The organism is Microbacterium trichothecenolyticum (genome assembly GCF_030818955.1).
Taxonomy (GTDB): Bacteria; Actinomycetota; Actinomycetes; order Actinomycetales; family Microbacteriaceae; genus Microbacterium; species Microbacterium trichothecenolyticum_B.
The window spans coordinates 1,482,625-1,538,005 of the sequence record NZ_JAUTBF010000001.1; the positions used below are offsets into that span (position 1 = coordinate 1,482,625).

Genomic DNA, 55,381 nt, shown 5'->3' on the forward strand with positions numbered 1-55,381 from the left:
CAGCGACAGGAACGGACCGGTTCACCGTGGTCCCGTCTCCCAACTGACCGACGGTGTTCTTGCCCCATGCGGCAATGGCTCCACTGGCACGGAGAGCGTAGGCGGAGGCGAGGTTGGCCGCCAGGGCCGCGGCATCCAGCAACGAGCCGCTCACCGTCACCGGAACAGCACTGCTGGTGGTCGTGCCATTGCCGAGCTGGCCCGACGAGTTGTTGCCCCATGCCCGCACGGAGCCGTCGCCCATGAGAGCGAGGCCGAATGACGAACCGCCCGCAATCTGCGTCACATTCGCCAGGTTCGACACCACCACGGGGACGGTCGAGACGTCACTCGTCGTGTTGCCGTTGCCCAACGCACCGCGACCGTCAGGCGCGTTCTCAGGACCCCACGCATTGCGACCGAGCGCTCGGACCGTGCGGTCGGAGAGAAGGAAGTACACCTGCTGCGAAGCGGCGGCGATCTGGGTCACGTTCGACAGGCCCGGGATGACCGCCGGTGAGGTCACGGAGTTCTGCGTCCCCCCGGTGCCGAGCTGACCGAACCAGTTGTCACCCCACGCGGCGACCGTGTTGTCGGAGAGCAAGGCATAGACCGACTCGGCACCAGCGGACAACTGCTGCACACCGGACAGGCCGGAAATCTGAATCCACGTGGTGCTCGGCGAGTAGGAGCCGTTGCCGAGTTGCCCGAACCCGTTACCGCCGATAGACCAGACGGAGCCGTCTAAGAGCAAGGCGAAGGTCGATTGATTGGATCCCTGGCCCGTCGCCGTCCCACAGGAGACGAGCTGCTTGATCGGAGACGGAAACACCGTCGTCAGCTGCCCCGCCGACGAACGGACCGCGCCCGATCCCGCACTGTCGCCACCGGCTTGGCCGCCGTCGCCCATCTCGGACCACGCGTTGTATCCCCATCCCAGGGCGTTGGCACCGAGGATGGGGAACGACTGAGCTGTCGCGACTCCACCGACGACGGCAGAGATGATGACGGTTGCACCGCCCTTGGCCCACCGGGAGCCCAGCGTGAAGGTCGTGGTGTATGTACCAGTTCCGTCGGTGACGCCGTCGGCAGCGGCGAAAGTGCCGGGAGAAGGAGCGGTGAGCGACACCGACTGACCCGACAGCGGCTGCCCCTGCGCACTCTGAGCGACGACGGTGACCGGAACGGAACCCGATGCGGGAACGGCGTTCGAGGGCGTCGCGATCGTGACGACCGGCGCGTTCGAAGCGGACGCCATGGCCGGCGACGCGGAGAGGAGCGAGACCGCCGGAATCGCCCAGGCGGCACCCACGACGACCGACCGGCGGGGAATGCCGCCTCCCGCCGTCAGACGCGAGTCAAGGCTTACGGGGGGGGGGGGGGGGGGGGGACCGAACCTCTCGACATGAGAATCTCCTCTGTATGTGCCACACCGGTCGCCTGATGCGCCGGTCGCCCGATGCGTTTGGCGCGCCCCACGGTAAGGGTCGACGCCGAGCGGATCGCGGTGAGGAGCGCGTATCCGTCGTGGGTGAAGTCGACACGATTGCCGCGCAGATCATTCCCCCCGAAGACGGCGAGACGCGGGCGCCTGCCCGCGAAACCGACCAGCACCGTGCCCAGGATTCACCCGCGTCGGTGTCTCGCTCACCCGGCCATGTGGCCGACAAGCCCACACACCACCGGCTACACCCGCGAACGAACGCGGGGGAACGCTGCGATGTCCGTCAGCCGCAGGATCCGTCGCGCCGCAGCGCGGGGTCGTTCAGAACGCCGCCGGCGATGCTGAACGCCGCGACCAGGTTCTGGCCCTGAACGGTAGCCGAGGTCAGCGTGAGCGCCGCGGGAAGTCGATCGGCGATGCACAGGCTCTGGGTGCGCAAGACCGAATCGGCCACTCCCCCGAACTGCGTGCGCAGCGTGTCGGCGTCGATGCTGTTGCCGCCCAGCTCGAACGCCGACGGCGTGAGCGTGAGGTCACCCTCTGAGGCGCCCGGCGTGACCGAGACGCCCACCGGGATGCCGACACCGAGTACCGACAGCTGATTGGTGAACGTCAGATCCGGCGCCGCCATCGTGATCGTGCCCGCCGGAAAATCGGGAATCTGGGCCAACAGCGTTCGCACCTGCTGCTCGTCGAGGCGCACCGACGCGCTGCCGCCCTGAGCCGCCTCGCCGCCGGACACGGGCACGCCCTGCATCTCGACGAGCACGTCGCCGGTGAGGGGCCCCAGCGTCACGTCGTTCGAGCTGATCGTCACGTCGTCCAGATGCCCGCCGATCACCTGCGCGAGCACGACACCGGCGACGGTCACATCGACGTTCTGGTTGTCGGGCAACCCCAGGTGCTTCACGACGAGCGAACGCACCGTGCTCGTGACGACGGAACGCGCGATGAACTCCGCTGCCACCACCGCCCCCGCCAGCAGCAGGACGAGCACGACGAGCACCGCGATCCAGCGCCCGGACCTGCGGCGCGAGGGCGCGGCATCCGTCGTCATGGGTTACATCCGCTCCGGCGCGCTGACGCCGAGCAGCGTCAGGCCGTTGCGCAGCACCTGACCCGTCGCGTCGTTCAGCCACAGGCGGGTGCGGTGCACCGACTCGACCGGTGCGTCGCCCTGCGGGATGACGCGGCAGTTGTCGTACCAGCGGTGGTACAGACCCGCCAGCTCTTCGAGGTAGCGCGCGACGCGGTGCGGCTCACGTACCTCGGCGGCGTACGCCACGATGCGCGGGTACTCCTGCAGCGCGCCGAGCAGCGCCGACTCGGTCTCGTGGTCGAGCAGCTCGGGGGCGAACTCGGAGCGGTCGACGCCCGAGTCGGCCGCGTTGCGGGCGACGTTGTGCGTGCGGGCATGGGCGTACTGCACGTAGAACACCGGGTTGTCGTTCGTGCGCTTCTGCAGCACGTCGAGGTCGATGTCGAGGTTCGAGTCGGCGGAGCTGCGCGTGAGGGCGTAGCGGGCGGCATCCACTCCGACGATCTCGACGAGGTCTTCGAGGGTCACCACGGTGCCGGCGCGCTTGGACATGCGCATCGGCTGGCCGTCGCGAACGAGGTTGACCATCTGCCCGATGAGCACCTGCAGGTTGACGTTCGGCTCGTCGCCGAAGGCGGCGCACATCGCCATGAGGCGCTGGACGTACCCGTGGTGGTCGGCGCCGAGCATGATGATGCAGCGGTTGAAGCCGCGCTCGCGCTTGTCGAGGTAGTACGCCAGATCGCCCGAGATGTAGGCGGGCTGCCCGTCGGACTTGATGATGACGCGGTCTTTGTCGTCGCCGAACTCGGTGGAGCGCAGCCAGGTGGCGCCGTCGGCCTCGAAGATGTGGCCGAGCTCGCGAAGCCGCGCGACGGCGCGCTCGACCGCACCGGAGTTGTGCAGGTCGTTCTCGTGGAAGTACACGTCGAAGTCGACGCCGAACTCGTGCAGCGACTGCTTGATCTCGTCGAACATGAAGTTCACGCCGAGCTCACGGAAGGCCTCTTGCTCGGCGTCCGCGTCGAGGGCGTCGATGTCGCCGTCGTAGGCCTCGGCCACGCGCTTGGCGATGTCGTGGATGTACGCACCGCCGTACCCGTCTTCGGGCGTCGGGTCACCCTGGTGAGCGGCGACGAGGCTGCGGGCGAACCGATCGATCTGCGCGCCGTGGTCGTTGAAGTAGTACTCGCGGGTGACCTGGGCGCCCTGCGACGACAGGATCCGCGCGAGGGCGTCACCGAGGGCGGCCCAACGGGTGCCGCCGAGGTGGATGGGGCCCGTGGGGTTGGCGCTGACGAACTCGAGGTTGATGATCTCGTCGGTACGGGAGTCGTTCGTGCCGAACGCCGCCCCCTGCTCGACGATCGTCTTCGCCAGGGCGCCGGCTGCGGCGGCATCCAGTCGGATGTTGATGAAGCCCGGGCCCGCGACCTCGACGCTCGCGATGCCATCGACGGCTTCGAGGCCCGCGGCGATCTCGGCGGCGAACTCGCGCGGGTTGGCGCCGACGACCTTCGACAGCTTCAGGGCGGCGTTGGACGCCCAGTCACCGTGGTCGCGGTTCTTCGGCCGCTCGAGTGGCAGGTCGTCGGCGGTGATACCCGCCGAGGACCCCTCTCGTCGCGCCTCGGCGAGCGGGGCGATGACGGCGAGCAGGGCAGCGGAGAGGGCAGCGGGATCCATAGCCCCTCAATCCTAGGGCGCGGCGCCTGAGAGGCCGTGTCAGGCGATCTGCACCAGAGCTTCGTGGTCGTCGGGGATATCGGCATCCCACGTCTCGTCGTCGACCACCGCGTCGACGTACATGCGCTCGAGACCGACGTAGCCGCCGTGGTAGCTGAGGAAGGCGCAGTCGGCTGCGTCGCGTCCGGTCGCGATGCGCACCAGCGAGCGGCGATCGGCGAGCCGCGTGGCGTCGACGACGTACCACGCGCCGTCGAGGTACGCCTCGGCTACCGCGTGGAAGTCCATCGGATCGAGCCCCGGAGCGTAGCAGGCGGCGTAGCGCGCGGGCATGTCCATCGCGCGCAACAGCGAGATGACGACGTGTGCGTAGTCGCGGCACACGCCCTGGCCGGTCATGAGGGTGGTCACCGCACTGTCGGTGCCGAGGCTGAGCCCGGGGGTGTAGGTGACGGTGGATGCCACGAAGTCCGATACCGCGGCGAGCAGGTCCGCCCCCGCGAGAGCGCGGAACTGACGGCGCGCCTGCGAGAACACCTCGTCGGACTGGCAGTAGCGACTCGGCCGCAGGTAGGTGATGGTCTCGAGGTCACTCGTGTGCGGGGTCTGGGACGCGCCCGGCACGACGGCGTCGTACCGCACCGCGAGGGGGCCCGGCTCGGCCGTGAGACGGTGCAGACGGCTTCCCGACTGATCGACGATCTCGGTCGGGGTGTAGTGCCGGTCGCCCTGCGAGAACGTCAGATTCTCGGTCGCCAGGGGCACGCCCTGGGCAGCGGTGATCTGGAAGATGAGGTCGACGGACGCCCCCAGATCGAGGTCGAGTTCAGCGGTCACCCGGCGCGGCACCGAGCAATCCTCGCACGCCGCAGAGGGGGTGTGGCTCGTTGCGACCGAACGGGTTCGAACGGATGCCGTCGGTCGCCCCGCAGGACCCCACCGGGCCGACTGTCCGGGACTTTCACCCCTCGCGCGAGACGGGGCGCTCAGTCGTCTTTCTTGCCGGGGTCGCCCTTGCCCCTGCCGTTGCCCTTGTCGCCCGGCTGCTGATCCGACGGCTGCTTACCGGTGCCCGGGCCGTTGTTGTCATCCGTGCCGTCGTCGGCGTTCTCATCCGGAGCGGCCGGCTGCTGCGGCACGGGGTCGGCGGACTGCACCGGTGCGCTGGTCTGCGTGGGCTCAGCGTTCTGCACGGGCTGCGGGGACGGCGTGGGAGAGGGCACCAGCGCGGTGAGATCGGCGCGCACGGTCGCGATACGGCTCAAGACGGCCTCGGCTTCGTCCGCCGGTGTCTCACCGGCGTCACGCGCCGTGACGACCTGGGCTTCGAGCCCGTCGAGGCTCGCCAGAGCCGAGGCGTAATCACCGGCCGCCGCCTGCGACGCGACGGCCTCGACCGTGGACTGCCACACGGTGGGAGACGGCGTCGCGCACGAAGCGAGCATCAGCGCTCCCGCGACGAGCAGCCCCGCCAGCGGGGCGGTACGGCGGATCACGGACCGACCTCCTTCCACAGGTCGTCGATGTGCTGGTCAAGCGGTTGAGGCAGCGACGGGAGAGCCGGCTGGGCGCTCTGATCGGCGGTGGCGACTGCTACCGACACACACCCGCCGATGAGCAGCGCGGCGACGACGGATGCCACGATCACGACCCGCCGCGACGGACGGCGCCGGCGCGGTGATGTCGGCACGTCGAGCACGCGAGTGGGACCGGTGGCGCCGGGGAGCACGGCGACTCGCGACGACGGGGACACGAGGGCGACGTCGGCGAGCGGGCGCAGCGCGACGATGAGGTCCGCGGCATCCGGACGTTCCGCCGGATCGACGGCGGTCATGCGTTCGAGGACATCGCGCCAGGGTGCAGGGATCGCGGGTGGAATCTCGGGCGCCGCGACCAGCCGTGCGGCCAGGGACTCGTGCGGAGTTCGCCCCGCGAAGGCGCGCGTACCGGTGAGGGCTTCGAGCAGAACGAGGCCGAGTGCATAGACGTCACTGGCGGGAACGGCGGGCATTCCCCGGGCCTGCTCGGGGCTGAGGTAGGCGGCCGTACCGACCACTGCCCCGGCGCGGGTGACGCGCGTCGCGCCGACCAGCGAGGCGATCCCGAAGTCGGCGAGGGTGGCCCGCGGCGACTCACCATGGTGCGCGGCGGGTCGCACGAGGATGTTGGAGGGTTTGACGTCGCGGTGGACGATGCCGCGCCCGTGAATGACCGCGAGCGCCTCGGCGATCTCACGACCCGCGCGGGCGACCTCTTCGCCCGCGAGAGGCCCTCGAGCGATCAGGTCGCTGAGGGTGGGGCCGGCGATGAGCTCCATCGACAGATATGCCGGGGCGGAAGACAGCCGGGCGTCGTAGAGCGTGACGAGGGAGGGGTGGGCGAGCGACGCCAGCAGGCGGATCTCCGATCGCACGCGCGCCGCGTCGTCGGGATCCGCGCCGTCGCCGTCGATGACCTTGAGCGCGACGGTACGACCCAGTGAGGTGTCCTCGGCTTCGTAGACGCGGGCGTAGCCTCCGCGGCCGATCACGCGGCCCAGACGGTACCGCCCGTCGAAGAGGTCGTCGACGGCGGGGTCGTATGGAACGGTGGGGGTGGGTTCGGTCATGACGGTTCCCTCGGGCCGGTGACCCCGAGAGTAATCAGACGAGGTCGTCGTTCGACGAGCGTGTCGTCGAGCGGGTGATCCGCGCGTCCCCAACCCCCTCGGTGCGGGTGACGGTATCGGTTTGGCGACGACGAGCGAGCAGCACGACGCCGATCAGGAAAACGACGACGCCCGCCCCCATCATGATGTACCCGATCAGGCTGAGGTTAACGAAGTCGTTGGGCAGGTTCACCGCGAAGGCGAGGATGGCGCCGATGACGAACAGCGCGATTCCGGCTCCGATGCTCATGGGGGGGATCCTTTCGGTCGTGCTCCCTAGCATCGCAATCGCCCTCGAATGGCTCGACGGTCTTGACATCGATCGCCATGTCGCGGCGACTCTCGTCGGTTTCACCCGCCGACCGCGACAAATCCAGCGCGCTCGTGGGGTGTGGCATCCCTTCAGACTGGTGGCGATGTCGCCCCCGGGGCGGCACGAGGAAGGCCACATGACCGCGCACGCCACCAGCGACCACCATCTCGACATCGATGCCCTCGGCGTCACGGTGCGCATCGATGTCGGTGGCCTGCCCCCCGTAGATCGTGACCTGCTCTCCGATGCCTGGTCCGGTGCGCGAACCACGGTCACCCGCACACCCGTCGCGGTGGTCGAACCGCGCTCGCATTTCTCGTTCGACCAGACCGTCGCCGACCTGACGACGCAGGTCACCCTCGTCGCGCTGGCGGCACGACGGGGTCAGCTCTGGATGGTGCACGCGGGCGCGATCGCCGACGACGAGGGCCGCGTCATCCTCTTCTCCGGTCGATCCGGAATGGGCAAGACGACCCTGATGGCGCGCCTCGCTCGTGAGTACGGTTACGTCACCGACGAGAGCGTGGGCATCCTCGCCGACGGGGAGGTGCTCCCCTACCGCAAGCCGCTGTCGGTGATCGTCGACGGCTCGTCGGCGAAACACCAGCTCTCGCCCGGCAGCCTCAGGTTGCGTGAGCTCCCCCTGGAACCCCTGCGGCTGCACGCCATCGTCGTGCTCGACCGTGACGCCGAACACGACGGGGCCCCGCGGCTGGAACCCCTCGAGATCGCGGATGCCGTGGCGGCTCTCGCGCCGCAGTGCAGTTACCTCGCCGAACTCGAGGCCCCGTTGCAGGCGTTGATCGGCCACGTCGAGGGAGCCGGCGGCGCCCTGCGACTGCGCTACCGAGAGGCCGACGCGATCCCGCCACTCGTGTGGGAGCTCTTCGCCGCCGACCGTCTCGTCCTCCCCCACGCGCGCGCCGTCGCCGAGTCCGCACTGCACGACGACGATTACGAGATCGGGTCCGCAACGACCTACCGGCGCACGCCGACGTTGGATGCCGTCACCATCGACGGCGCACGGCTGGCACTGCTGCGCCGGGACGACGACGATCGCACGACGGTCCACCTCATCGACGGCATCGGGCCCACGCTGTGGCGCGCCGCCAACAACACCACGTTGGACGCTCTCATCGACGCCGCCGTGCGCGTGCACGGTGCACCGGGCGACGCCGGTCCGCGGGAGGCCGTTCTCGAGGCGCTGCACTCACTCATCTCGGCGGGCCTGATCAGCGAGGGAAGTGCCGCGTCGTCGATGCTCTGACGGGTGTCCTCCGCCGCGCTCCGGCACGGGCGCTTTCGAATAACGGCGCATCATCCGTCGTGAAACCAGCAGTGCACTCTTCGTCACCCGCCGGGTTATCGACGCATGTCAACACCCGCGCCCGATGGACCGATGCGGTGTGACATGGATGCCATGAGCAGACACGACGTGACCACCCGATCGAACCGCGGCCAGTGGGAGAACTCCGTGGCGGGCCGCCCCGACCTGTCGGCCAGCTACTCCAGCCGGGAAGAGGCCATCGACCAGGGCCGCGCGACCGCCGACGAGCTCGGTTCGCGGCACATCGTCGAGGTCGCCGAAACGACCGGGGCCGTCACCGACGATTCCTGACGTCGGCTCCGACGAGCGAAGGCCGCGATCTGCGATCGCGGCCTTCTGATCTGTGCCCCCGACAGGAATCGAACCTGCGACCTTTGGTACCGGAAACCAACGCTCTATCCCCTGAGCTACGGAGGCGGACGGCTCCAAGGCTATCACCGCGGTGCTGCCCCTTCCGACGCCGCGGGAGCAGTGCCGGACAGTGGCACCGACCCCGCGGCATCCGGATCACTCGTCGCCGATGACGCCGATCCCCGTCGCCTGGTGGTCGGCGTTCGGGTCGTCTTTCTTCGGTGCCTTCGCGCCCTCGTCGGGGTCGGTCTCTTGGCTGGGCTTGACCGTGGGGTCGTCGCCGAGGTCGTCGGCATCGTCGCCCGGGGCGTGGTTCTGCGGGTCGCTCATGTGATTCCCTTCGTCGCGTACCCGCCCAGCTTCGCAAGAGGGTCGTCGCGGACCCCATGGCTTGACCGCAGCGGCGGGCGACCCTAGCGTGCGAACAACGCTCGCACTCGCCGCCCGAGAGATTGCGTCAGAGCAACCGTTCGTCCGTTGACGTCGACCGCGACGAGGGTTCCCCCGAGTGCTCCCCCGCGAGTCGGCGCGGCATCACCTCGCACGTACGCCTCCGCGATGTCGACGTATACGGCCAGCAACCGGGCGCTCTCGTCTTTCGATGAGGTGGCGTCGACGAGCTGCGTGCGGTGCCCGGTGTCGACCTCGACCGAGAACCAGCGTGATCCGGGCGTCGACACGACGGCCCACCGCTCACCTCGGGCGAAGCGCGCGCGAGCCGCGCCGTCGCGCAGCTCGGTCGTCACCTCGAGATCGGCCTGGGCGATCGCGAGCACCTCGAGCATCGCCAGCGCCTCCGCCGCGGTGACGTAGTCCGCGCGATCGGCGCTCAGACCGCCCCATTCGAATCTGCGCTCGCCCATCACGCACGCGCCAGCAGATCTCGTAGCCAGGCTTCGCCCACGACAGGGATCCCGTACTCCCGCGCCTTACGCGCCTTGCCCGAGAGCGAGTCCGGATCGGCCGCGACGAGCACGGCGACACGCTTGGTGACAGCCGCCTTGGGCACGTATCCCGCGATCCGCAGGTCTGCCTCCCAGTCGGACCTGACGCGGGTCATCTCACCGGTGAGCACGATCTCGTCTCCCGGCGCGAGGACGAACTCGTTCAGCACGACGTTCGCCGGAGAGGTGAGCTTCGTCGGAGGAGCGGAGAGCAGGTCGATGACCAGGCCGTCGTCGATGCTCAGAAGAGCGGCGACGAGGTCGATGTCGGCGCGCTCCTCGTCGCTGATGATCCCATCGGCCCACGCGACGTGGACGAGCGCGGTGAAATAGTCGCGGTGCAGCCGCATCGCCGTCTCACGGCCGATACCGGAGCGGTCTGCGAAGGCGACGAGCTCGTCTTTCTCGTGCTCGGAGAGATAACGGTCGAGCAGGCAGCGCTCGACGAGCGAGAGGTACTCGGCCTGCTCCTCGGTGTCGGACACGTCGGGGATGCGCACCACGATCCGGTCGAGGAAAGTAAGGGATGCCGGTGGAACCGCGTCGCGCGCGAGCCACTGCGCTCGCTCACCGGGGTACGGCTCCCAGAGCGGAGCGGAATCCAGCATCTGCCGCCAGCGATCGGACGTCCCACTGGCGATGAAAGCCTCGAGCAGGCGCGCCGTGGCGAGCGCGTCGGCGGACGCCCGATGCGCCCCGACGAGGGGAATTCCGAACGCATCGCAGCAATCCGCGAGAGCCAGGCCCCCGCCGAGGTGGGTGCGTGCCAGCCGCATCGTGCACGCCGTCACGAAGTCGTCGGGACGCCAGTAGTCGACCCGATCCAGCTCCGCGTTCAGGAAGCGCATGTCGAAGGTCGCGTTGTGCGCGACGATCACCCGACCGGAGAGCAGGTCGATGAGCTGCCCGGCGACCTGCTCGAAGATCGGAGCGGCGATGATCTCGCGCGCGGACACTCCGTGGATACCTTGCGCACCCAGGTCGCGACGCGGGTTGATGAGCGTCTCCCACTGCCCCGTGACGGTGCCGTCGGGATCGGAGTGCACCACCGCGACCTCGATCGCCCGGTGGTGGCGTCCGGGGAACAGACCCGTCGTCTCGAAGTCGATCGTCGCAAAGCCGCCGTTGACACCGCTCGTCATGAGCAGAGCGTAACCCCGGCGGTGAGCTCTGGCATCCGGGAACGAACCGGCATGCGCACGGGGTGACCTCTACGATGAGCGCATGCTGACTTCGAGCCCGAACTCCATCACCGAGCAGACCTCGCTGTTCGCGCTCAGCGCGACCAACTCGCTCCTCGCCCTCGCCGTGTACGTGCTCATGGTCGTCGCCCTGTGGCGCGTTTTCACGAAAGCCGGCTACGCCGGGTGGCTGGCCATCATCCCCATCGTGAACGTCGTCTACCTCACGAAGATCGGCGGGTTCTCCGGCTGGTTCGCGCTGCTGTACCTCGTGCCGATCGTCGGATTCGTGTTCTTCGTAATCGTGTCGATCCGCGTCGGTCGCGCCTTCGGACACGGCTGGTTCTTCTCGATCGTGCTGCTGGTGCTGCTGTACATCATCGGATACCTCATCCTCGGGTTCGGCACAGACAAGTACCGGCCCGAACGCCTGCGCTGACGCGGTCGGCGCGGGCCGTCACGCCGGCCGGAGGCGGTCGTCGGGATGCAGGCTGCGCAGACGCACCGTGCCATCGACGATCGCCCGCAGCGCACGAGGGCTGAGTTCGAGCTCAGCAGAGACCCGCTCGAGTCCGGCACCCGACGACACCGCGCTGCGCAGGGCGTCTTCGGCATCGCGGGCGGCGGCGTCGATATCGACCGCGGTGCTCGCGAGGAACGCGGCGAGCCGAGCCTGCGCGGCCCGGATGCACGCGCGCTGGCGCTCGGGCGCAGCAGAGGCGCTCATGCGGCATTCACCGCACCCTCACGCCCGTTCGGACGCAGACGTGCACCGAGTCGGGCCGCGCCCGCGAGCGTCAGTCCCGGCACGTAGCACCGCAGCAAGGCCAGAGCGACGGCCGGCAGCTGAACCGCGTCGGGGTACAGCATCCACATCGGTGCGAACTCCGGCTGGAACTTCTTCTTGAACATCGACAGCGACCGGAACCCGTACGCGGGTTCGAGCAGGGCACTGAGCTGCTCGAGCAGACGGTCGACCGCGGGCAGGTCCGCCGCCTCCGCCTCGCGATGGGATGCCAGAGGCGAACCCGACAGGCTGAGCACCGTGCACCCGTCGGCCCGCGCCTGCGCGATCACCGCGCCGATGACGAACTCCATGACGCCGTTCATCGCGTCATCGCGCCGCCGCATGACATCCAGGGCATAGCCGGCGACTCCGGCCCGCCCGTGGATCGGCAGCCAGCTCGTCACCGCGACGATGCGCCCGTCGGCGTCACGGGCGAGCATGAGGCGCACGGCCGGGTCGACGGTCTCGTCGAGGCCGCCGAGGGTGAAACCCATCTCGGGAATGGTCTTGTCGGCCACCCAGGCCTCGGAGATCTCTCGCAGCTGCGCCCGGTCGAGGAACGGCAGATCCGCCCACCGGGTCCACTGCACCGTGACGCCCTCGCGCGCGGCGCGGTTGGTCGCGGTGCGTACGTCCTGCCGCTTCTTACCCGTGGGCTCCCACGTGCGCGGGTCGAGCAGGGCTTCGTCGGCGACGCGCGTCCGCTGCCACCCGAGGTCGACCATCGACTCGAGCGCCGCGTCGTCGACGCTGTAGAACACCGGGATCCACCCGTTCTCTCCGCAGAAGTCGACGAAAGCGCGCCCGATGTCGCCTCGCGCACGGTCGGCCCCGAAGGCACCGCCCAGGGTCACCGCGACTCTGCCGTGCACCCGATACGCGATGGCTGCGTCGGCGTCCGGCGCGAACCAGTACGAGTTGCCCGCCCACGTGGTCATGAACGCGAGAGAACCTCCACCTCCGCGTTCGAGCATCGCCCGCGCCCGTGCCCGGTCCCCGGTGACCCGCGCATCGGGTACGCGCAGCATCAACCGCACCGCGGCGACGAGGCAGGTCATCCAGAACAGCGCCGAGGGGAGATACCACAGCGCCTGCGCCGCCGGGGTGAGCGGAACGTACTGCACCGATTCGACGGGCAGCAACGACGGCGGCAACAACCGCAGCGGCAGCGTCGCGACCAGACGGCCCGCGTCGGGACGGGGGCCGAACTGGTCGGCGAGCGCCAACGTGCCGGCCAGCGCCACCGCGAGCGTTCCCGCCGCCCCGATGGCGACCGTCACCACGAAGGCCGTACGCGCTCCCCTCGCGGACGGCACCTGTGCGGCACGACGGAAGACGAACAGGGTCACGGCGACGGCCAGAGGAACCAGCGCGCTCACGCACAGACCCACGATCGTCTGCCAGATCGATGCCGCATCCGCTGCGCGCAGAACGGCCAGTTCGGCGAGCGTCGAGGGTTCGGTGACGACGAAGACGTACGTCATCCCCGCGAACACGAGCAGGTTGACCGCAATGGCCAGGCCGAGGGCGCCGCGACGACCGCGAACGATGCCCCACGATGCCACGAGCAGGACCATCAACGGCAGCACCGCGATCCACCCCGCGTGCGCCTGCAGTTCGCTGTACTGCTGCGCGGGCGGGCAGGGGGCGAGGGAGGAGGACACGACACAGACCACGCCGTCGGCAAGGGTGAGCGGGTCGTACGACAGCCAACCGTAGATCGACAGCAATCCGGCACCGCTCCCCCACACGGTGGCGACGACGGGTCCGATCGCCGTGACCGCGGTCAGGGCCGCGAGCAGCACGCGCGTCTCGTGGTGCGAGCTGCGCTGCACGCGAAGCGCCGCTCGGCGCCCGCCCGAGATCATCCCCGCCGCCAGACCCACGGGAAGCGCAACGAGCGCGTACAGATCGCTCGCCGATGCGGAGTAGAGGAACAGCGTCAGCGCGACGAAGAAGCTGACCAGCCGAACGCGTCGACGCCAAAGCGCTCCCGTGAAACAACTCGCCGCCATCGCGACGGCAACGACTCCCGCGATCGGCGGTGCGCCGGCCATCGGGGGCGAATTCAACGGGACGGCGGGCAGGAAAGCGGTTTCGACCGCGCCGACGAACAGGCCCAGCACCGAGGTCACCAAGCCGCCCCCGACGAAGGCGAGCACCACGCGACGGGCGCCCATGACGTGCTCGGCGCCGGCGCCCACGGTCACCAGGGCAGCCACGACGATCGGGAGCATGCCCGGGTCGTCGACACAGAGCAGCGTGACGAACAGTCCGCGCAGATCGAAGGGACTGTCGGTGAAGGGCGCATCGTTCAGAGGCGACAGGCTGACCACGCTCACGAGCGCCGCGAGCGCGAGCGTCGCGAACGGCACGACCAGCCGCCGGCCGCGCGCGGGGGCGGCGCCACCGGCCGCGTCGGCGGGGGCCACGTCGGCGGGGGCCGCGCGTTCGGGGGCCGCGCGTTCGGGGGCCGCGCGTTCGGGTGAAGACGGCGCGGTCGAGGCGACGGTCGAGGGCATGGTTCTCCGCTCAGGACGATCGTCGTCCGCGCGATGCGGCGGGCAACACCTCATGCTCTCGAAGCAAGGTGAACGATTGCATCCGCCCCGAGGTGTATCCGCCCCCGCTGATCGGCGGAGCCGCGCGGCGGGGGCACCGACGTGACGCCTGTTGCGGAACGGGCGCCTTGTGCGCACGGATGCCATGGACGCTGCACGGTGTGCGCGCCCTCGTCATACATCGCGCGGGCCTGCCGGATCTTCGTCGGGGTCATCTTGAACTTCGGGATGCCCTGACGTCCCCGAGCTCACGCCGCCGCCAGGCCATCGTGCGTGCGCTCCACAACCAGGTCGTACTCGAACTCGGCGATCGCGGCGAGCATATGGAAGAACAACCTCCCGCCCGGTGTGGTCGTGTCGATGCCCTGGGAGAGCGCCCGAAGGCCCACTCCACGCTGTTGCAACTCGTCGGCGATCTGCTCGAGGTTGCGGACGGATCGGCCAAGCCGGTCGAGCTTCGTCAAGCCGATATCGATGCGCCGATCCGATTGACAGCGTCCACCTTGGACGACGTCATGACGTGAAGTGCCGCAGCATCGCCGTCCATGGAAACGCGGCCGAGTACTTCGAATCCCCACTTCTCGTACAGAGCTCTCGCCTTCACTGCGCGCTCGTACGTGCCGAGGAACACTCGTGCTTCGTCTCTCTCATTCAGCAGGTTGCACATGCACCTCGCGGCGATACCACGCCCGCGTTCCGACTCGCGCACGGCGAGTTCGTGAACGACAAAAGCGTTCAGGGGATCCATGACCGCAGAGGTTGCCGATTCGACACCTTCTAGCCGGAGAAGAGTTCGCTGCCAGGACGGGATCGCGTCTAGGTTGTGCCCTGAAGCGAATCCCGCGAGGGCGCCGTCGACGCGGGCCGTGACAAGTCGACCGTTACCCGCGAGCATCGTCGGTCCCCATGTTGCGATGCTTCTCAGTGCGAGGGGATCTTCGAGATAGGGCTCGACGGAGAAACATGCAACAAACAGGTTGACGACCTCATCCCACTCTCGAGTCGGTGCAACGAGGTCGAAGGCGGAGAGTGCAACAGAGTCGGGCATGCCTGCATGCTAGAACTGCCCCACGACGGACGATGCGAGAAGCACGACACTTATCGTCGCGATTCACAGCGTCCGCGGCATCCGGCTCAGTCGCCCTTCGCGTGGACGCGGCTCGGCCCGCGCCACACGGTCACGTGAACAGCGGCATCCGCCCTCACCCGTTCCCGCCGGCCGGTCACCCCGTCACCGGGTCAGGCCTGGGTGGGCTGGTCGAAGTCCCAGTCGATCGGATCATCGTCGTCGCGCGGGTCAGCCTCGACCGCGCGAAGCTGCGCGCGGGGGAAGAGACGGTGGTCCCTCAACTCCCCCGCCGCGTGCGAGAAGTCGGGTTCCTCACCGTCCCATTCGACGGGAGCCGACAGAACGTCATTGCCCACGCCGATGACGAGTTCCGCTTGCGCGACCTTCTGCTCGTCGGTGACGATCGGGATGCTGACGGCTTCGGCCTGGCCCTCCTTGGCCACCGCCGCCGTCAACTCGACGAGCGACGATGCGACATCGTCGGTGGTGATCACGGTCTCTCCGGCATAAGTCACGCAGCGCATGGGATCAGCATGCGGTGGCCCCACACGCACCAGAGGTGGCTTGCCTCGCGGAGGCGGGTGCGATATCGCTCAGTCGCGGCGTTGCGTCGTGCGGAACATCGCTTCGTCGAGCTCGAACCACACCGCGCGGACCGTCGCGAACTCTCCGAACGGTTCGGAGGGCGGATCGCCGAGGCTCAGGCGATACCCGCGTGGGAGATCGTCCACGTGCTGTCCGTCGCGCGGGCCTCCGACCAGGACGTAGATCACGGAGAGTCGACCGCGGGGGTGTCGACCGCGGGGGTGTCGACCGCGACGCCGTCGACAGCATCGCTCATCCGCTGGAGGAACGCGACGACCGCCGCGGACTCCTCGGGCGGCATGTCGATGACGGCGGCCAGCATGCGATCGTGCATGTTGCCCAGGGTCTGGCGCACCTCGGCATGGGCCCGGGGTGTGACCTGAATGAAGATGCTGCGCCGGTCGTCGGGATTGGCCGCACGAGTGAGGTGCCCAGACCGCTCGAGCCGGTCGAGGATCGCGGTCGTGGACGCCGTCGAGAGGCCCAGATACTTCGTCAGCTGGCCGGGGCGCACGCGACGCGACGGGTCGCGGAGGAGATACCGGAGCACGAGCAGTTCGTTCTCGCCCATGGCCATCGAATCTCGCGTGCGGCGGCGCATGGCCACCTCGGCCGCGCGGTAGACGCGCAGCGCCTCGAGAACCGCTTTGCCGCGGGCTTGACGGTCAGCAGCCTCGTCGCCGTACCAATAGGTGGGCGCACCCGGATCAGGCGATGGAGCGAGTGCGCGGGGAACGACGTCGACATCTGCCATTGCGCACTCCTCCATTCCTCGTGCGCCGAGTATATCGGAAAAAGAATAGTTAGACAGACTAGTTACTAATCGAGTATGTTCCTAGAGCAGCTAAACGCTAGGAGAGGGGAACCCCATGGGCCAGTTGTTCTACGGCACGTCGACCGAGTCGGTACGCATTCCCGACCGCCTTCTGTCGCACATCAAGGTGGTCGTCACCACCAAGCTCCGCCGCGGTGAAAGCTTCACGCTCAACTGGACGCACGTCGACGGCACCCCCGGTCGTTCCACTCTCTGGCTGCAGCCGGCGATCGCGATGCGCTTCGTCTTCGACACCGCCGAGCCCGAGACCCTGAACGCCACCGTCTTGAAGACGATGGCCGAAACGGCGAACTCGGCATCCGGGCTCGTGGTCGACCTCGCCGCGGAGATCCCGGCGCACGAGACGGCTCCCCGCACCGCAGCCGTGCGCCGGACCACGACGACCACCCGCCGGCCGTCCCTGTCCGTGGCGGCCTGAGATGGGCACCGCTGCCCTGACCTCTCTCGCGTCCGTCCGCGTGCTCTGGGCCAAGGTCGACGCCGGTTTCTGGGTCGCCCACCGCGGCGGCGAGTACTTCGGCTGCGTCGACCACGTCGAGGGTGGGTACGTCTCTCGCGACGCCCACGGCATCCCGATCGGTCGCTACGACCGGCTCGAGACCGCGAAGTCGTCGCTGCGAACCACCACGCACCCGACCAACGTCGCTCGGCGTCGCCGCACGGAGAGGGCGTCGATCGTCACCGCCACCGCCGTCGGCAGCACGGCGTTGGCCTTCGCGCTCACGGCCGGCGCCCTGGCGCCCTACCTCTGATGGGTGCGGGCGAGGACCTCCGCGACGAGGCCGACGACTTCGAGGACGCCGCCCTCATCGCTTTCACGGCGCGATACGGCGTCACCCCGGTCTGACGACGTCGACCCCCTGGACACGCGCGCGCCACCATGCGAGCGTCGCACACGGGTCGGCACCGCGGCCTCGAACGGATGGAGACGATATGACCAACCACGACGGTCGCGCCGACGACGCACCCGACAAGGACTCGAACGGCGCCGGAAGCGAGTCGGCGGAAGAGGGCGCCGCCGCCCAGCAGGACGCCGACGAGGCGGCCGACACCTCGGACTCCCCCGCCGGCGACATCTCGTAACCGCCACCCCATCACCGGGCGACCGCCTCGTCAGAAGGCGTACCGCACGCGGCAGTACGGCAGCTTCCGGGCGATCAGGCTCGTCAGTGCGGCAACGGCCTGACCTTTGAGGGCATGCCGGTACCGCACGTTCGTCGCACCGTTCTGCGAACGCTTCTCTTCTTGCGTCTGCGGTGTCCAGAGCAGCTGCTCACCCTTGGGGTGCCATCCCAGATTCACCTCGTGCAACGACTCGTTGTGCGTGAGGAAGATGACCTCGCACGCCAGTTGCGCTTTCGCGCGGGCGTGCAGCGCGGAATCGAGCTGGTCGAACAACTCGCCCCAGTCTGCCAGCCAGGACGGCGTGAGGATGACGGGTGAGAAGTTGACGTGCACCTCGTATCCGGCGTCGACGAAATCGTTGATGGCGGCGATGCGCTCCGACATCGCGGACGTACGCAGATCGGTGACCCGCGCGGTGTCGGCCGGCATGAGCGAGAACCGGATGCGCGTGCGGCCGGCCGGATCCCAATCGAGCAGGTCGCGATTGACGAACTTCGTCGCGAACGAGGCCTTCGCCGTCGGCATCATGCGGAAAAGCTCGCACGCATCGCGCACGTTTTCACTGATCATCGCGTCGACCGAGCAATCGCCGTTCTCACCGATGTCGTAGACCCAGGCGTCGGGATCGCACTGGTTCGGTTCGGTCTTCGGACCGCGAGCGGCGACATGGCGTGCCAGGTGGCGGAGGATCTGCTCGGCGTTCGCGAAGACGGTGATGGGGTTGCTGTACCCCTTGCGGCGCGGCACGTAGCAGTACGCGCACGCCATGGCACAGCCGTTCGAGAGCGAGGGCGCGATGAAATCGGCCGACCGGCCGTTGACGCGCGTCGTCACGCTCTTCTTCACGCCCAGCACGAGTGCCTCGGTCTTGATACGCACCCACCGGGAGACATTGGCCTCGTCGCCATGGACTTCGGGGATCTGCCAGTGCGACGCGACGGGCACGACATCGGCATCGGGCCACCGCGCCACGATCTCGCGACCGCGCTCGAGCTCGAGCGCGGCTTCCTCCGCGTAGATGCGGGTGACGCGCAGCACATTCTCGCGATCGACGGCCATCGATCCTGTCTACTCCGGGGTTCCGACATCCGCCCCGGTCGGAAGGGGCTGACACCGGGGACACCACCAAGTACGTCGCTGCTCGGGGTCGTCGTACACCTCGTCACGCACGTGCACCGGTGTCCCGCACCGCAGGCACGGGCGTCCCGCGCGACCGGCGACCCAGTGCGACGAGCCCGGGCGCCGATCGCCCGTCGTGACCTGATACATTCCCGGCACCGTCGCCGACACACGCAGACACCTCGCCGCCAGCGCCAAGAGGGCATCGAGATCGGTCGCGCCGATCGGGGCGAACGGGTGGATGCCACGCAGGAACGCCAGCTCGTTCACCCACAGGTTGCCGAGCCCGGCGATGCGGGTCTGGTCGAGCAGGGCGGCGACGAACGGACGCTCGGGACGCCGCAACAAGCGGCGCTTCGCCTCGGGGGCATCCCAGTCTGCGCGCAGAGGGTCGGGGCCGAGGTGACCGATCACGTCGCGCTCGCGCGCCGTGTCGACGAGCTGGACGACCGGGAGATCGAGACCCCACACCTCTCGACCGTCGTCGAGGCGCAGACGCACGCGCGCGCGAGAACGCGGGACCGCGGGCAGAGCCCGACCGGCGCGGGTGATCGTCCAGCTCCCCTGCATGCGCAGATGGGTGTGCAGCGTGGAGCCGTCGTCGAAGCGCGTCAACAGATGCTTGCCGTGCGTGTCGTAGGACACGATGGTGCGTCCGGCCAACGATGCTCCGGCCGCGGCGCCCGATCGCAGTTCGCCCTCGGACACGCGCGCTCCGCGCGTGGCGGTAGCCAGCCGCTGGCGCAGCCGGTAGACGCTGTCACCCTCCGGCACGGCTACGAAAGCGCGACGAGCTGGTCGTCGCGAGGGGCGAGATCCGGGCGCAGGCGCGTACCGAACTCGTGCCGCAGGGCGCTGAGAGCCGCGTGCCACCCCGCGAGTCCGTGCACGCCGGGACCGGGACTCGTCGACGACGAGCACAGGTAGACACCCGGCATCGGGGTGCGCCACGGATCGGGGCGGTACACGGGGCGACCGAGCAGCTGGGTGAGCGTCGGCGCTCCGGCCGAGATGTCGCCGCCGGGGAAGTTCGGGTTCCACGCGGCGATGTCGACGGCCGTGCGCGACGACGATGCGAGCACGGTGTCGCGAAAGCCCGGCGCGAACCGCTCGATCTGGCGCACGATCGCCTCCTCGCGATCGGCGGGGCTTCCCGCCGGCACGTGCGTGTAGGCCCACAGCACATGCTTCCCCGCCGGCGCACGGGAAGGGTCGAACAGGGTGGGCTGCGCGGCCAGCACGTACGGCGCATCGGGCAGCTCGCCGCGCGCGACGGCGTTCTCGGCGGCCGCGATCTCGGCACGGGTTCCACCGATGTGAACCGTGCCGGCGCGCGCGACGTCGGCGTCGGCCCAGGGCACCGGCTCACTCAGCGCGAAGTCGACCTTGGCGACGCCACCGCCGTAGCGGAACCTCTCCAGCGCGCGTCGGTAGGCCACCGGCATCCGCTCCCCCGCCAGACGGATGAGCGCGCGCGGAGTGACGTCGAGCAGCACGACCCGCGACGGCGGCAACTCGTCGAGCGAAGTGACCTCGACGCCCGCGTGGAGCACACCCCCGTGCGCCCGGACGTCGGCGATCATCGCGTCGGCGATGGCCTGGCTGCCGCCCACCGGGATCGGCCAGCCGCGGCCGTGGCCGTAGGTGGCCAGCACCAGCCCCGCCCCGCCGGCGGCGAGGCTCGGCTGGTGCAAGATCGTGTGCGCCGAGACGCCGGTGATCAGGCTGGGCGCGACCTCTCCGCGGAACCGCGCATTCCACCACGGCCCGCCCTGGTCGAGTGCCCGGATGCCGAAGAAGAAGGCCGCGAGCGGATCACCCGGTACGCGCAGCAACGCGTTGCCGGTGAAGTCGGCGACCCCGCGCAGGTGCGCGACGAGCGGTCGCATCAGGCGCTCGTACGCCGGTCCGTCGACCCCCAGCCCCTCGGCTGTGCGGGCGAGGTCACGAAACGCCAGGCCCGCGCGCCCCCCGTCGAGCGGGTGCGCGTACGACACCTCGGGCACCACGAGAGGCACGCGACGGTCGAGGCCGAACTCGCGGAAGAACCAGGATTCGAGAGCGAGCGGGTGCACGGCCGAACCCACGTCGTGCCGGAACCCGGTCAGGGTCGACTCGGCCGTCGAGGCGGCGCCGCCGAAAGAGTCGGCGCGCTCGTACACCGCCACCGCGAGCCCGGATCGCGCCAGCGTGACGGCGGCAGCGAGCCCGTTCGGGCCGGAGCCGACGATGATCGCGTCATAGCTCTCGCTCATCGGTCGATCGGCTCCTTCTCGGCGGTGGATTCGTGACCGAGCGCCGAGGATCCCCCGGCGGTTCCGGGGGCACCGCCCTCGGCGAGGTAGGCAAGACGGTGCAGGGTCTCGGCGTTTCGCCAGCGCGTGATCGCGTCGAACACCGTGTCGGGCAACAGCGTGGTGGGCCCGGTGACGGGCTCTTCCTGAATGCGGACGACGCACATATCTCCGCGGGCCTTCACATCGAGCGCGACACGGGCGACACCGATCGGCCCGCCGTGCGGCTCGAGCACCGCGCGACGCGGCGGGTCCCAGACCCGCATGGTCGTGGTGTCGTTCACCAGCACCGGCCACGACCCGAACGAGTGATGCAGCGTCGAGCCCACGGCCGGCCAGGTGTCGGACACGTCGCGCATGCGCGATGTGCCGACGACCCACAGGGGGTAGAGCCAGCCGTTCGCGAGCACGCGGAAGACGTCGTCGGGGCTGCAGCGCATCAGACGCACGTTGCGGGCCATGGTGCTCCTCCTGATCGGCGCGGATCGGGACGTCGACGCGGCCGTATGTCCCGGTGAGGCCTACGCTACGGCCCACCGCCGACACCCGTCGCACCGGTTGCGCCGGATCACCGCCGCGGTTACGGTCGGCCGACCGGCGATGACGGCAGCACGAACCACGCCCGGGTCCCGCCCGCCGGGGAGCCGTCGAGTCCGTTGGAAGCCCCGGTGCGCGCCGACGACACCACCGCCACTTCGGCGCCGTGACCTCGGCGCCGGCGTCGAGGAGATCATGCTCGCGCCGCGTCACCTCATGGACCGCGGACACACGCCGCCCCGCATGGTGGTGTTCTGTCGCCCGCGGTACACCCTGTTCGGGCTTGCCGGAAGTCCCTCGCGCACACCATGCCCACCGTCGACGCTGGGGCCATGAGTACTCCGACCCCGACCCCCGGTACCCCGTCCGAACCGCTCGCCCCGAACCCGTCCGAGCCCACCGTCCCCGCGCCCTCCGAGCCGACCGTACCGCTGCCGCCCGAGACCGCGCCTGCCCCTGCCGCGGCGACCGGGACCGCCTCGGCATCCGCTGGCGGCGACTCCGCAGCGCGGGCCGACTCCGCATCGCGCGCCGACTCCGCGGCATCCGATGCCGACGATGCCGCCGGGGCCTTCGCCGACGACACGGGCGACGCGGTCGGCTCTGCCGACCTGGATGCCGACAACGCGGTCGAGGGGGACATGATCGACGCCATCGATCCCGGCGGCCGTCCCGACTGACCGACCCGAACGACGACGGGGCGACGCCTGCGCGGCGTCGCCCCGTCGTCGTCACTCAACGGATCACGGGTTGCCGCGTGTCCACAGCAGAAGGATCGCCACGACCTGCAGCACGAGGCAGCCGACGAGGATGGCGGTGCGTCGACGCGGCGTCGACGACCACCGTGCGTCGCCCATCAGCGGCGCCATCGGCATGAGCAGCCGGAAGGTGCTCTGCTGCGGCAGGAACACGGCGAGGATGTACACGCCGTAGCTGAAGCCGTACGCGACGACCATGAGCCCCAGGCGCCGAACCGGCCGCGACCAGATCAGGGCCAGGAAGGCCACGATGAGCGCGATGACCAAGACGATGCCCACGACGCCGAGATGCGTACCCGCCTGACGGAACCAGGGCGTGAAGGGGGTGAACTCGTCATTGCCGACGTAGTCCAGCCACCACCCCAGTTCCGTGCGGATGTACGCGTTGTGCGTGCCGGTGATGTGCTGTGCGATGTGGTTCCACGACAGTCCGGCGGCGGCGATGACGAGTCCGGATGCCATCAGCGAGGCCCACTCGCGCACGGGGAACGGGTCGACGCGGCGACGGAAGAAGCGCACGAGGAAGACGATGCCGAGCGCCAGGCCCAGCGCGAGCACCCCGGGACGCGTGTACGCGGTGACCAGGCCGATCGGCAGGATCCACAGGTACCGACGCTTGATCGCCAGCAGCATCGCACCGAACATCAGCGCCATGAACATGCCCTCGCTGTAGCCGATCACGAAGAGGAACGACATCGGCGCGAACGAGAAGAACACGACCGCCCACCACGCGGACTGCGGCGTGGTGACCGTGCGCAACAGCACGAAGAGCAGCCAGGTGGCGGCCAGGCTCGCGCCCATGCTGAGCAAGATGGCGACGGGCTGCCAGCCGAGCCCCGTGGCGCCCGACAGCACGCGCACCAGGGTCGGGAACACGGGCAGGAACGCCCAGTTGTTCGGCAGGATGTCGCCCGAGACGTTCATGGGCAGCGACATGGGGTAGCCCTGCGCCGCGATCTGACCGTAACGGTCGGCGTCCCAGCCGGTCAGGTAGTCGAAGAACGTGCCGAGGCGCTCACTGTCGGGCCCGAAGCCCCAGCGCGCGGCCTTCGCGATGGAATAGAAGCCCCAGAGGAAGCCGAAATTGACCGCGCGGGCGATCGCCCACAGCAGCAGGACGCGGGTGAACGCGCCGCGCTCGAGGGGGACGACGCCCTCGGGGGCGCGCAGGACATCGGAGCCGTACTGGCGCAGCGCCCGACCGACGCGGGAGCCGCGCAGGCGGTCGAGAGGGCGTACGGGCGGTCGCCCGATGACTGTCGACGGCTGCGTCGGGGTGACAAGCTCGCTCGGCGGTGCGCTCACTCGGAACCTTTCACGAAGAAATGTGTGGGCGAGTGACGACGGTGTCGGGCCCGGGAAAGTGCAGGTGAGCCAGATAGTAGCTGATGAACCCGAACGTTCCCTCTGGTTGACTTCTGGAGAAATGACCTGGTCAGTGGCTGTCGCCCACGAGTTTCAGCCCCACGACGCAGCCCACCAGGCCGAGCACGAGCAGGATCTTCACGAGCGAGACGGTCTCGGTGCCGCTGATCATCGCCACCACGACCGTCAGTGCTGCGCCGATGCCGACCCAGACCGCGTAGGCCGTTCCGGTGGTGATCTCGCGCATGGCGAAGGCGAGACCGCCCATGGATGCCAGGATCGCGACGCCGAAGATCACGGTGGGCCACAGCTTGGTGAATCCCTCGGAGCGCCCGAGGGCGGTAGCCCAGACGGCTTCGAGAACGCCCGAGAGAATCAGGACGATCCACGACATGGCGATGCTCCTTGCCCAGTCTTGTCGCTGTCCGGGTACTGATCCCTCGTCCGGGGACGCGGGGGGCGTCCGGCGATCAGCGTAGCGGGCGCACCTGGGCTCTGCCCGGGCAGTTCCCGGGCAGAGCCGCCGGGGTATTGGCATCCGTGGCCGGCCGCCGTGGCGAGGCGGGGGGGCGCCGGGGGCCGGGGGGCGCTGGCGGGGTGGGGGCGGGGCGCTGGCCGGGCCGGGCGGGGCGCTGGCCGGGCGGCGGCGGGGCGGGGCGCTGGCCGGGCCGGGCGGGGCGCTGGCGGGGTGGGGCGCTGGCGGGGTGGGGCGGGCGGGGCGCTGGCCGGGCGGGGGCGGGGCGGGGCGCTGGGCGGGGCGCTGGCCGGGCCGGGCGGGGCGCTGGCCGGGCGGCGGCGGGGCGGGGCGCTGGCGGGGTGGGGCGGGCGCTGGCGGGGGGCGTTCGGGGACGGGCGAGCCGCGTACGCCCTCCGGCACCCCACACATAAACGCGATCCACGCGCATAAACGCGCTCTCCCCGCGTTTATGCGCGCAAACAGCGTTTATGCGTGCGAGCTCGACGCCCATCCGCGCGTCACACCCACCGGAGCAGCATCTACCCAAGCCGCGTGCACCGCGACCGCACACGCCGGAGCCGCACGCACCGCGGCCACCCGCGTCGAGCCCGTCCAGCCCGTCCAGCCGTCGAGCCCGTCGTCGGCTCACACATAAACGCGATCCACGCGCATAAACGCGCTCTCCCCGCGTTTATGCGCGCGAACAGCGTTTATGCATGGGCGGGACACCGCCGGGAACGGAACACGGCGCCCGGAGCGGAACACGACGCCCGGAGCGGAACACGACGCCCAAGCGGAACACGACGCCCGGGCGGTGCGCGGATGCCACAGGCCAGGGCCCGCGCGGCGGTGCCCAGGCCAGGGCCCGCGCGGCGGTGCCAGGGGCAGGCCCGCGCGGCGATGCCCGGGGCAGCGGGCCCGCGGCCGCGGTGTCAGAAACGACGACGGGCGCCGGGCTGGCGCAACGGGGTCTCGGCGCCGCACGCGCCCTCGGCGGTGCGTGCGGGCATCCGGATCAGATGAGGAAGATGGATGCCGCGCCGGGGTTGTGCGCGTGCACGAGCACGCCGAAGACCACGGCGTCGAACAGCAGGTGCACCGTCACGACGTACCAGAGCGAGCGCGTCTTGAGGAAGAGGAAGCCCTGCACGATCGCGAACGGGATCGTCAGCAGCGGCCCCCACGCCTGGTAGCCGAGCTCCCACAAGAAGGACACGAACACGATCGCCTGCAGCAGGTTCGCGGTCAGGTCGGGGAAGTGCCGGCGCAGCAGCACGAAGACGGTGCAGATGAAGAACAGCTCGTCCCAGATGCCGACCGCACCGACGCCGACGAACAGCCGCGCGATGAGGTCGGGGGTGTTCACGACCGGCCAGTTCATGTAGACGCCGGAGGTGATGAAGTAGAACGGCAGGATCACGTAGCCCAGCACGATGACGCCGGCGAGCCACGCCCACTGCCACCACGTCCAGCGTCCACCGCCGCGCCAGGGGAACGCGATCGCGCGGTCGCGGTAGACGAAGCGCGAGATGACGTACGGCACCACCACCGCGCCGCCGAGGGCGAGCATGAACCGCACGAAGGCGGCGTTGTCGAGCTCAGCGTGCAGCGGGATGAGGCTCACGATGAACTGCCCGATCGCGATGAGCGAGACATCGCGCGCGATGCTGGGTTCGGCGCCCCGCGCGAGGGCGACGCCGAGCCGACGGTCGACGACAACACCGGATGCCACGGCGAGCGCGAGCAGGGTCCAGCCCAGCCACACACTCTGCACGACGAAGAGCACCGGGGCGGCGAGGCACACCAACAGCGCCGGGATGAGCTTGAGCGTCCACGTGGATCGCTCGTGCACCGGCACCGCGGTGTGCGCGGTCACGGCGAGACCCGGGTGTAGGTCAGGTCGCGGATGTCGCGCCCGACGCGCAGTCCCTTGCGCTCGAAGGCGGTGAGCACACGCCCCTCGAAGCGCTCGGCCCACTCCCCCGTGAACGCCCGCTCGAAGCCGGGCGCCTCGTCGAGCACGTCGCGCATCTGGTCGGCGTAGTCCTGCCAGTCGGTGGCCAGGCGCAGGATGCCACCGGGACGCAGCGCCTGTGCGGCGATGCGCGCGAACTCGGGGGCGACGAGACGGCGCTTGGTGTGCTTGTTCTTGTGCCAGGGGTCGGGGAAGAAGATCCAGAGTTCATCGACGGATGCCGCCGGCAACAGGTGCTCGAGGGCCTCCGGCGCGTTGGCCTCCACGAGGCGCAGATTCTTCACGCCCTCGCGGTCGGCGTCGAGCATGGTGCGGGCGAGGCCCGCCGTGAACACCTCGACGGCGAGGAAGTCCTTCTTGGGGTGTGCTGCGGCCGCCGAGACGATCTGATGGCCCTGCCCCGAGCCGATCTCCACGACCAGCGGGGCGGTGCGTCCGTACACGGTGGCGGGATCGATGGCCGTCCCGGGCTTCACGCTCGTGGCGGCCGCGGCGCGTTCGACCGGCAGCAGGTAGAACGGCGACAGCTCGGCCCACGCGCGGTCCTGCGCCTCGGACATGCGGCCGCTGCGGCGCACGAACGACACCGGCTTGTCGCGGTACACGGGCGCGGCATCCATGGCATCCAGGCTAGGCGACGAGCCCTCGGGGGTGTGCCGCACGGGCACCTTGCGGCCGCTCACGGGACGGTCACGAAGTCGATGAGTTCCTCGACGCGGCCGAGAAGGGCCGGCTCGAGGTCGCGGAACGTGGTGACCCTCGACAGGATGTGCTGCCAGGCGCGGGCGGTATCGGCCTGCTCCTCGGCGGGCCAGCCCAGAGCACGGCAGACCCCAACCTTCCACTCGATGCCGCGAGGCACCTCGGGCCACGCGGCGATACCGAGCGCGCGCGGGGTGACGCACTGCCACACGTCGACGAAGGGGTGCCCGACGATCCGCACGTGCGCGCCGTGCCGCCCGCGGGCGATCTTCTCCGCGATGCGCGACTCCTTCGAGTTCGGCACGAGGTGGTCCACGAGCACGCCGTAGCGCCGCTCGGCGGTGGGGGGTTCGGCATCCAGGGTCTGTTCGAGCAGGTCGACGCCCTCGAGGAACTCGACGACCACGCCCTCGGCCCGGAGGTCTGCGCCCCACACCTTCTCGACGAGCTCGGCGTCGTGCTTGCCCTCGACGAAGATGCGGCTGGCGCGGGCGGTCCGCGCGCGCTGGTCGGCGACGGCGAAGGATCCGGATGCCGTGCGCGTGCGCCCCTTCGGAGCCGCTGCCGAGGCGGTCAGCACCACCGGCTTGCCATCGACGAGGAAGCCGCCGCCGAGGGGGAACAGCCGGCGCTTGCCAAAGCGGTCTTCGAGCTCGACGTTCATGCCGTCGACGCGGGTCACCGCGCCGACATAATCACTGCCCGCGACCTCGACCACCAGGTCGACGGATGCCGCGACCTCGGCGGGCTTCACACGTCCGGCGTCACGCCAACCCCCGGGCCAGCACGTCGGTGCCGTAGCGGTCGTCCATTCCTACCTCCGAACGCTTGAGCCTAGGCGGCGGCGATGTGCGCTGAGAGCGGACGCGCCGAATCTTCCCGGGTGTCGGAGGTCGTTTATAGGCTGGACGACGTCGAGCGGTCGAAAGGGGCGGCATGCGGAAGCCGAAGGCGGCGCACGTGCTGGTGACGCTGGTGCTGGTCGTCGCGGGAGTCGTCGGCATCCCGATGACGGCGGTCGCCGTGCCACCGCCGTCGCTGGGATCCAGCTACGTGCTCGACCAGGCCGACCTGCTCACCGACGCGCAAGAGGCGCAGGTGCAGTCCCGCCTGATAGCCCTGTCGGAGCAGACCGGGCTCGACCTGTGGGTCGTGTACGTCGACGGCTTCACCGATCCTCCCGCCGCAGAGGATTGGGCGAACGAGACGGCCAACCGCAACCAGCTCGGCCCGCACCAGTACCTGCTCGCCATCGCGGTCGAAGACGGTGCCGCCACTTTCTACCTGTCGGGCGATGTCGACGACGGCGAGCTCAGCGCGGCACAGCTCACCGAGATCGAACAGGAACAGGTGCAGCCGCTGCTCGCAGCCGGCGACGACGCGGGAGCGGCGATCGCTGCGGCCGACGGTATCCGGGCCGCACACCGGCAAGCCGGGGGCAGCCAGCCGACGCCCCCCACGCCCGCCACCGAGAGCGGCCCGGCGATCGGCCCCATCGTGCTGGTCGGCGTGCTCCTGCTCGCCGTCGTCGGCGGATTGATCTTCTTCGGTCTGCGTCGCCGTCGCGCCGCGACCGGCGACGCGGCGACACCGGCCGAGAGCATCGACGATCTGTCGCGTCGCGCGGGGTCGGCGCTGGTGGCCACCGACGACGCCATCAAGACCAGTGAGCAGGAACTCGGCTTCGCCCGCGCCCAGTTCGGCGACGCCGCCGCCGAGCCTTTCACCGAGGTCATCGCGCAGGCGAAGGCCGATCTCGACCGGGCGTTCTCGATCCAGCAACAGCTCGATGACACCACGCCCGAGACCCCCGACGAGCAGCGCGCCGGCTACGGCGAGATCCTGCGTCTGTGCGCCGCCGCCGACGAGGCACTGGATGCCAAGGCGGCCGCGTTCGACGACCTGCGAGCGCTAGAAGCGGACGCGCCCGCCGCACTGGACGCGACGCGGCACCAGCAGACGACGGCGGCCGGCTCTCTCGCCGCCGCAGAGGCCGAGCTCGCACGCCTGCGCGAGCGTTACGCCGACGACGCCCTGGCCCCCGTGGCCGACAACCCAGCCCAGGCCCGCGCACGGCTCGACCTCGCCGCGCAACAAACAGCCGCGGCCGAGACGGCGCTCGGCGAACAGCGCACGGGCGAGGCGGCCGTGTCCATCCGCGCGGCTCAAGCCGCCGCCGCCCAGGCCGAGACGCTCGAGCGCGCCGTCACGACCCTCGCTGCCGAGCTCGACGCCGCCGAGCAACGCTCTGCCGCGCTGGCCGCCGAGGTCGAGGGCGACCTCGCCGCGGCGACGCACCTCCCCGACGCCGACGGGCGCATCGCCGCGGCCGCCGCCGCGGCACGGGCGCACCTCGACGCCGCCCGCGCCGCGCTCGCCGGCCCTCGGCGCAGTCCCCTGCGCGCACTCGACGCGCTGCAGCAGGCCAACGCCACGATCGACGCGGTCCTCGACGAAGCCCGCGACGCGGCGGAACGGCGACAGCGGGCCGAGAGCCAGCTCGAGGCGACGCTGGCCCAGGCGCGCGCGCAGGTGTCGGCGACCGAGGACTTCATCGCCGCGCGCCGCGGCGCCGTCGGTCCCACCGCACGCACACGTCTGGCCGAGGCAGGCGCCGCTCTCGTGCAGGCCGAGCACCTGCGCTCGATCGACCCCGTCGCCGCGCTGTCGGCCGCGCAGCGCGCCGCGCAGCTCTCGACGCAAGCCGGGTCGCTCGCCCAGAACGACGTGAGCGCCTTCGGCGGCAGCGGCGGAGGCGGGGGCGGGGGCGACGCGATGGGCGCCCTCCTCGGCGGCATCGCGATCAATGCCCTTCTCGGCGGAGGTGGCGGACGCCGCGGGGGCTTCGGGGGCGGCGGCCTGGGCGGCCTCGGCGGAGTTCTCGGGGGCGGCGGCTTCGGAGAAGGCGGCGCTCGAGGCGGCGGGTTCGGGGGCGGCGGGTTCGGGGGCGGCGGCCGGTCCCGCGGCGGGGGCGGCTCTCTCGGCAGGTCCGGCGGCGGGCGCAGCCGCTCGGGGGGCGGGCGCGTGAACCGCAGGTAGAACCCCCTACCGGCCGCGGTGCCGATCACAGACAATTCGTAGCATCCGACACCAGACTCGACACCGTCTCCCTCAGGAAGGAACACCCCGCATGGCCAAGCAGTCCATCTTCGGTCGCATCTCCACCCTCGTCCGCGCGAACATCAATTCGCTCCTCGACCAGGCCGAGGACCCGCAGAAGATGCTGGATCAGCTCGTCCGCGACTACTCCAACTCGATCGCCGACGCCGAATCGGCGATCGCCGAGACCATCGGCAACCTGCGCCTGCTCGAGCGCGACCACCAGGAAGACGTCCAGGCCGCAGCGGAATGGGGCAACAAGGCCCTCGCCGCCAGCCGCAAGGGCGACGAGCTGCGCGCCGCGGGCAACGTCGCCGAGGCCGACAAGTTCGACAATCTCGCCAAGATCGCGCTGCAGCGCCAGATCACGGCCGAGAGCGAGGCCAAGGCCGCCGCGCCCCAGATCGCGGCGCAGACCGAAGTGGTCGACAAACTCAAAGACGGCCTGAACGGGATGAAGGGCAAGCTCGAGCAGCTGCGCTCCAAGCGCAGCGAGCTGCTCGCCCGCGCCAAGGTCGCCGAGGCGCAGAACAAGGTCCACGACGCCGTCAAGTCGATCGACGTGCTCGACCCCACCAGCGAGCTCGGCCGTTTCGAAGACAAGATCCGTCGCGAAGAGGCCCTCGCCGCCGGCAAGCAGGAGCTTGCCGCGTCGAGCATCGACGCGCAGTTCAACGCTCTCGAAGACGTGGGCGAGCTCACCGAGGTCGAGGCGCGCCTCGCCGCCCTCAAGGTCGGCGGCCCGCAGCGCGCGGCCATCGACGCCCCGAGCCCCGACCTTTGAACCCACCGTGAGAGTGCACCGCCCGGCTCGTCGGGCGGTGCACTCTCTGCTCATCGGGAGAATCCCATGACGCGTTTCATCGTCGCCCCGCAGTGGCAGGGTTCGTCGTCGTCGCGAGCCATGCAGCTCATCGACGGAGCCGAAGCCATCGCTGGAGACCTTCCGCGCGCCGCCACGACCGTGCTCGAGGCCCCTCCCGAAGCCGGTGACGCGCAGGGCACGGCGGTGCACCGGCTCACGGCTCTCGTGCGCATGCGCGAACGCATCGAAGACGCGGTGCGTGTGTCCGATGAGATCGCGGTCGTCGTGGGCGGCGACTGCGGGGTGGCCCTCGGCGCGGTGTCCGCCGTCGCCGGCGACGACCTCGCCGTCGTCTGGATCGACGCGCACGCCGACCTCAACACCCCCGCCTCTTCGCCCAGCGGCGCGTTCCACGGGATGGTGTTGCGCGCGCTCACGGGCGAGGGCGAGGAACCCCTGCGTCTGGACCCCGGCATCCCTCCCGCGCGTATCGTGCTCGCCGGAACACGCTCCGTGGATGCCGAGGAGCAGCGCTTCATCGACGCGCACGCCATCGCCGTCATCACCCCGGGAGCACTGGCCGACCCCGACGCTCTGGTCGACGCGGTGGTGGCCACCGGCGCGTCACGGGTCCACGTGCACGTCGACCTCGACGTACTCGACCCGGCCGAGATCACCGGCGTCTCCTTCGCGGAACCCTTCGGCGCCCGCACGGCCGATGTCGTGGCATCCATCCGCCGGCTGCGCGAACGACTCCCCCTCGCCGGGGCGACCCTGACCGAGTTCTCTCCCTCGTCGCCCGCCGCCGCCGTCGACGATCTGGGAACCATCCTGCGTCTGATCGGAGCCCTCGCGTGAGCCCCCTCCCCCGGCCGCCGGCGGGCTGGCGCGAACGCGCCGACCGAGCCGTCGCCCGCGGCCGTCGATGGGACGCGTTCATCCCCGGGGTGCTGCTCGACTCCCCCATCAGCCGGATCGGCTACTGGTACGGCTGCGCGGTGGGATGGGTCTGGGGCTCGCTGTGGAGCACCGGGCGCGTCGAGAAGAGGCAGGGCCTCTGGGTGTTCCGCGGTCTGCCGAGGTGGGCGTTCCCGCGCGGCGGCGTCTGCGTGGGCGGGTGCTTCCTCACCGGAGACGCCCGGCCCACCGATGTCGTGCTGGGACACGAAGCCGTTCACCAGCGGCAGTGGCGCCGGTACGGCTTGCTCATGCCGTTCCTGTACGCCCTCGCGGGCCGCGACCCCCTGCGCAATCGCTTCGAGATCGAGGCGGGGCTGGTCGAGGGCAATTACGTGCCACGCGGCAGCTGAGCCTCCGAGCGCTCGCCCGCCGCGTCACTCCGCCGCGGGCGCGCGCGGGTGAGGCGGCCGCGCCTGCGGTGTCGGATTCGGCGGCGCGAGGGGCGGAGATTCGGCGGACGCAAGCGCGTCGCACGTCCCTGGCATCCCCCTTCCCCGATCGCCTCCCCTCCGAGGCGAGACGAGGCGAGACGAGACCCGGCGCGGGCGGCGTGCTCAGCGTGCGGTCGCGAGACCGAAGCGTTCGGGGGTGTGGATGGCCTGCGCATCGACGCCGTGGCGAGCGACCAGGTCGTCGACGATCTCGGCCGTGCCGAGGTAGCCGCCGAGCAGGATGACGCGGGTGGCGTCGTCGTCACAGCACAGCATCTCGCCCGCCCAGCCCGAGACGGCGCGCGACAGCGCCTCGCCGGGTGCGCACGCGCGACCGGTGCCGGGGGCACCGCCACGGCGGGAGCGGTCGAGCCACGTGAGCGTCATGCGTGCCGGGGCGGCGATGTGGCCGATCCACGACGCATCGGGGACCTCGACGAACACGCGCCCGGTCGAGCAGATCGGCAGCGTCGACAGCAGCGCCTCGAGCTCGACGAGAGAGCTCTCGTCGGCGGTCACCAGGTGCTGCACGCGCGTGTGCCGCGACGCGCGGCAGACGGCGTCGTTGTGCTCGGAGGACGTGGTCATGATGCCTTCACTATAGCGCTTGTGAAGGGTTGCCTAACCTGAGTTCCGATATTGTCTCTCGACGTCGTACCGCACGGGTCCCACGCGTCAGCCCACCAGCACCTCGCGCAGTCGTCGCAGTTCCTCGTCGCGCAGACCGTGCGCCCGCAGGTAACCGGCGGGTGAGCCGTACTCCCTGTCCAGGCGCGCGAGGAGGGCACGCATCACCGGGGCGGGTGAGCGCGCGGCGAGGTCTTCGGTGTGGGGGTTGTCGGGGTACACCCGACGGATAGCGGCGAGCACGGCAGCGTTGCGCTCGGGAGAGAGAAACTGCTCGGTCCTCGCGTAATCGTCGACGACGGCCTCGCGGTCGACTCCGGCCGCGGCGAGCGCGACCGCCACGGTGACGCCGGTGCGATCTTTGCCGACGGTGCAGTGCACGAGGGCGGGCTGAGCGACCAGGATGCCCCGCACCGCCTGCACGACACGATCCGCGGAATCGTCGACGATCCCGTCGTACATCTCGGCGAGACTCAGCTCGCGAGAGAAGAACGACGCGACCGACCCGAGGAAGAGCGGTGTGTGCTGCACCTCGACGGGGAGATCCTCGAGCCGGCTCGGCGCGTGGGCGAGTTCGTCCTCGTCGCGCAGATCGATCACGCGTCGGATGCCGAAATCCCTCAGCCTGCGGACGCCGTCGTCGTCGAGGTGCACGAGGTTGCCCGAGCGAAAGAGCACGCCCTCGCGCGTGCGCCCCTCACCGGCGGGAAGTCCTCCGACGTCGCGGAAGTTCGTCGCCCCCGGGACGAGCGAGCCCGTCACGCGGGGGTCTCCTCGTGCGCGTGCGGCGCGCGAGGAGTCGTCGTCGCGGGCGGGACGGCGTCCGCGCTCGCGACGGCGGACGTGCGCGCTCGCGGAGGCACGGGGTAACGACCGGCGATGGCCACGCGGTTGAACGCGTTGATCGCCACCAGGATCCAGCTGAGCGCGACGTACTCCTGCTCGCTCAGGATGCCGCCGGCCTGGTCGTAGACGTCGTCGGCAACGCCGTCGTCGTGGATGAAGGTGAACGACTCGGTCAGCGCGAGGGCGGCGCGCTCGCGCTCGTCGAACACCCCGGACTCCCGCCAGGTGGCGATCTGGGCGATGAGGTCGGCGTCGAGTCCGGCCTTCACCGCCGCGTCGACGTGCACGCGCACGCAGTACGCGCAGCCGTTGAGCTGCGACGCGTGGATCTGCACGATCTCACGCAGGCGCGCGTCGATGCCGGCCTCGGCGGCCAGGCGACCGACGGTGGTGGAGAACGACCGCAGGGCCGCGTACGCCTGCGGAGCCTTCTTCGACAGGTGTACGCGCTGTTCCTCGCCCATGGCGACAGCCTACGACGGCGCCGCGCCAGCGTCACCGGCCCGACGGCGACGGTGCCCGTGACGCCCCGCGGCGCACCACTGGCGATCCGCGGGGCCCGGTGACAGGGTGGCAGTCATGCCCGCGCTCGACGAGTTCTCGTTCCTGCCCGCACAGGCCGCCGACCTGGATCGCGCGGTCCCCGTCGTGAGACGGGTGAGTCTCGCGCTGTCCGACGGCCGCGCACTGAGCGGTCTGCGGTGGGGCGACACTCCCCCGGTCGTCACCCTGCTGCACGGGGCGGGGCTCAACGCCCACACGTGGGACACGACCCTGCTGCATCTCGGCGTGCCCGCCCTCGCGCTCGACCTCCCCGGCCACGGCGAGTCGTCGTGGCGCGACGACGCCGCGTACGTCGCCCGCGTGCTCGCCCCCGACGTCGTCACCGCTCTCGAGACCTGGACCGACACCCCGCAGGTGCTGGTCGGACACTCGCTGGGCGGACTCACGGCGGCCGCGGTCGCGGCATCCCGTCCCGACCTCGTCTCGCGCCTGGTCGTGGTCGACATCACCCCGGGTGTCGATCCCCGCACCGGTCCGGCGCAGATCCGGGCGTTCTTCGCCGGCCCCACCGACTGGGCGTCACGCGATGAACTCGTCGACCGCGCCCTGTCGTTCGGGCTGGGCGGCTCGCGCGAGACGGCGACGCGCGGCGTTTTCCTCAACTCGCGCGTCCGCCCCGACGGCCGCGTCGAGTGGAAGCACCATTTCGCCCATCTCGCCGCGGCCGCGGCCAACGCCGGTGCCGACGACGAGACCCCGGATGCCGTGCTCGCCGTGCTCGCCAGCACCGGTTGGGACGATCTGGCCCAGGTGACGAGCCCCGTGACGCTGATCCGCGGTGAGCGTGGCTTCGTCACGGCGGCCGACGCCGACGTGTTCGTCGAACGCGTGCCCGCGGCACGGGTGCGGGTCGCGGCCACCGGGCACAACGCCCAGGAGGAGGATCCCGCCGCGCTCGCCGGAGCCATCCGCGACGAGGTGGGGAGCGTCGGCAACCCGGGCTGACCTCGCGTCACACAACGTCGCGTTCCGTCACACCCGACGTGGAGGACGGACGGGTGAAAGTAGGCTGTTTCCACCCCTCCACGGCATCCGCAGCACTCGGATGCCTCCGGCCTGCGAAAGGACCCACCCCGCAATGCTGCGCCGCGCTGCCCTCGCTACGAGCGCGCTCCTGATCGGAGCCGTCCTGCTCACCTCGTGCACCGGTTCGAACACCGCCACGACCCCCACCGGGCCGGCGAACCCGGATGCCACGCTCGCCGTGGGTCTGTCGCTCGAACCGTCGAACCTCGACATCCGCCACACCAGCGGAGCCGCGCTCGAGCAAGCACTCATCGACAACGTGTACCAGGGCCTCGTCACCCGCAACGGCGACGACGACAACGCCATCGTCGCGGCCCTCGCGACGGCGTGGAACATCTCGCCCGACGGCCTCACCTACACCTTCACCCTGCGCGACGGCGTCACCTTCCACGACGGCAGCGCGCTCACCGCCGACGACGTGGTGACCTCGCTGCAGACCGCGAAAGACGACGCGACGATCCAGAACAGCGCCGACCTCGCGAACGTCGCCTCGATCGCCTCGCCCGACGCCTCGACCGTCGTCATCACCCTCGCCCAGCCCAACATCGACTTCCTCTTCGCCCTGACCGGCCGGGCGGGCCTGATCTTCAAGAACGGCGACACGACCAACTTCCAGACCGCCGCCAACGGCACCGGGCCCTTCCGGGTCGAGGCGTGGAACACCGGGCAGAGCCTGACGCTCGCCCGTTACGACGGCTACTGGGGCGAGAGGGCCGGCGTCGCCGAAGTCGTGCTCGACTACATCCCCGACCGCAGCGCCGCCGTGAACGCCGCCGTCAACGGCGACGTCGATGTCGCGCTCGAGATCGACCCCGAGCTGCAGAGCCAGATCGAGGGCACGGGGAACTTCACGATCGAGTCGGGTCTGACCACCGACAAGGCCACGCTGGCATTCAACAACCAGCGTGCCCCCCTCACCGACCAGCGCGTTCGCGAGGCCCTGCGCCTGGCGATCGACCACGACGCCCTCGTTCAGACAGTCGTCGCGGCGCAGACGCTGAACGGTCCGATCCCGCCCCTCGACCCGGGCTACGAGGACCTCACCGGCAGCATCTCGTACAACCCCGACCGCGCGCGCGAACTCCTCGCCGAGGCGGGAGCCGAGAACCTGAGCCTGACGCTGACGATCCCGAACGTGTACCCGACGTCGATCCCGACGTTCCTCGTGTCGTCGTTCGCCGACGTGGGCGTCACCCTCAAGGTGAACTCCGTGGACTTCACGACCTGGCTGCAAGACGTGTACACGAACCACGACTACGACCTGAGCTTCGTGCGCCACGTGGAGGCCCGCGACTTCGGCAACTGGGCGAACCCGTCGTACTACTTCGGCTACGACAACCCCCAGGTGCAGAGTCTGTACGCCCAGTCGCTCGCGACCACCGACGAGCAGCAGTCGTCCGACCTGCTCGCCGAGGCCGCGCGCATCGTGGACGATGAGGATGCCGCTGACTGGCTGTTCCTGTCGGCCCCGCGCGCCGCGGTGTCGACGAAGGTCGCGAACTTCCCGAAGAACTCCCTCAACGTGCGCCTGCCGCTGGCGGGCGTGACGGTCTCGTCGGAGTGATCCGCTACGCGCTGACACGGCTGGGCCTGCTCGTTCTGGGCCTGGCCGTGGCCAGCGCGCTGATCTTCGTCTCGCTCCGGGTACTCCCGGGCGATGTCGCCCAGCTGATTGCCGGGGCCGAGGCCACCCCGCAGCAGGTCGCCGCCCTGCGGGCGAGCCTCGGCCTCGACGTTCCCCTCTGGCAGCAGTACCTCGACTGGGTCGGCGGGCTGCTGCGCGGCGACCTCGGCACGTCCCTGATCACGGGCACCTCGGTCGTCGCCGAGGTCGTTGACAAGGCCCGTGTCACCGTGCCCCTCGCGGCGATGTCGCTCACGATCGCGCTGCTCATCGGCATCCCTCTCGGCGTCCTGTCGGCCCTCGGCCGGCGACGGGTGGGCGGGACCGTCCTCAGCGTGGGTGCTCAGGCCCTCGCCGCGGTGCCCGTGGTGTGGGCGGGAATGATGCTCGTGGTGGTGTTCGCCGTGTGGCTGGGGTGGCTGCCGCCGCAGGGCTTCCCCCGCGCGGGCTGGGACGATCCCGGCGCAGCATTGCGCGCGCTCATCCTGCCCGCGCTGACGATCGGCGTCGTCGAAGGCGCCATGCTGCTGCGCTTCGTGCGCAGCGCCACCCTGCAGGCGCTCGGCCAGGACTACGTGCGCACCGCCGCCGCCAAAGGCCTGACCCGCACACGCGCGCTGCTGACTCACGGCCTGCCCAACGTAGGACTGTCGGTCATCACGGTGCTGGGCCTGCAGATCGCCGGGATCATCGTCGGCGCGGTCGTGATCGAGCAGCTGTTCACCCTGCCCGGCGTCGGGCGCATGCTCGTCGCCGACGTCGCCTCACGCGACCTGCCCAAGGTGCAGGGCGAGTTGCTCGCGCTGACCGGCTTCGTGCTGGTCGTGGGCTTCGTCGTCGATCTCGTGCACCGTCTCGTCGATCCCCGACAGCGGGAGGCCTCGTGAGCACCCTGAGACGTCTCTGGGCCCTCGGCACGGGCCGGTTCGGCATCCTGGTCGTCGTCGTGCTCGTGGTCGCGGCGCTCGTGTCGCTGGTGTGGACGCCGTTCGACCCCGCCGCCGTCGACGCCCGCGCGCTGCGGCTCGAGCCGTCGTGGCCGCACGTGCTCGGCACCGATGGCACCGGCCGCGACATCGCGAGCCTGCTGATGGCCGGCGCGCGCACGACGATCGTCGTCGCCGTGGGCGCCGGAGTCGTCGCCTCGCTGCTGGGTCTGGCGCTGGCGGCGCTCGGCTCGCTGAGCGCCCACTGGGTGCGCGAGAGCATCGCGGTGCTCGTCGACATCCTCATCGCGTTCCCCGTGCTCATCATCGCCATGATGATCTCGGCCGTGTGGGGCGGCTCGCTCGCGGTCGTGATCTGGTCGGTCGGCATCGGCTTCGGCGTCAACATCGCCCGCGTCACCCGACCGGAACTGCGCCGCGTGCTGCAGAGCGACTTCGTGCTCGCCGGACGCGCGAGCGGTCTGACCTCGTGGCAGAACTTCACGCGGCACCTGTTGCCGAACGTCGCGCCGGTGTTCATCGTCCACCTGTCGTGGAGCATGGCGGCGGCGGTGCTCGCCGAGGCGGGTCTGTCGTACTTGGGCTTCGGCGCCCCGGTGACCCAGCCGTCGTGGGGCGTGCTGCTGAACGACCTGCAGAGGTACATCGCCGTGCACCCGCTCACGGTGGTGTGGCCGGGCCTGGCGATCACCCTCACGGTGCTCGGGTTCAACCTGCTGGGCGACGCCCTGCGTGAAGCGACCGACCCGACGCTCGCCGATCGTGCCCCCTCGGCCCGTACGAACGTTCCGGGGGTGGTCGCGTGAGCCTCGTCGTTCACGACCTGCGGGTCGTCATCGGTGGACGCAGCGTGGTCGACGGCGTCTCGTTCGAGGTGCCCGACGGCGCCCGTGTCGGTCTCATCGGCGAGTCGGGGTCGGGCAAGTCCCTGACGGCGCTGGCGATCCTCGGGCTCCTGCCCGACGGAGCGAAAGCGACCGGCAGCGTGCGGTGGAACGGCCGCGAGATCCTGGGTCTGCCCGACCGTGAGCTGGCCCGTCTCCGCGGCGACGACATCGGCATGGTCTTCCAAGAACCCCGCACCGCCCTCAACCCCCTCCGTACCGTCGGTCGTCAGATCGGGGAGTCGGTGCGCATCCACGAGGGCGTCTCACGCCGCGAGGCCCTGCGACGGGCCGTCGTCGAGGCGGAGCGCGTCGCCCTCCCCGACCCCGGGCGCATCGTCGCGCGCTACCCGCACCAGCTCTCCGGCGGTCAGCGCCAGCGCGTGGCGATCGCCATGGCCCTCGCGTGCCGCCCCCGCCTGCTCATCGCCGACGAGCCGACCACCGCCCTCGACGTGACGATCCAGGCCGGCATCCTGCGCCTGCTGCGCGCGCTCGTCCACGACGCGGGCACGTCACTGGTGTTCATCACGCACGACCTCGCGGTGCTCGCGCAGGTCGCCACCCACGCCGTCGTGCTCGAGCACGGACGCGTGGTCGAGCAGGGCGAGGTCGACGCGCTCCTGCGGGCCCCGTCGTCGCCGATCACGCAGGCGTTGCTGAGAGATGCGACCGCGACCCTCTGGCATCCCGAGACGGCCGTCCCGGATGCCGCGACCCCGGCCGACGCGCCGACGGCGGCCGCGACGCCCGCTGCCGCCACCCCGGGTGAGGAGACACCGTGACCGAGGCGCTCATCCGCGCGCGCGGCCTCTCGCGCACCTACCCGGCTCCGCGCCGCGGTTTCGGGCGGCCCGAGCGCACGACCGCGCTCGACGACGTCGATCTGTCGGTGCGCGCCGGGTCGGCCGTGGGCATCATCGGCGAGTCCGGGTCGGGCAAGTCGACACTCGTGCGATTGCTCCTCGGCCTGGACGTGCCGACCGCAGGGACGGTAGAGGTCGACGGCCGCCCCGTCGACGCCCGGGGCTCGGCGCGCTCGCTGCACGGGCTCCGCCGTGCGACGGGCATGGTGTTCCAAGACCCGTACGCCTCGCTCGACCCCCGCATGAACGTCGGCCGTATCGTCGGCGAGCCCCTCTGGGCGCTCGGCATCGAGGGAGACCGGCGTGCGCGCGTGCGCGAGGTGCTCGAGCAGGTGGGCCTCGACGCCGACGTGACGACGCGGTTCCCCCACGAGTTCTCGGGCGGTCAGCGCCAGCGCATCGCCCTCGCGCGGGCCATCGTGCACCGCCCGCGTATCCTCGTCGGCGACGAGCCGCTGTCGGCGCTCGATGTCACCGTGCGCGCGCAGATCCTCCGGCTCCTCGCGCGCCTGCGCACCGAACAGCAGCTCACCCTCGTGCTCGTCTCGCACGACATCGGCGTCGTGCAGAACGTCTGCGACGAGGTCGTGGTGATGAAGGACGGTCGGGTCGTCGAGCAAGGACCGACCGAGAAGGTGCTGCTGCAGCCCCAGGCGGCGTACACGCGGCAGCTGCTCGCGTCGATTCCGACGCTGCCCGGCTGATCGGGCGGCGGTGAGCGCCGGGGATCGTTCGAGAACAGAGCGGTTCGGTACGGACGCGCCCTGGTCTCGAACGATCCCCTGCTCTCGGCGCCGAGCGCGCGGGCCGCGGCCTCCGTGTGTGAACACGGGATGCCACGATGTCGGAGGTCGGCGCTAACCTCGGCGCATGACCCCCGGCATCGTTCCCCCCTTCCTGCTCGACCGACTTGCCTCCACAGACGACCCGCGTCTCGCCCGTGCCGCCGCGGCCGCACGCAAGACGCTGGCGATGCCGCGACCGCCGCGGCCCACGCGCACCCGTCTGCGCCTGTCGATCGACGGCGACGCGCTCGTCGCCGAGGCCGTGCCGGCGCCCGATCGCATCGTCTCCGACGCGCAGAACAGCGAGAACCTGCCGGGGCGGCGCGTGCGCAGCGAAGACGAGGCGGCATCGGGTGACAGCGCGGTCGACGAGGCCTACGACGGCCTCGGCGAGACCTTCGACTTCTTCTGGGACGCCTTCGCGCGCAACGGCATCGATGCGACGGGCGGCTCACTGCTGGCCACCGTGCACTACGGCGACGATTACGACAACGCGTTCTGGAACGGCGAGCGCATGGTCTTCGGCGACGGCGACGGCGAGGTGTTCGTCGGGTTCACCCGCTCGCTCAGTGTCATCGCGCACGAGCTGGGTCACGGGGTGACCGAGGCCGCCGGGGGCCTCGCGTACCAGGGCCAGTCGGGCGCGCTGAACGAGTCGCTGTCGGACGTGTTCGGTGCTCTCGCCGAGCAGCATCACCTCGGTCAGCGCGCCGATGAGGCGTCATGGTTGATCGGACGGGGCATCTTCGCAGCCGCCGTGCAGGGCGACGCGCTGCGGTCGATGCGTGCCCCCGGAACGGCGTACGACGACGACGTCCTGGGCAAAGACCCGCAGCCCGGGCACATGCGCGACTACATCGACACCGACGACGACAACGGCGGCGTTCACATCAACTCCGGCATTCCCAACCGCGCGTTCTACCTCGCGGCGGCCGCCCTGGGCGGCTTCGCCTGGGAGCGAGCCGGACTCATCTGGTATCGCACGCTCACGGCGGGCACGCTCTCGCCGACCGCCGACTTCGCCGCGTTCGCCGTCGCCACCCTCGCCGCCGCGACCAGCGAGTACGGTGAGGAGTCGGAGGAGGTCGCCGCCGTCCGCGCCGCGTGGGCCGGGGTCGGCGTCGAGGAGGATGCCGGAGCCTGACGACGAGCACCTGGTCATCGTCGTGGTGCGCTCGGGCGGCATCGCCGGCCTGTCGAAGCAGTGGCGGGCCGAACCCGACCCCGCCCGTGCGCCCTACTGGCGTGAGCTCGTCGAGAAGTGCCCGTGGGACGCGACCCCGGCAGCCACCTCCGGGGCGGACCACTACCAGTGGCGCATCGAGGTGCAGCGCGGTGACACCGCCGTGCGCCGCGCGCGCCTGGGCGACGGGCAGATCGAGGGCCCCTGGCGCGCGCTCGTCGACGAGGTGCGCAACGCCGCCAGCCGGTGAGTGGTGCCGCCCCGCGTCGGCCGCCCGCTGAACCGTCACCGGCCGACGCGCCGGTTCGTTCTCGTCCCCGGCGCGCGTTCTGCCGGGTGCCCCGGCGGCTTCCGCCGCGCCTCCCTCCGGCCGGGCGAAACTCCTGAGAAGCGTGTGCTGCTCGCTGCCGAGCGCGCGGGTACGCGAACTCGCGCGCTCGGGTCATCCGATGTTCGCCGACGTGGCGAAGCTCACCCACGCCGAGTACGTCGACCTGCCCACCGGGCACTGGCCTCTCTGGAGCCGTCCCGCCGACCTCGGCGCGATCATCCTCGCGGCCTCGCTGGCTGACTGACGCCGCGGGCGGGCGGAACTCCGGAGAAAACGGGCGCCGCGCCTGGTGCGCAGGCGGCAGACGGCATCCCCACACCGAAACCCAGGAGTTCAGCCCGCCCACGCTCGGACCGTCGCTCAGCCGAACAGCCTCCGCCGCTTCTTCTTCGACGGAATGCTCTTCTGCAGGTAGACCACGCCGAGCCACCGGCCGAACTTGAAGCCGACCCGTCCCATGCGCCCGACCTCGGTGAAGCCGAGCTTCTCGTGCAGGGCGATCGAGGCGTCGGCGCCCTTGTCGCTGATCGCGGCGACCATCTCGCGAATACCGAGTTCCTGACACGCGGCGATCAGCGCCTCCAGCAGCGCGCGACCGAGGCCCTTCCCCGCGGCGGCCTGACCGAGGTAGATCGAGTTCTCGACCGTGTATCGATACGCCGACTTCGACTGCCACGGCTGCACGAGCGCGTACCCGAGCACCTGACCGCTCGGCGACTGGGCGACCAGGAACGGAAGACCCAGCTTGTGCAGGGTGGCGTACTTGTCGCGCCATTTCGCGATCGACCAGGCCTTCTCGTCGAAGGTCACGACCGAGTTGCGCACGTAATAGTTGTAGATCTCGCGGATGTCGGGGATGTCCGCCTCGGTCGCCGGGCGGATCTCGAACGAGAACGGCCTCTCGGGCTCGGGAGCGCGCCGCAGATGCGCGGGCAACCGGCGGCGGCTCTTCTCGTACTCCTCTTCCAGCACGAGCGACACTCTACGCAGGCGCGCGTTTCGGGGGCATGTCCCCGGGCCGCGCGGCGAGGAATTCAGGCCGGGAGGCGCCAGTCCACCGGCGCGGCGCCCTGCTTCTGCAAGAGGGCGTTGACCTGCGAGAACGGCTTCGAGCCGAAGAAGCCCCGGCTCGCCGAGAGCGGAGAGGGGTGCGCCGACGACACGACCGCGGTGTCACCCAGCAGCGGCGTGAGGTTCATGGCATCCCGGCCCCACAGCACCGCCACGAGCGGCGCCCGGCGGGCCACCAGCGTGCGGATGGCGTGCTCGGTCACCCGCTCCCAGCCCCATCCGCGATGGGATGCCGGGGCCCCCGGCGCCACGGTCAGCACCCTGTTCAGCAGCATGACGCCTTGCGCGGCCCACGCCGAGAGGTCACCGTGCGGCGCCGGCGCGATGCCGAGGTCGTCGGAGAGCTCGCGGTAGATGTTCGCCAGGCTCCGCGGGAGCGGACGCACGTGCGGGTCGACCGCGAACGAGAGCCCGATGGGGTGGCCGGGCGTCGGATAGGGATCCTGGCCGACGATGAGCACCCGCACGTCGTCGAGCGGCGTGCGGAAAGCGCGCAGCACCAGTTCTCCGGCGGGCAGATACGGCTTGCCCTCCTGGCGCAGGCGCGCACCCAGCGCCGCGATGTCGGCGGCGACCGGGGCGAGCGGCTCGACCCACGACGCGTCGATCAGTCCGGCATCCGCGAGTTCGGCGAGGGACTTCCCCGTCACGCCGCGTCTTCTTCGACGACCGACCCCTGGAACGACCAGGGGAAGTCGATCCACTGATCCGTGTTCTTCCACGAGTAGTCGGGCGTGATGATGGTCGACGGCTTCGTGTAGATGACCGCCGAGCGCACGTCCGCGCCGTGGCGGCCGAGGAGCTTGACGGCGAGGTCGAGGGTGCGTCCGCTGTCGGCGACATCGTCGACGAGCAGCACGCGACGCCCGCTCAGGTACGACAGATCGAGGGCCGGGGGCAGCACTTCGGGGGCGTCGAGCACGGTGCCGACACCGGTGTAGAACTCCACGTTCAGCGCGCCGCAGTTCTTCGCGCCCAGGCCATACGCGATCGCTCCGCCGGGCAGGAGCCCTCCGCGGGCGATGGCGACGACCACCTCGGGCTGGAAACCGTCGGCGACGATCGCGCGCGAGATGTCGCGCGACGCCCTCCCGAAGTCGTCCCAGGTCAGCCGCTCGCGCTCGTCCGTCACACCGGACTCCTCTCTTCGTGTCCTCTCACCCTAGGGCGTTGACCGGATGCCACCGTGCCCGTCACCGCGAATGCCCCCGACGCCATCGCGAACGTGTTCCCGGATGCCCCGCAGCACGGTGCTAGGGTCGCGCCATGTCGCGCGTCTCCGGCGCGGTCGGACGGGTGCGCACCTCGGCACTCGGGGTGACCGCAGGTCTCATCGGGTGGTTCGTGCTGGTCGAGGTGGCCAGCGGCATCCTGCAGGGGTTCTACGTGCCCCTGCTCCCCGACATCGTCGTTCACCTCGGCATCCGGGATGCCGACGTGAACTGGTTCGAGGCGGCGCAGTTGCTGCTCTCGGCGCTCGTGATGCCCGTGCTGGCGAAGCTGGGCGACCTGTTCGGGCACAAGCGGATCCTGCTGTTCTCTGCGATCGCGACCGCGGCCGCGAGCTGGTGGCTCGTGTTCGCCGACTCGTTCACGTCGTTCCTGCTCGCGTGGGCGCTGCAGGGGTTCTACGTCGTCTGGCTGCCGCTGGAGATCGCCCTCATCTTCGACCGGGGTCGTCGCCAGAAGCGGGGCGTCTCGCAGACGCGGCGCGCCGCGGGCCTGCTGGTGGTCGGGCTGCAGGTCGGGGCCATCGCCGGAGCCCTCGCCGCCGGGCGCCTGTTCACCGCGACGGGCGGCGACCTGCGCCTGGCTCTCGCGGTGCCCGCCGTCGTCGTGACGCTGGTGTGCCTGGTGATCTGGTGGGGAGTGCCCGAATCCGAGCCGTCCCCCGGCGAGCGCCGTCTCGACATCGGCGGCTTCGTGATCCTGGCGGCGGCACTGCTGTGCATCACCGGAGCCCTCTCGTTCGTCCGTCTGCCCGAGGGCCCGGGCCCGGTGGTGATCGTCGGGCTGCTGGTCGCGGGCGTCGTGCTGGGTGTCGTCTTCGTGCTGTTCGAGCTGCGTCAGCCAGACCCGGCTGTCGACATCCGCGTGCTGCGCCGCCCCGAGATGTGGCCCGTGCAGGCGACAGCGTTCCTCGTCGGCATCAGCCTGCTCGGTGCCCAGGGCCCCCTCGCCACGTACGCCGGGACCGACCGCGCCCTCGGATACGGACTCGGGCTCGTACGCCTCGGGACGCTCCAACATCATCGGCGTCTACCTGATCTCGCTCATCGTGGGCGCGGTGCTGTTCGCGGTGACTTCACGCCGCGCCAACCCGCGCGTGACGCTGATCGGCGCCGCCGTGCTCGTGGGTGTCGGCTACGCGCTCCTGCTCCCCCTCCACGTCGAGCTGTGGCAGGTGCTGCTGTGCCTGAGCATCGCCGGTCTCGGCTCGGGTGCGCTGGTGGCGGCGATGCCGGCAGCCGCCGCCGCCGCGGCTCCGCGCGGGCAGACGGGTGTCGCCTCAGCCCTGACGAACACCACCAAGACCATCGGCGGCACCATGTCGTCGGCGATCTTCGGCGTGGTGCTGGCGGCCGGCACGGGTGCGGCGATCGGTACCGCGGCGCCGCTGGCGGGCTACGTCGCCGTGTGGCTCATCTGCAGCGCCGGCGGATTCCTGGCCGCTCTCCTGCTCTGCGTCGTGCCGAGGGTGGCCTTCGCCGACGCCGAGGAGGCCGAAGTCTCCGCAACGGCGGCACGGGGCGACGTGAGCTGACGCGATCGAGGTCAGCGCGTCTTCAGCGGCCCCCGGGCCAACAGATGCTGTGCCGACTGCGCGACCGGGCGCACGGTCACGAGATCGAGGTTGACGTGACCCGGCGCGTCGAGCGCGTACGCGATGACGTCAGCGACGTCATCGGCCTTCAGCGGCGCCTCGACGCCCTCGTACAACTTGTCGGCGGCATCTCGATCGCCGCCCAGACGGTTCAGGGTGAACTCCTCGGTGTGCACCATGCCGGGCGCGATCTCGATGACGCGCAGCGGCTCGCCGTTCAGCTCTTGGCGCAGAGCGCGCACGAGCATCGCTTCGCCGGCTTTGGCGGCGTTGTAACCCGCGCCACCGGGGTAGGCGACCTGCGCCGCCGTCGAGGTGACGAACAACAGATCGGCGTGCCCCTCGCGGTCGGCCGCCGCGCGGAGCACGGGAAGCAGGGATGCCACCAATCTCTGCGACGACAGGATGTTCGCCTCAAACATCCACCGCCAGTCGTCGGGGTCGCCGTCTTCGACCCGATCGCTCCCCCGGGCGCCACCGGCCACGTGCACGAGGGCGTCGACGCCACCGGTCCGCTCGAGCCATCCGGCGAGGGCGGCGACGTCGTCGGCGTCGGTGAGATCGGCCGCGTGGGCGATCACGCCGGTCTCGGCTTCGAGGGCCGCCAAGCGGGAGGCGCGGCGGGCGACGCCCACCACGTCCCACCCGCGGGCGCGCAAAAGCCGCGCGGTCGCCTCTCCGATACCCGAACTTGCCCCGGTCACCACTGCGCGTCGCGTCATGGCATCCACGCTACCCGCCCCCTCGGACACGGCCGGCATCCGCGGTATTACGGCCCGTGTCCGCGCCGGTTGTCGGTGTCGGCGGGTGTCTCTACGCTCGCAGCAGGCCACGGCGACCGCCCCGGCCACCCGACCTGAGGAGCAGCCATGTCGGCATCCGAGAACTGGCGTTTCGAGACCAAGCAGATCCACACGGGCGCTCAGCCCGACCCGGTCACCAAAGCGCGCGCCACGCCGATCTACCAGACCACCTCGTACGTGTTCGACAACGCCACGCACGCCGCGAACCTGTTCGCGCTCGCGGAGTTCGGCAACATCTACACGCGCATCCAGAACCCCACGCAAGACGTCGTCGAGCAGCGCGTCGCGGGCCTCGAGGGCGGCACCGGCGCTCTCCTCGTCGCCAGCGGTCAGGCGGCCGAGACCTTCGCCGTGCTCAACATCGCGCAGGCCGGCGACCACATCGTGTCGTCGAGTTCGATCTACGGCGGCACGTACAACCTGTTCAAGTACACCCTCGCCAAGCTCGGCATCGAGACGACGTTCGTCGAGAACCAGGACGACCCCGAGGAGTGGCGCGCCGCGGTCCGCCCGAACACGAAGCTGTTCTTCGCCGAGACGATCGGCAACCCCAAGATCAACGTGCTCGACATCCGCCGCGTCGCCGACGTGGCGCACGACGCCGGCGTCCCGCTCATCGTCGACAACACGATCGCGACGCCGTATCTCATCCGTCCCTTCGAGCACGGGGCCGACATCGTCGTGCACTCGGCGACGAAGTTCCTCGGCGGCCACGGAACGGTCATCGGCGGTGTCATCGTCGACGGCGGCACCTTCGCCTGGTCCGAGCACTCCGACCGGTTCCCGGGCCTGACCACGCCCGACCCCTCGTACCACGGCGCGGTCTACACGCAGGCGGTCGGCGACGGCCTCGCCTACATCATCAAGGCCCGCGTGCAGCTGCTGCGCGACCTCGGTGCCTCGATCGCCCCGCAGAGCGCGTGGCAGCTGATCCAGGGCATCGAGACCCTGTCGCTGCGCATCGAGCGCCACGTGCAGAACGCGCAGGAGATCGCCGAGTGGCTGGAGAACCACGACGACGTCGCAACCGTCAACTACTCGGGTCTGCCCACCTCGCCCTGGTACGCGGCCGCGAACAACTACGCACCCAAGGGCGTCGGCGCGGTCCTGTCGTTCGAGCTCAAGGGCGGCGTCGAGGCGGGCCGCGAGTTCGTGAACTCCCTGTCGCTGTTCAGCCACCTCGCCAACATCGGCGACGTGCGCTCGCTCGTCATCCACCCGGCATCGACCACGCACTCGCAGCTCACGCCCGAGCAGCAGTTGACCGCGGGGGTGACCCCGGGTCTCGTGCGCCTGTCGGTGGGTCTCGAGAACATCGACGATCTCAAAGCCGATCTCGACCAGGCCCTCGCCGCCGCGCGGCGCGTGTCCGAGGCCGCTCGCGCCTGATCGCGCTCGTGAGACGCCCCGACCCGGATGGGTCGGGGCGTTTCACGTGGGCGGCGGCGGCCGCGTGCGGGGTGTGGTGCGCGCAGGGCGAGGGATGCCGGGAGGATCCACGCCGCGGAATCGTCCTCCCTCCGTCCCTCGCCCTCCGCCCGTCATATCCGCCCCTCACGTCCCGCGCGGCGCCCCGAGGGGATGCGAGCACTTCTCACGAGCCGTTCCCGCGCCCCGATCGACGTAACATCTCCGATCGGCGGCGAGCTACCGGGAAGAATGGATGCCATGGACTGGCAGACCTCCGAAGACACGGTGCCCTCGGCCCCGGTGACGGAGGCCGACGCCCGTTCGCTGCTCGGTCGACCGCCCGCCACCGGCGCGTGGCGCGACGGCGACCCGATCGGTGACCGTCGCTTCGCGTCGTTCGGGCTGTTCGCCACCGAGAACGGCGAGTCCCTCCCGCAGGTGCGTCTCGCGTACGAGACGTGGGGCGAGCTCTCCCCCGCCCGAGACAACGCGGTGCTCGTGCTGCACGCGCTCACCGGAGACAGCCACGTGCGCGGAGCAGCCGGCGCCGGGCATCCCACCGCCGGATGGTGGAGCGACCTCGTCGGCCCGGGAGCGGCGATCGACACCGACCGCTGGTTCGTGGTGGCCCCGAACATGCTGGGCGGATGCCAGGGCTCGACCGGGCCCGCGAGCATCGCGCCCGACGGCTACGAGTGGGCCTCGCGCTTTCCCTACCTGACCATCCGCGACCAGGTCGCAGCCCAGGCACTGCTCGCCGACGCGCTCGGCATCGAGCGGTGGTTCGCGGTCGTCGGCGGTTCGATGGGCGGCATGCACGCGCTCGAATGGGCGGTCGGTCACCCCGACCGCGTCGCGCGTTCGGCGATCCTGTCGGCCCCGCCGGTGACCACGGCCGACCAGATCGCGTTGAACTCCGTGCAGCTCGACACCGTTCGCATGGATCCGCGCTTCGCCGGCGGCGGGTACTACGACGCCGGCGACGGCGACGGCCCGCATCGCGGACTCGCCCTGGCTCGTCGCATGGCGCTGCTGAACTACCGCAGCCCGACCGAGCTGAACCAGCGCTTCCAGCGATCGTGGCAGTCGGGGGTCAGCCCCCTGGGACGCGGCGGGCGTTTCGCCGTGGAATCGTACCTCGACTTCCACGGCAACAAGTTCACCCGGCGCTTCGACGCCAACAGCTACCTCAACCCTCGTCGAAGCGATGAACTCGCACGACGTCGGACGCGATCGTGACGGCGTCGAAGACGCCCTGCGCCGGGTCACCGCCACCACGCTCGTGCTCGGCATCGACAGCGATCGTCTCTTCCCGATCGACGGGCAGCATCGCATCGCCCGCAGCATCCCGCACACGCTCGACGGCGATGAGTCAGTGGTGCTGACGAGCGACTTCGGTCACGACGGCTTCCTCATCGAAACCGCCGCGGTCGCGCATCACTTGCGTCGACTGTTCGCGACCTGACGATTCCGGATGCCGGGGAGCCCGGCATCCGTCGCATCGCCGTCCGCACGCGGTCGGTCGAGGCTCCGCCGCACACCGCCCTCGCGGGCAGGCGGGCTGTCGGGGGCTCGCGATGACGGAGTCGACCGGGCGACTCAGTTCTGCGTGGGGATCGAGCCCGTGATGGCGGTCAGCGCGGCTTCGGAGGCGGGCAGACGGTGCGCGGGGTGACGCCCCTTGCGGTCCTCCACGCGGTACGACACGAACGCCACGATCAGCCCACCGAGGGCCAGGATGCCACCGACCCACGCCGGCGCCTGCAACCCGAGACCCGCGGCGATCGCGAGGCCGCCGAGGAACGCGCCCAGACTGTTGCCGATGTTCAGCGACGAGTGGTTGAGGGCCGCACCGATGGACTGGTAGTCGTCGGCGACATCCATCAGACGGGTCTGTATGGCGGGGCTGAGAGCCGCACCGCAGAAGGCGACGCAGAACGCGAACAGGGTGAGACTGACGATCCACCCGGTGGTCAGGGCGAGGCCGACCGACGCGGCGCTCAGCGCGAGCAGACCGGCGAGGAGCCAGAAGCGCAGGTCTTTGTCGGCGAGCGCCCCGCCGACGATGTTGCCGATCGTCATCCCCACACCGACGAGGACCAGCACGAGCGAGACGACCCATTCGGGCTGGCCCGCGACGTCGGTGATCATGGGGGCGATGTAGCTGTACATCGCGAAGAATCCCCCGAACCCGACCGCGCCGATACCCAGGGCGAACCAGACCTGTCCGATGCGGAAGACGCGCAGTTCGTCGCGCAGACGTCGGCCGGGGGTGCCCGGGTGCGTCGGCACGAAGAAGGCGATGCAGACGGTGGCCAGCAGGAAGATGCCGGTCACCACGGCGAATGCCGCGCGCCACCCGACCTGCTGTCCGAGCAGGGTGCCGATCGGCACCCCCACCACGTTGGCGATCGTCAGACCCGTGAGCACGAAAGCCACGCCCTTTGCGCGCTTGCCGGGACCCAGTACATCGGCGGCCACGAGCGCGCCGATGCCGAAGTAGGCGCCGTGCGGGAGCCCGGCGAGGAACCGGGATGCCGCGACGAGCTCGAACGTGGGAGCGATGACGGTCAGCAGGGTGAAGAACGTCAGCGCCGCGGCGAGGACGATCATCACGCGGTGGCGGGGAAAGCGGGCGACGGATCCCGCGATGGTCGGCGCGCCGACGACGACGCCGAGCGCGTAGAGCGAGATGAGCCACCCCGCCTGAGCGATGGCATCGTCGGGCGAAGCCGCCCACGTGTTCGGGACGAGCTCGCGCGCGATGTTGGGCAGCAGCCCCATCACGACGAACTCGGTCATGCCGATGCCGAAACTGCCGATGGCGAGAGAGAGGAGCGCCCGCATCGCCGCGCCTCTCGACGGGGTCGAGGAGGTCACCCGTCGATCGTAGTGGGCACCGGGCGCCGTGGTCGAATCGTTTCGAGAGTCGGCGTGGCGAGCCCTCGTCGCGGACCTTCTCGCCATCTCGCCGATGGTCAGAGGCCCACAGCACTGGCCCTCCCCAGGCCGCTCGGCGGGTGAACTTTCCCCCGCGCGGCCTCCGAACGCGCGACGACCTCGCCGATGCTGGCAATCTGGTCATCCTCGCCGCACGACGAAGGGACGCCGAACATGACGGAACCGCAGGTCTGGGTCCTCATCGGAACCTTCGCTGCAGCCATCCTCGGCGGCATGACCTTCAGCACGAACCTCATCATGGGATCGCTCTCGAAGGTGATCGTCGCGAACACCGATCGACTCGAAGCTCGCATCGATACGTTGCGCTCGGAGACGGTGGCCGAGACCCGCATCACGCGCACCGAACTCAACGCCAAGATCGACAGCGTCGAGGCCGCACTGAACGCGAAGATCGACGGCGTCGAAGCAGGACTCAACGCCAAGATCGACAGCGTCGAAGCAGGACTCAACGCCAAGATCGACAGCGTCGAAGCAGGACTCAACGCCAAGATCGACAGCGTCGAAGCAGGACTCAACGCCAAGATCGACAGCGTCGAGGCAGGACTCAACGCCAAGATCGACAGCGTCGAAGGTCGGCTGCGTGGCGACCTCGCGCGCATCGATGCCGATGTCGCGGCCATCACCAAGCGCGTCTGGACCGACCCGCCCGCCTGAGATCCTCGCCGGCGATTGCCTCGGTGCCGCGACGTCGGTGTCCGGCCGGCGAATCAGTCGGCGCGACGCTCCAGCGCCTCCTCCAGCCGCTCGACCTTGCCGTCGATCTCCCCCGTCCGCCCCGGGCGGATGTCGGCCTTCACCACGAGCGAGACGCGCGATCCGTATGGCAGCACGGCATCCGTCGCCGCTTTGACGACGGCGAACACCTCGTCCCACTCCCCCTCGATCTCGGTGAACATCGAGGTGGTGCGGTGCGGCAGGCCCGAGGCCCGCACCACGGCGACCGCCGCGGCGACGGCATCGTGCACGGAGCCGTCGGGGTTCTCCGCAGCAGCGGGACCGACGCCCGACGGGGCGACCGAGAAGGCGATGAGCATGGTCAGAGACTACGCCCGGTTCCCTCGTCCGCGCGGTCTCGCGACGAGTGGCTCGGCGCCCCACGCCCCGGCGACACGTGACTCAGCGACACGCGGCTCAGCGACGCGTGACTCAGCGACGCGCGGCCGCGCGCGGAAACGGCGCGCGGCGTCCCGTGACGATCTCGTGCAGTCCCGCCGGCGGGCGCACCCGCCCCACCGGAACCCGCACGACCCGCACGACGGCCCACACCAGCAGCACCACGGCGAGCAGGTTGCGCGCCTCGAGCACGAACACGGGGAACGGATTGGGGTGCGTGGCCATGAGGCCGTCATACAGCAGCGGGTACATCCACTGGGTCAGGGCGGCGATCACCAGCGTCATCCCCGCGAAGGCGTACCAGCGACGACGGTCGACCATGAGACCGAGCACGACCGGGGCGAACAACCACACGTAGTACTGCGGCGAGCCGACCTTGTTCAGCGCGATGAAGGCTGTCACGAGGGCGAGAGAGAGCGGGGGGAACAGGCTGAGGAACGTCGCACCGGCGCGCAGCTTGCGCACACCGACCACGGCGACGCCCACCATGACGAGCAGCATGATCGGCGTCATCGCCGCGATGAGTGGCTCGGCTCCGGGGCCTGTCACCTGGAAGGTGAGCACACCGGCGTCGTAGTACACCTGGGATCCGGGCACGTAGAAGGCGGCGAGGAACATGTAGAGGCCTCCGACGGGGGCCTCCATCTGGATCCCGCGGGAGGTCTGATCGCCGACGAACCCGAAGACGTACGGGGCTCCGCCCAGCGCCACGACGGGGATGATCGTCGCGAGCGAGACAGCCACCGCCCCCCACACCAGGGCCAGACGACGACGCACGACGACCGCCCCGGCGGCGAGGATGGCCGCGGGCCAGACCTTCATCCACACCGCGACCGAGAGCAGCACGGATGCCACGAAGGGACGCCGCAGCATCCAGATGCTGCCGAGGATCGCGAACGGAACCGTGATGCCGTCGATGCGGTAGAGGCCCACCGGTCCGATCAGCAGGATCGCGGCCAGCCAGAACCACGCGGCGAGCACGCGTCCACGAGAGCGCCCCGTGCCCACGAGGATCACGAACGCGACCAGGTTGAACAGCGACACCGTGATGGCCCACGCGGGGGTGTACCCGACCGCCCAGGCGAACAGCCACGCGAAGGTCATCGGCAGGAACGCGAGCTGCGGGTAGATCCACTTCTCGGTGATGCCCGGCCACTCCCACGTGGCCGAGCGCGTGCACGACGTGACGTCGACGCCGCCGAACAGCGCGCACCGCGACCAGGGCTCGTACACCAGGTACACATCGCCCATCGGCTCGTTGGGCTGCTGATAGCCCAAGATGCCGACGACGACGTGCACCGCGACGAACGCGATCAACAGGGGAACGACACGCCTCAGCACCGCCTCATCCTAAACGGGCACTCCGCATCGCCAGGTACGGCCGGAAGGGTCGCGCCCGCGCCCGCGGGCAAACGGCGGGCCAACCGTTACCCGATCGAGTCCGACAGCACCCCGGCCACGACACCCGGCAGCGCCTCGGCGACGTCGAGGGCGGTGATCGGTCCGCCCTCTCCCCCGTGGACACCGGATGCCGCCCTCCCGGCCGCTCCGTGCAGCCACGCGGCCGTGGCGGCACAGGCCGCGAGGTCGTCGAGTCCGACGCGGTCGGCCGCGACCGCCCCGGCGACGACGGCGCCCAGCACGCCACCGAGCACGTCGCCCGTTCCCGCGGTGGCGAGCCAGGGCGTGCCCGCCGAGACCCGGCGTGCCCAGCCACCCGCTGCGGCCACGATCGTCACCGCACCCTTCGACAGCACGACGCCGCCGAACGCCTCGGCGGTCTCGCGCGCCGCCACCTCACGGGCGTCGTCGTCGGTGGCATCCGTCGGCGTCAGCCCGAGCTCCGCGCGCAGCCGGTCGAGCTCCCGCGCGTGCGGCGTCACGATCACCGGCGCGGCAGCCCGGGCCACGAGATCGAGCGCTCCGGCGTCGACGACGACCGGCAGCTCGCCGCCCAGGATCTCCCGGAGCGCGGCCGTCTCGGCGGCGTCGCGCTCCGCGGCATCCGTGCCCGACCCGATCACCCAGGCCTGCACCCGCCCGTCGGCCGTCACCGTCTCGGGTCGCCGCTGCATCACCAGCGTCTGGGCGTGCTCGGGTCCGAGGTAGCGGACCATGCCCGTGCCGGTGCGCCACGCGGCCTCGACACCCAGCATCGCCGCACCCGGATAGCGCGCGGAGCCCGTGCGCATCCCCACGACCCCGCGGGAATACTTGTCGTCGCGCGCCGTTGGCCTTCGCAGCGCGCCACCGGCATCGTGTCCGGTCCAGTCCTTCGCCGTCATGGCGTCACCCTAGAACGCAAAGGTCCCCATGAGTGCCCTCTTCACACCCCTGTCCGTCCGCGGTATCGAGATGCGCAACCGGCTGTGGGTGTCGCCGATGTGCCAGTACAGCGCCGTCGACGGGATGCCGAACGAGTGGCATCACGTGCACCTCGCCCAGTTCGCGGCGGGAGGGGCGGGCCTGGTGATCGCCGAGGCGAGCGCCGTCTCGCCCGAGGGCCGCATCTCGCCCGACGACGCCGGACTGTGGACCGACGCGCACGCCGCGGCATGGGCGCCGATCGTCGCGGCGATCCGCGCGCGCGGCGCCGTGGCGGGTGTGCAGCTCGGCCACGCCGGCCGTAAGGCCTCGACCACCTCGCCGCTGACGGGCGGCCGCGGATCGGTCGCCGCCGACGCGGGCGGGTGGACGACCGTCGCGCCCTCGGCGCTCGCGTACGACCGCTTCGCCGTTCCGGTCGCCCTCGATGCCGCGGGCATCGAGAAAGTCGTCGCCGATTTCGCGGATGCCGCCCGCCGCGCCGTCGCAGCCGAATTCCAGGTCGTCGAGATCCATGCCGCGCACGGTTATCTGCTGCACCAGTTCCTCTCCCCGTTGACGAACCACCGCGACGACGCCTACGGCGGCTCGTTCGAGAACCGCGTGCGCCTTCTCGTGCGCGTGACCGAGGCTGTCCGCGCGGCGGCACCGGATGCCGCGGTCTTCGTGCGGTTCTCGGCGACCGACGCCGCCGAGGGCGGCTGGGACGTCACCGACACGGTGGCGGCATCACGCCTCGTCGCCGCGGCCGGGGCAGACCTCATCGACGTCTCCAGTGGTGGGCTCGTGCCGGAGCAGTACATCGTGCCCGGCCCC

General features: G+C 70.5%; 59 protein-coding genes, 1 tRNA gene, 3 pseudogenes and 1 riboswitch (2 of these 64 running past the window's edge). Of the genes and pseudogenes, 25 read left to right on the top strand and 38 right to left on the bottom strand.

Features of this window, described 5'->3' with window-relative positions; genetic code table 11:
• From QE412_RS07075 to QE412_RS07105, 7 genes are all read right to left on the bottom strand, one after another.
• Positions 1 to 889, bottom strand: the 5' portion of a protein-coding gene (locus tag QE412_RS07075; RefSeq protein WP_307481548.1) for an RCC1 domain-containing protein. The gene continues 551 nt to the left of window position 1, outside the view; 889 of the gene's 1,440 nt are visible here — the first part of the coding sequence; the start codon lies at positions 887 to 889; its stop codon lies beyond the left edge, outside the window.
• 817 nt (positions 890 to 1,706) lie between these two features.
• Positions 1,707 to 2,480, bottom strand: a complete 774-nt coding sequence (locus tag QE412_RS07080; protein ID WP_307481549.1) for an LmeA family phospholipid-binding protein — start codon at positions 2,478 to 2,480, stop codon at positions 1,707 to 1,709.
• A gap of 3 nt (positions 2,481 to 2,483) precedes the next feature.
• Positions 2,484 to 4,148, bottom strand: a complete 1,665-nt coding sequence (argS, locus tag QE412_RS07085; RefSeq protein ID WP_307481550.1) for an arginine--tRNA ligase — start codon at positions 4,146 to 4,148, stop codon at positions 2,484 to 2,486.
• A gap of 39 nt (positions 4,149 to 4,187) precedes the next feature.
• Entirely contained in the window at positions 4,188 to 4,997 is an 810-nt protein-coding gene (locus QE412_RS07090; RefSeq protein WP_307481551.1) for a transglutaminase-like domain-containing protein, read from the bottom strand.
• A 137-nt stretch (positions 4,998 to 5,134) separates the two neighbouring features.
• Complete coding sequence (locus tag QE412_RS07095) at positions 5,135 to 5,644, bottom strand: hypothetical protein (RefSeq protein ID WP_307481553.1); 510 nt, start codon at positions 5,642 to 5,644, stop codon at positions 5,135 to 5,137.
• Positions 5,641 to 6,756 carry a serine/threonine-protein kinase gene (locus tag QE412_RS07100; protein ID WP_307481554.1) on the bottom strand — a complete coding sequence of 372 codons (1,116 nt, stop codon included), beginning with the start codon at positions 6,754 to 6,756 and terminating at the stop codon, positions 5,641 to 5,643. The genes QE412_RS07095 and QE412_RS07100 overlap by 4 nt, the downstream gene beginning before the upstream one ends.
• Positions 6,757 to 6,790: 34 nt before the next feature.
• On the bottom strand, positions 6,791 to 7,045 hold the full coding sequence (locus QE412_RS07105) for a DUF6458 family protein (RefSeq protein WP_307481555.1): 255 nt from the start codon (positions 7,043 to 7,045) through the stop codon (positions 6,791 to 6,793).
• Positions 7,046 to 7,244: 199 nt separating this feature from the next.
• On the opposite strand from QE412_RS07105, the gene QE412_RS07110 reads away from it, so the two are divergent.
• Together QE412_RS07110 and QE412_RS07115 are read left to right on the top strand one after the other, a co-directional pair.
• A complete protein-coding gene (locus QE412_RS07110) occupies positions 7,245 to 8,375 on the top strand; it encodes an ATP-binding protein (RefSeq protein WP_307481556.1) in 1,131 nt (376 codons plus the stop codon).
• 153 nt (positions 8,376 to 8,528) lie between these two features.
• Positions 8,529 to 8,726 (top strand): DUF2188 domain-containing protein, encoded by a 198-nt coding sequence (locus QE412_RS07115; RefSeq protein ID WP_307481557.1) that lies wholly within the window; start codon positions 8,529 to 8,531, stop codon positions 8,724 to 8,726.
• Positions 8,727 to 8,779: 53 nt separating this feature from the next.
• Here the strand turns inward: QE412_RS07115 and QE412_RS07120 are convergent.
• From QE412_RS07120 to QE412_RS07135, 4 genes are all read right to left on the bottom strand, one after another.
• Positions 8,780 to 8,852: transfer RNA gene (locus tag QE412_RS07120), tRNA-Arg, on the bottom strand.
• 90 nt (positions 8,853 to 8,942) lie between these two features.
• Positions 8,943 to 9,116 (bottom strand): hypothetical protein, encoded by a 174-nt coding sequence (locus QE412_RS07125; RefSeq protein ID WP_307481559.1) that lies wholly within the window; start codon positions 9,114 to 9,116, stop codon positions 8,943 to 8,945.
• Between the two features lie 83 nt (positions 9,117 to 9,199).
• Positions 9,200 to 9,649: a hypothetical protein gene (locus QE412_RS07130; protein WP_307481561.1), complete on the bottom strand. Its 450-nt coding sequence runs from the start codon at positions 9,647 to 9,649 to the stop codon at positions 9,200 to 9,202.
• Entirely contained in the window at positions 9,649 to 10,872 is a 1,224-nt protein-coding gene (locus tag QE412_RS07135) for an exonuclease domain-containing protein (RefSeq protein ID WP_307481562.1), read from the bottom strand. The genes QE412_RS07130 and QE412_RS07135 overlap by 1 nt, the downstream gene beginning before the upstream one ends.
• A gap of 82 nt (positions 10,873 to 10,954) precedes the next feature.
• Between QE412_RS07135 and QE412_RS07140 the strand changes: the two genes are divergently transcribed.
• Complete coding sequence (locus QE412_RS07140) at positions 10,955 to 11,350, top strand: DUF5684 domain-containing protein (protein WP_307481564.1); 396 nt, start codon at positions 10,955 to 10,957, stop codon at positions 11,348 to 11,350.
• A gap of 18 nt (positions 11,351 to 11,368) precedes the next feature.
• On the opposite strand, the gene QE412_RS07145 is transcribed toward QE412_RS07140, so the two are convergent.
• The 7 genes from QE412_RS07145 to QE412_RS07175 form a co-directional block, all read right to left on the bottom strand.
• Complete coding sequence (locus tag QE412_RS07145) at positions 11,369 to 11,638, bottom strand: hypothetical protein (RefSeq protein ID WP_307481565.1); 270 nt, start codon at positions 11,636 to 11,638, stop codon at positions 11,369 to 11,371.
• The gene (locus tag QE412_RS07150; protein ID WP_307481567.1) at positions 11,635 to 14,220 is read right to left on the bottom strand and encodes a bifunctional lysylphosphatidylglycerol flippase/synthetase MprF; all 2,586 of its coding nucleotides are present in this window, start codon (positions 14,218 to 14,220) and stop codon (positions 11,635 to 11,637) included. Before QE412_RS07150 ends, QE412_RS07145 begins: the two co-directional genes overlap by 4 nt.
• A 287-nt stretch (positions 14,221 to 14,507) precedes the next feature.
• Positions 14,508 to 14,723: a recombinase family protein gene (locus tag QE412_RS07155; RefSeq protein WP_307481569.1), complete on the bottom strand. Its 216-nt coding sequence runs from the start codon at positions 14,721 to 14,723 to the stop codon at positions 14,508 to 14,510.
• Complete coding sequence (locus QE412_RS07160; protein WP_307481571.1) at positions 14,720 to 15,307, bottom strand: GNAT family N-acetyltransferase; 588 nt, start codon at positions 15,305 to 15,307, stop codon at positions 14,720 to 14,722. The genes QE412_RS07155 and QE412_RS07160 overlap by 4 nt, the downstream gene beginning before the upstream one ends.
• Positions 15,308 to 15,498: 191 nt before the next feature.
• A complete protein-coding gene (locus tag QE412_RS07165) occupies positions 15,499 to 15,852 on the bottom strand; it encodes a hypothetical protein (protein WP_307481573.1) in 354 nt (117 codons plus the stop codon).
• A gap of 69 nt (positions 15,853 to 15,921) precedes the next feature.
• Complete coding sequence (locus QE412_RS07170; protein ID WP_307481575.1) at positions 15,922 to 16,059, bottom strand: hypothetical protein; 138 nt, start codon at positions 16,057 to 16,059, stop codon at positions 15,922 to 15,924.
• Positions 16,060 to 16,097: 38 nt separating this feature from the next.
• Positions 16,098 to 16,667 (bottom strand): MarR family winged helix-turn-helix transcriptional regulator, encoded by a 570-nt coding sequence (locus QE412_RS07175; RefSeq protein ID WP_307481576.1) that lies wholly within the window; start codon positions 16,665 to 16,667, stop codon positions 16,098 to 16,100.
• 115 nt (positions 16,668 to 16,782) lie between these two features.
• On the opposite strand from QE412_RS07175, the gene QE412_RS07180 reads away from it, so the two are divergent.
• The 3 genes from QE412_RS07180 to QE412_RS07190 all read left to right on the top strand — a co-directional run bounded on the left by QE412_RS07180 (position 16,783) and on the right by QE412_RS07190 (position 17,831).
• The gene (locus QE412_RS07180; protein ID WP_307481578.1) at positions 16,783 to 17,166 is read left to right on the top strand and encodes a DUF7882 family protein; all 384 of its coding nucleotides are present in this window, start codon (positions 16,783 to 16,785) and stop codon (positions 17,164 to 17,166) included.
• A 1-nt stretch (position 17,167) separates the two neighbouring features.
• A complete protein-coding gene (locus QE412_RS07185) occupies positions 17,168 to 17,500 on the top strand; it encodes a hypothetical protein (RefSeq protein WP_307481587.1) in 333 nt (110 codons plus the stop codon).
• A gap of 181 nt (positions 17,501 to 17,681) precedes the next feature.
• On the top strand, positions 17,682 to 17,831 hold the full coding sequence (locus QE412_RS07190) for a hypothetical protein (protein WP_307481592.1): 150 nt from the start codon (positions 17,682 to 17,684) through the stop codon (positions 17,829 to 17,831).
• Between the two features lie 30 nt (positions 17,832 to 17,861).
• On the opposite strand, the gene QE412_RS07195 is transcribed toward QE412_RS07190, so the two are convergent.
• From QE412_RS07195 to QE412_RS07210, 4 genes are read right to left on the bottom strand one after another with little or no spacing between them, the layout of a single operon-like run.
• Entirely contained in the window at positions 17,862 to 18,932 is a 1,071-nt protein-coding gene (locus QE412_RS07195; RefSeq protein WP_307481597.1) for a spore photoproduct lyase family protein, read from the bottom strand.
• A gap of 9 nt (positions 18,933 to 18,941) precedes the next feature.
• On the bottom strand, positions 18,942 to 19,766 hold the full coding sequence (locus tag QE412_RS07200) for a DNA-formamidopyrimidine glycosylase family protein (protein WP_307481602.1): 825 nt from the start codon (positions 19,764 to 19,766) through the stop codon (positions 18,942 to 18,944).
• 2 nt (positions 19,767 to 19,768) lie between these two features.
• Positions 19,769 to 21,247 carry a phytoene desaturase family protein gene (locus tag QE412_RS07205; protein WP_307481607.1) on the bottom strand — a complete coding sequence of 493 codons (1,479 nt, stop codon included), beginning with the start codon at positions 21,245 to 21,247 and terminating at the stop codon, positions 19,769 to 19,771.
• A complete protein-coding gene (locus QE412_RS07210) occupies positions 21,244 to 21,747 on the bottom strand; it encodes an SRPBCC family protein (RefSeq protein ID WP_307481611.1) in 504 nt (167 codons plus the stop codon). Before QE412_RS07210 ends, QE412_RS07205 begins: the two co-directional genes overlap by 4 nt.
• Positions 21,748 to 22,155: 408 nt before the next feature.
• Between QE412_RS07210 and QE412_RS07215 the strand changes: the two genes are divergently transcribed.
• Positions 22,156 to 22,503: a hypothetical protein gene (locus QE412_RS07215; protein WP_307481613.1), complete on the top strand. Its 348-nt coding sequence runs from the start codon at positions 22,156 to 22,158 to the stop codon at positions 22,501 to 22,503.
• A 63-nt stretch (positions 22,504 to 22,566) separates the two neighbouring features.
• Here QE412_RS07215 and QE412_RS07220 read toward each other — a convergent pair whose 3' ends face one another.
• The 5 genes and pseudogenes from QE412_RS07220 to QE412_RS07240 form a co-directional block, all read right to left on the bottom strand.
• A complete protein-coding gene (locus tag QE412_RS07220; RefSeq protein ID WP_307481616.1) occupies positions 22,567 to 23,886 on the bottom strand; it encodes a hypothetical protein in 1,320 nt (439 codons plus the stop codon).
• A 130-nt stretch (positions 23,887 to 24,016) separates the two neighbouring features.
• Entirely contained in the window at positions 24,017 to 24,340 is a 324-nt protein-coding gene (locus QE412_RS07225) for a DMT family transporter (protein ID WP_307481620.1), read from the bottom strand.
• A gap of 11 nt (positions 24,341 to 24,351) precedes the next feature.
• A riboswitch (guanidine-III (ykkC-III) riboswitch) is annotated at positions 24,352 to 24,414 on the bottom strand.
• Between the two features lie 1,004 nt (positions 24,415 to 25,418).
• Positions 25,419 to 26,279, bottom strand: coding sequence for a CPBP family intramembrane glutamic endopeptidase (locus tag QE412_RS07230; protein WP_307481622.1), 861 nt, complete (start codon positions 26,277 to 26,279; stop codon positions 25,419 to 25,421).
• Positions 26,276 to 26,998, bottom strand: a complete 723-nt coding sequence (gene trmB, locus QE412_RS07235; RefSeq protein ID WP_307487072.1) for a tRNA (guanosine(46)-N7)-methyltransferase TrmB — start codon at positions 26,996 to 26,998, stop codon at positions 26,276 to 26,278. Before trmB ends, QE412_RS07230 begins: the two co-directional genes overlap by 4 nt.
• Positions 26,999 to 27,057: 59 nt before the next feature.
• A pseudogene (locus QE412_RS07240) lies at positions 27,058 to 27,892 on the bottom strand (DUF3097 domain-containing protein).
• Positions 27,893 to 28,016: 124 nt separating this feature from the next.
• On the opposite strand from QE412_RS07240, the gene QE412_RS07245 reads away from it, so the two are divergent.
• From QE412_RS07245 to QE412_RS07260, 4 genes are all read left to right on the top strand, one after another.
• The gene (locus QE412_RS07245; RefSeq protein ID WP_307481626.1) at positions 28,017 to 30,119 is read left to right on the top strand and encodes a TPM domain-containing protein; all 2,103 of its coding nucleotides are present in this window, start codon (positions 28,017 to 28,019) and stop codon (positions 30,117 to 30,119) included.
• A 91-nt stretch (positions 30,120 to 30,210) separates the two neighbouring features.
• Positions 30,211 to 30,963, top strand: coding sequence for a PspA/IM30 family protein (locus tag QE412_RS07250; protein ID WP_307481629.1), 753 nt, complete (start codon positions 30,211 to 30,213; stop codon positions 30,961 to 30,963).
• A gap of 66 nt (positions 30,964 to 31,029) precedes the next feature.
• Entirely contained in the window at positions 31,030 to 31,842 is an 813-nt protein-coding gene (locus QE412_RS07255) for an arginase family protein (RefSeq protein WP_307481632.1), read from the top strand.
• The gene (locus QE412_RS07260; RefSeq protein WP_307481635.1) at positions 31,839 to 32,294 is read left to right on the top strand and encodes a Fe-S oxidoreductase; all 456 of its coding nucleotides are present in this window, start codon (positions 31,839 to 31,841) and stop codon (positions 32,292 to 32,294) included. Before QE412_RS07255 ends, QE412_RS07260 begins: the two co-directional genes overlap by 4 nt.
• A 204-nt stretch (positions 32,295 to 32,498) precedes the next feature.
• On the opposite strand, the gene QE412_RS07265 is transcribed toward QE412_RS07260, so the two are convergent.
• The 3 genes from QE412_RS07265 to QE412_RS07275 all read right to left on the bottom strand — a co-directional run bounded on the left by QE412_RS07265 (position 32,499) and on the right by QE412_RS07275 (position 34,312).
• Entirely contained in the window at positions 32,499 to 32,963 is a 465-nt protein-coding gene (locus tag QE412_RS07265) for an SIP domain-containing protein (RefSeq protein WP_307481637.1), read from the bottom strand.
• An 87-nt stretch (positions 32,964 to 33,050) separates the two neighbouring features.
• Complete coding sequence (locus tag QE412_RS07270; protein WP_307481641.1) at positions 33,051 to 33,764, bottom strand: tyrosine-protein phosphatase; 714 nt, start codon at positions 33,762 to 33,764, stop codon at positions 33,051 to 33,053.
• Positions 33,761 to 34,312, bottom strand: a complete 552-nt coding sequence (locus QE412_RS07275) for a carboxymuconolactone decarboxylase family protein (protein WP_307481643.1) — start codon at positions 34,310 to 34,312, stop codon at positions 33,761 to 33,763. Before QE412_RS07275 ends, QE412_RS07270 begins: the two co-directional genes overlap by 4 nt.
• A 115-nt stretch (positions 34,313 to 34,427) precedes the next feature.
• On the opposite strand from QE412_RS07275, the gene QE412_RS07280 reads away from it, so the two are divergent.
• The 9 genes from QE412_RS07280 to QE412_RS07320 all read left to right on the top strand — a co-directional run bounded on the left by QE412_RS07280 (position 34,428) and on the right by QE412_RS07320 (position 42,302).
• Complete coding sequence (locus QE412_RS07280; RefSeq protein WP_307481645.1) at positions 34,428 to 35,357, top strand: alpha/beta fold hydrolase; 930 nt, start codon at positions 34,428 to 34,430, stop codon at positions 35,355 to 35,357.
• A gap of 133 nt (positions 35,358 to 35,490) precedes the next feature.
• Positions 35,491 to 37,002: an ABC transporter substrate-binding protein gene (locus QE412_RS07285; protein WP_307481647.1), complete on the top strand. Its 1,512-nt coding sequence runs from the start codon at positions 35,491 to 35,493 to the stop codon at positions 37,000 to 37,002.
• Positions 36,999 to 37,949, top strand: coding sequence for an ABC transporter permease (locus QE412_RS07290; RefSeq protein ID WP_307481650.1), 951 nt, complete (start codon positions 36,999 to 37,001; stop codon positions 37,947 to 37,949). The genes QE412_RS07285 and QE412_RS07290 overlap by 4 nt, the downstream gene beginning before the upstream one ends.
• Positions 37,946 to 38,815 carry an ABC transporter permease gene (locus QE412_RS07295; protein WP_307481653.1) on the top strand — a complete coding sequence of 290 codons (870 nt, stop codon included), beginning with the start codon at positions 37,946 to 37,948 and terminating at the stop codon, positions 38,813 to 38,815. The genes QE412_RS07290 and QE412_RS07295 overlap by 4 nt, the downstream gene beginning before the upstream one ends.
• Complete coding sequence (locus QE412_RS07300; protein ID WP_307481656.1) at positions 38,812 to 39,678, top strand: ATP-binding cassette domain-containing protein; 867 nt, start codon at positions 38,812 to 38,814, stop codon at positions 39,676 to 39,678. Before QE412_RS07295 ends, QE412_RS07300 begins: the two co-directional genes overlap by 4 nt.
• Positions 39,675 to 40,463: an ABC transporter ATP-binding protein gene (locus tag QE412_RS07305; protein ID WP_307481659.1), complete on the top strand. Its 789-nt coding sequence runs from the start codon at positions 39,675 to 39,677 to the stop codon at positions 40,461 to 40,463. Before QE412_RS07300 ends, QE412_RS07305 begins: the two co-directional genes overlap by 4 nt.
• Before the next feature lie 166 nt (positions 40,464 to 40,629).
• Complete coding sequence (locus QE412_RS07310; RefSeq protein WP_307481663.1) at positions 40,630 to 41,688, top strand: M4 family metallopeptidase; 1,059 nt, start codon at positions 40,630 to 40,632, stop codon at positions 41,686 to 41,688.
• A complete protein-coding gene (locus QE412_RS07315) occupies positions 41,675 to 41,977 on the top strand; it encodes a protealysin inhibitor emfourin (RefSeq protein ID WP_307481666.1) in 303 nt (100 codons plus the stop codon). The genes QE412_RS07310 and QE412_RS07315 overlap by 14 nt, the downstream gene beginning before the upstream one ends.
• A 199-nt stretch (positions 41,978 to 42,176) precedes the next feature.
• Positions 42,177 to 42,302, top strand: a complete 126-nt coding sequence (locus tag QE412_RS07320; protein ID WP_307481669.1) for a hypothetical protein — start codon at positions 42,177 to 42,179, stop codon at positions 42,300 to 42,302.
• Positions 42,303 to 42,418: 116 nt separating this feature from the next.
• Here QE412_RS07320 and QE412_RS07325 read toward each other — a convergent pair whose 3' ends face one another.
• The 3 genes from QE412_RS07325 to QE412_RS07335 all read right to left on the bottom strand — a co-directional run bounded on the left by QE412_RS07325 (position 42,419) and on the right by QE412_RS07335 (position 44,261).
• On the bottom strand, positions 42,419 to 43,030 hold the full coding sequence (locus QE412_RS07325; RefSeq protein ID WP_307481672.1) for a GNAT family N-acetyltransferase: 612 nt from the start codon (positions 43,028 to 43,030) through the stop codon (positions 42,419 to 42,421).
• Positions 43,031 to 43,092: 62 nt separating this feature from the next.
• Positions 43,093 to 43,779: a uracil-DNA glycosylase gene (locus QE412_RS07330; protein ID WP_307481675.1), complete on the bottom strand. Its 687-nt coding sequence runs from the start codon at positions 43,777 to 43,779 to the stop codon at positions 43,093 to 43,095.
• Positions 43,776 to 44,261: a phosphoribosyltransferase gene (locus QE412_RS07335; RefSeq protein WP_307481678.1), complete on the bottom strand. Its 486-nt coding sequence runs from the start codon at positions 44,259 to 44,261 to the stop codon at positions 43,776 to 43,778. The genes QE412_RS07330 and QE412_RS07335 overlap by 4 nt, the downstream gene beginning before the upstream one ends.
• Positions 44,262 to 44,395: 134 nt before the next feature.
• Between QE412_RS07335 and QE412_RS17690 the strand changes: the two are divergent.
• A pseudogene (locus tag QE412_RS17690) lies at positions 44,396 to 45,893 on the top strand (MFS transporter).
• A gap of 11 nt (positions 45,894 to 45,904) precedes the next feature.
• Here the strand turns inward: QE412_RS17690 and QE412_RS07350 are convergent.
• A complete protein-coding gene (locus tag QE412_RS07350; RefSeq protein ID WP_307481685.1) occupies positions 45,905 to 46,675 on the bottom strand; it encodes an SDR family oxidoreductase in 771 nt (256 codons plus the stop codon).
• Between the two features lie 147 nt (positions 46,676 to 46,822).
• On the opposite strand from QE412_RS07350, the gene QE412_RS07355 reads away from it, so the two are divergent.
• Together QE412_RS07355 and metX are read left to right on the top strand one after the other, a co-directional pair.
• A complete protein-coding gene (locus QE412_RS07355; protein ID WP_307481689.1) occupies positions 46,823 to 48,145 on the top strand; it encodes a bifunctional o-acetylhomoserine/o-acetylserine sulfhydrylase in 1,323 nt (440 codons plus the stop codon).
• A gap of 279 nt (positions 48,146 to 48,424) precedes the next feature.
• Positions 48,425 to 49,631: pseudogene (metX, locus tag QE412_RS07360) on the top strand (homoserine O-acetyltransferase MetX).
• A 134-nt stretch (positions 49,632 to 49,765) separates the two neighbouring features.
• Here metX and QE412_RS07365 read toward each other — a convergent pair.
• Entirely contained in the window at positions 49,766 to 51,013 is a 1,248-nt protein-coding gene (locus tag QE412_RS07365; RefSeq protein ID WP_373426571.1) for an MFS transporter, read from the bottom strand.
• 267 nt (positions 51,014 to 51,280) lie between these two features.
• Here QE412_RS07365 and QE412_RS07370 point away from each other — a divergent pair, with 267 nt between their 5' ends.
• A complete protein-coding gene (locus QE412_RS07370) occupies positions 51,281 to 51,781 on the top strand; it encodes a hypothetical protein (RefSeq protein ID WP_307481695.1) in 501 nt (166 codons plus the stop codon).
• A gap of 53 nt (positions 51,782 to 51,834) precedes the next feature.
• On the opposite strand, the gene QE412_RS07375 is transcribed toward QE412_RS07370, so the two are convergent.
• The 3 genes from QE412_RS07375 to QE412_RS07385 form a co-directional block, all read right to left on the bottom strand.
• Positions 51,835 to 52,161 carry a thiamine-binding protein gene (locus QE412_RS07375; RefSeq protein ID WP_307481698.1) on the bottom strand — a complete coding sequence of 109 codons (327 nt, stop codon included), beginning with the start codon at positions 52,159 to 52,161 and terminating at the stop codon, positions 51,835 to 51,837.
• Positions 52,162 to 52,273: 112 nt separating this feature from the next.
• The gene (locus tag QE412_RS07380; protein ID WP_307481702.1) at positions 52,274 to 53,581 is read right to left on the bottom strand and encodes a glycosyltransferase family 87 protein; all 1,308 of its coding nucleotides are present in this window, start codon (positions 53,579 to 53,581) and stop codon (positions 52,274 to 52,276) included.
• Positions 53,582 to 53,667: 86 nt separating this feature from the next.
• Positions 53,668 to 54,525: an ADP-dependent NAD(P)H-hydrate dehydratase gene (locus QE412_RS07385; protein WP_307481704.1), complete on the bottom strand. Its 858-nt coding sequence runs from the start codon at positions 54,523 to 54,525 to the stop codon at positions 53,668 to 53,670.
• A gap of 28 nt (positions 54,526 to 54,553) precedes the next feature.
• On the opposite strand from QE412_RS07385, the gene QE412_RS07390 reads away from it, so the two are divergent.
• Positions 54,554 to 55,381: the 5' portion of an NADH:flavin oxidoreductase/NADH oxidase gene (locus tag QE412_RS07390; RefSeq protein ID WP_307481707.1), read on the top strand. Its footprint extends 231 nt past the window's final position; 828 of the gene's 1,059 nt are visible here — the first part of the coding sequence; the start codon lies at positions 54,554 to 54,556; its stop codon lies off the right edge, out of view.

Coding starts and splice junctions, on each gene's coding strand:
- QE412_RS07080 (WP_307481549.1), bottom strand. CDS start 2,480: ATGACGACGGATGCCGCGCCCTCGCGCCGCAGGTCCGGGCGCTGGATC.
- argS (WP_307481550.1), bottom strand. CDS start 4,148: ATGGATCCCGCTGCCCTCTCCGCTGCCCTGCTCGCCGTCATCGCCCCG.
- QE412_RS07100 (WP_307481554.1), bottom strand. CDS start 6,756: ATGACCGAACCCACCCCCACCGTTCCATACGACCCCGCCGTCGACGAC.
- QE412_RS07105 (WP_307481555.1), bottom strand. CDS start 7,045: ATGAGCATCGGAGCCGGAATCGCGCTGTTCGTCATCGGCGCCATCCTC.
- QE412_RS07110 (WP_307481556.1), top strand. CDS start 7,245: ATGACCGCGCACGCCACCAGCGACCACCATCTCGACATCGATGCCCTC.
- QE412_RS07115 (WP_307481557.1), top strand. CDS start 8,529: ATGAGCAGACACGACGTGACCACCCGATCGAACCGCGGCCAGTGGGAG.
- QE412_RS07125 (WP_307481559.1), bottom strand. CDS start 9,116: ATGAGCGACCCGCAGAACCACGCCCCGGGCGACGATGCCGACGACCTC.
- QE412_RS07130 (WP_307481561.1), bottom strand. CDS start 9,649: ATGGGCGAGCGCAGATTCGAATGGGGCGGTCTGAGCGCCGATCGCGCG.
- QE412_RS07135 (WP_307481562.1), bottom strand. CDS start 10,872: ATGACGAGCGGTGTCAACGGCGGCTTTGCGACGATCGACTTCGAGACG.
- QE412_RS07140 (WP_307481564.1), top strand. CDS start 10,955: ATGCTGACTTCGAGCCCGAACTCCATCACCGAGCAGACCTCGCTGTTC.
- QE412_RS07145 (WP_307481565.1), bottom strand. CDS start 11,638: ATGAGCGCCTCTGCTGCGCCCGAGCGCCAGCGCGCGTGCATCCGGGCC.
- QE412_RS07150 (WP_307481567.1), bottom strand. CDS start 14,220: ATGCCCTCGACCGTCGCCTCGACCGCGCCGTCTTCACCCGAACGCGCG.
- QE412_RS07160 (WP_307481571.1), bottom strand. CDS start 15,307: ATGCCCGACTCTGTTGCACTCTCCGCCTTCGACCTCGTTGCACCGACT.
- QE412_RS07165 (WP_307481573.1), bottom strand. CDS start 15,852: ATGCGCTGCGTGACTTATGCCGGAGAGACCGTGATCACCACCGACGAT.
- QE412_RS07175 (WP_307481576.1), bottom strand. CDS start 16,667: ATGGCAGATGTCGACGTCGTTCCCCGCGCACTCGCTCCATCGCCTGAT.
- QE412_RS07180 (WP_307481578.1), top strand. CDS start 16,783: ATGGGCCAGTTGTTCTACGGCACGTCGACCGAGTCGGTACGCATTCCC.
- QE412_RS07185 (WP_307481587.1), top strand. CDS start 17,168: ATGGGCACCGCTGCCCTGACCTCTCTCGCGTCCGTCCGCGTGCTCTGG.
- QE412_RS07190 (WP_307481592.1), top strand. CDS start 17,682: ATGACCAACCACGACGGTCGCGCCGACGACGCACCCGACAAGGACTCG.
- QE412_RS07195 (WP_307481597.1), bottom strand. CDS start 18,932: ATGGCCGTCGATCGCGAGAATGTGCTGCGCGTCACCCGCATCTACGCG.
- QE412_RS07205 (WP_307481607.1), bottom strand. CDS start 21,247: ATGAGCGAGAGCTATGACGCGATCATCGTCGGCTCCGGCCCGAACGGG.
- QE412_RS07210 (WP_307481611.1), bottom strand. CDS start 21,747: ATGGCCCGCAACGTGCGTCTGATGCGCTGCAGCCCCGACGACGTCTTC.
- QE412_RS07215 (WP_307481613.1), top strand. CDS start 22,156: ATGAGTACTCCGACCCCGACCCCCGGTACCCCGTCCGAACCGCTCGCC.
- QE412_RS07225 (WP_307481620.1), bottom strand. CDS start 24,340: ATGTCGTGGATCGTCCTGATTCTCTCGGGCGTTCTCGAAGCCGTCTGG.
- trmB (WP_307487072.1), bottom strand. CDS start 26,998: ATGGATGCCGCGCCCGTGTACCGCGACAAGCCGGTGTCGTTCGTGCGC.
- QE412_RS07245 (WP_307481626.1), top strand. CDS start 28,017: ATGCGGAAGCCGAAGGCGGCGCACGTGCTGGTGACGCTGGTGCTGGTC.
- QE412_RS07250 (WP_307481629.1), top strand. CDS start 30,211: ATGGCCAAGCAGTCCATCTTCGGTCGCATCTCCACCCTCGTCCGCGCG.
- QE412_RS07255 (WP_307481632.1), top strand. CDS start 31,030: ATGACGCGTTTCATCGTCGCCCCGCAGTGGCAGGGTTCGTCGTCGTCG.
- QE412_RS07265 (WP_307481637.1), bottom strand. CDS start 32,963: ATGACCACGTCCTCCGAGCACAACGACGCCGTCTGCCGCGCGTCGCGG.
- QE412_RS07275 (WP_307481643.1), bottom strand. CDS start 34,312: ATGGGCGAGGAACAGCGCGTACACCTGTCGAAGAAGGCTCCGCAGGCG.
- QE412_RS07280 (WP_307481645.1), top strand. CDS start 34,428: ATGCCCGCGCTCGACGAGTTCTCGTTCCTGCCCGCACAGGCCGCCGAC.
- QE412_RS07285 (WP_307481647.1), top strand. CDS start 35,491: ATGCTGCGCCGCGCTGCCCTCGCTACGAGCGCGCTCCTGATCGGAGCC.
- QE412_RS07310 (WP_307481663.1), top strand. CDS start 40,630: ATGACCCCCGGCATCGTTCCCCCCTTCCTGCTCGACCGACTTGCCTCC.
- QE412_RS07315 (WP_307481666.1), top strand. CDS start 41,675: ATGCCGGAGCCTGACGACGAGCACCTGGTCATCGTCGTGGTGCGCTCG.
- QE412_RS07320 (WP_307481669.1), top strand. CDS start 42,177: ATGTTCGCCGACGTGGCGAAGCTCACCCACGCCGAGTACGTCGACCTG.
- QE412_RS07350 (WP_307481685.1), bottom strand. CDS start 46,675: ATGACGCGACGCGCAGTGGTGACCGGGGCAAGTTCGGGTATCGGAGAG.
- QE412_RS07355 (WP_307481689.1), top strand. CDS start 46,823: ATGTCGGCATCCGAGAACTGGCGTTTCGAGACCAAGCAGATCCACACG.
- QE412_RS07365 (WP_373426571.1), bottom strand. CDS start 51,013: ATGCGGGCGCTCCTCTCTCTCGCCATCGGCAGTTTCGGCATCGGCATG.
- QE412_RS07370 (WP_307481695.1), top strand. CDS start 51,281: ATGACGGAACCGCAGGTCTGGGTCCTCATCGGAACCTTCGCTGCAGCC.
- QE412_RS07375 (WP_307481698.1), bottom strand. CDS start 52,161: ATGCTCATCGCCTTCTCGGTCGCCCCGTCGGGCGTCGGTCCCGCTGCT.
- QE412_RS07385 (WP_307481704.1), bottom strand. CDS start 54,525: ATGACGGCGAAGGACTGGACCGGACACGATGCCGGTGGCGCGCTGCGA.